A 44,193-nucleotide genomic window follows, 5' to 3' on the forward strand; every position below is an offset into this window, starting at 1 on the left:
GCTCCTACAGCCAGTCATCGTACGGACCCGGCCTGGTCGTCGGAGTCCGGGTCGGTGGTTCCGGTGACCGGCTGCCCCACTCGGCCCCGGCCGCGGCGACTTCCCCATCCCGGTAGCCGGGATCCTTGTCTCCGCAACTATCCGGACCGGTCCGATTCTCGGAAATGTCCGTTCGCAAGTGAACCCAGCATCTCATCCGCGGCTTCCAGTGTCTTCCGGACATCCGCATCGGAGTGGGCGGCCGAGACGAAATTGGCCTCGAACTGGGAGGGCGCCGTGTAGACGCCGCGATCCAGCATCCCGCGGAAAAAGGCGGCGAAACGTTGCAGGTCGCAGGTCTTGGCCTCGGCGAATCCCGTGACCGGTCCCTCCCGGTGAAACGGCGTGAACATGGAGCCGCAACGCTGGACCTGAAGAGGGATCGAGTGGCGGCCGGCCGCCTCCCTCAATCCCCGGCACAGTTCGGACGCTCTCTCCTCCATGGCTTCGTAGGGGCGGTCCCGTTCCAGGATCTCCAGCGTCTTCAGGCCGGCCGCCACGGCAATGGGATTCCCGGAAAGAGTCCCCGCCTGGTAGACGGAGCCCTGGGGAGCCATCATTTCCATGATGTCCTTGCGCCCGCCGTATGCGCCGATGGGCAGCCCGCCGCCCACCACCTTGCCCAGGCAGGTCATGGGAGCCGTCACCGAGAATCGTTCCTGAGCCCCTCCCAGCGCCAGCCGGAACCCGGTGATCACCTCATCGAAGATGACCACCGCGCCGTGAGCCTCACCCAGCTCCAAAACGCCCTGGAGAAAACCCTCATGAGGAAGCAACACTCCCATGTTGGCGGGCACCGGCTCCAGGATGACGGCCGCGATCCGATCGGGATAGGCGCCGAAGGCGGCTTCCAACCGGTCGAGATCGTTGAAGGGAACGGTCAGCGTCTCCCGGGCATAGCCTTCGGGGACTCCGGGGCTGTCGGCCAATCCCAGAGTCAGCACACCGGATCCCGCCTGGACCAGCAGGCCGTCGGAGTGACCGTGGTAGCAGCCGTCGAATTTCACCACCAGGGAACGGCCGGTGTAGGCGCGGGCGAGCCGCAACGCGGTCATGGTGGCCTCGGTGCCCGAGTTGACCAGCCTCACCTTCTCGATGGAGGGAAACAGGCCGCAGATCTTCTCGGCCAGCAGCACCTCTCCCTCGGTGGGCGCTCCGTAGCTGGTCCCCCGCTGCGCCGCTTCGGTCACCGCCTGAACGACTTCGGGCCGGGCATGTCCCAGGATCAGCGGACCCCAGGAGCCCAGGTAGTCCACGTAGCGGTTGCCGTCCATGTCCACCACCTGCGAACCGTTCCCCGACCGCAGGAAGGGAGGACTCCCCCCCACCGCCTTGAAGGCCCGCACCGGACTGTTGACGCCGCCCGGCATGACCTGCCGGGCCCGATCCATCAAGGCATTGCTCTCGGCGTTGGCCTGGAGCCTGCCCGCTTCCGACGAGTCGTTCCGATTTTTCAAGGAGTTCCCCCTGGTTTGTCCTATTCGGTCCAATCGCCGCGTCGAATCCTCTCGGCCACTTCGCACGCGAAATAGGTCAGAATGATGTCGGCTCCCGCTCGCCGGATCGAAAGCAACGTTTCCCTCACGGCCTGGTCCCGGTTCAGCCAACCCTGGGCGAAGGCCGCGCAGAGGGCGCTGTATTCTCCGCTCACCTGGTAGGCGGCCACCGGAACTTCGGACATTCGGCGGACCCGGTGGATGATGTCCAGATAGGGCAGCGCCGGTTTCACCATGACCATGTCGGCCCCTTCCTCCAGATCCAGGCGGACCTCCCGTTCGGCCTCGCGGGCGTTGGCCGGGTCCATCTGGTAGCTCTTCCGGTCACCGAAACTGGGGGCCGACTCGGCCGCTTCCCGGAAAGGTCCGTAGTAGGCGGAGGCGTACTTGGCCGCGTACGAGAGGATCGCCGTCTCCTGGAAACCTTCCGAGTCGAGAGTTTTGCGGATGGCCCCCACCCTGCCGTCCATCATGTCCGACGGGGCCACCAAGTGGGCGCCCGCCCGGGCGTAGGACAGGGCTTCCTGGGAGAGCAGTTCGAGCGTGCCGTCGTTGTCGACGCGGGGAGGATCGTCCAGCAGGCGTCCGCAGTGCCCGTGGTCCGTGTATTCGCAGAGGCAGACGTCCGCGATCAGCAGCAGGTCCTCGACTTTCTCCCTGCCTGCCTGGAGGGCCCGGCAGATGAGCCCGTCCTGGGCGTATCCCGGAGTTCCCAGTGCGTCCTTCTCCGACGGGTCCGGGATTCCGAAGAGCATCACTCCGGCGATCTCCAACTCCTGGACCCGTTCCAACTCCTGGACCAGAACGTCCACCGAGTACCGGAACTGGCCCGGCATGGACGGGATCTCCTCCCGGACGCCCCGCCCCTCGCGAACGAACATGGGATAGATCAACTGTCCCGGCTCGAGACGGGTCTCCCGGACCATGCGGCGCAATCGGGGACTGGTTCGCAGACGGCGGGGGCGGATGGCGAGTGTCATGGGGAGATCCGGCTTCAATCCGACTGCGGTCGGTTATTTGGCATGGCGGTGGAGGGACTCGAACCCCCGACTCGGCGGATATGAGCCGCCTGCTCTGACCACTGAGCTACACCGCCAACGGCGATCGAATATAACTGAACGGACGGCGCTACATCAACGCGGCAGCGGCCATCGAGTCGGCACTGCGGTGGTCTGGCTCAGACGGCGGCCGACGCCACGATGGGCGTTTCTTCCCGGGATTCGTACCACTCCCGGAAGACCATGAGGTTGGGGCGCATCACCGTCGAGATCCGGGCGCTTCCCAGGAAGACGTCCTGGCTCTTGTAGCCGTTCCCGGTGATTCCGACCACCACCGATTCGTCGGGCCGGATCCGGTTCTGGCGGAGAAGCTTGATGGTGACGGCCAGAGTGGTTCCTCCGGCCGGTTCGGTGAAGACGCCCTCGGTCTCCGCCAGCAGCCGAATGGCAGCCAGGATTTCCTCATCCTCCGCCATCTCTCCCCAGCCGCCGGACTGGCGGACGTCCTGCAGCACGTAGGGGCCGTCGGCCGGGTCGCCGATGGCGATGGCCTTGGCCACCGTGTTCGGTTTCTCGGGGTTGATGTAGTCGAGACCCTGATGGAGGGCCCGGATCACCGGCGCGCAACCGGCCGCCTGGGCGCAGTGGATCTTGGTGTGGCCCTCGGCCCAGCCCAGGTGCACCACCTCTTGGAGAGCCTTGGCGACGCGGGGAAGCAGGGTTCCTCCAGCCGTGGGAAGGACCAGGTGGTCGGGAAGCCGCCAACCCAACTGTTCCACGATCTCGAAGCCCATGGTTTTGGCCCCTTCGGTGTAGTAGGGCCTGAGATTGACGTTGACGAATCCCCAGCCGTAGTGGTCGCCGATTTCGGCGCAGAGGCGGTTCACGTCGTCGTAGTTGCCCTCCAGTCCCACGAGTTCGGGCCCATGGATGAGCGAGCCGAGAATCTTGCTCGGTTCCGTCGTTTCGGGAATGAAGATGAGGCAGGGAAGACCGGTCCGGGCGCAGTGGGCCGCCACCGAGTTGCCGAGATTGCCGGTGGACGCACAGGAGAAGACCTCGTATCCCAACTCCCTCCCCCGGCTCAGGGCGATGGAGACGACCCGGTCCTTGTAGGAGAAGCTGGGATGATTGACCGAATCATCCTTGAGATAGAGTTCCTTCAGGCCCAGCCGGCGGGCCAGCCGGTCCGCCCGGATCAGGGGAGTGTAGCCGGAGTGGAATCCGGTCACCGGCGCTCCATCCAACGGCAGCAGCTCCCGGTAGCGCCATAGATTCGGGGGTCGGGTCGCGATCTTGGCGGGATTCAGATTGGCCCCGATCTTCTCGTAGTCGTACAGGACCTCCAAGGGCCCGAAGCACTCGAGACAAATGAAACTCCGATCCGCCGGGTAGCGTTGGTCGCACTCCTTGCAGCCCAGACCCGTCAAGTAACTCATCCTGCTTCCCTTTCCCTTGTCCCGGCAGGACGGATCGCCAAACAACAAAAAAGCCCTTTCCCGCTGAGAAAGGGCTCCCACGCAACCGGGCTTATCTTTCAGACAAGCGGGCGAACCCGTCTGCGGGATTTGGCACCGTACCATTCAAGGGCCGGTTGCCGTGACATCCTAGGGCCCGATCCCTCCGTCACTCTGGATAAGGACAAGAAATGGGATAATAGGTTGGCGTCCACGTTTCTGTCAAGAGCGTCGTTCTATTGGGTAGGAGGCAACCTCCTCTGCCGGCTCCTCTTGGTTCCGGCCGCAGCCGTCTTCGAGCAAAGCGATGGACCTCTTCGTATCGGCAGTCAGGGACACCGTCAAACGGTTTTCGTTGCTGAAGCCGGGTGATTCGGTGCTGTGCGCGGTTTCGGGCGGTCCCGATTCGATGGCGCTGCTCCAGGTCCTCAGGGAACTGAGCCGCGAGTGGCCGCTGTCGCTGTCGGCCCTCCACGTGAATCATGGCCTTCGAGGCGCCGAGTCCGATGCGGACGCAAGCTTCGTCGGAACGCTCTGCCGGCAATTGGAGGTCCCGCTCCACGTCCGGTCGCGCCCGCTGAAGCCGGGGCCGGGTACGAATCTTCAGGATCTGGCCCGAAGGGTCCGCTACCGGTTCCTCTCCGAGACCGCGTCAGCCGCCGGGTCCGTCGTGGCCACCGGGCACAACCTGCAGGATCAGGCCGAGACCTTTCTGTTGAAGCTGGCGCGCGGCGCCGGCCCCACGGGTATGTCGGGGATCTTCCCGGCGCGCGAGATTCTTCCTCACGGGCCGGAAGCGAGCCCGGTCCGCATGGTCCGCCCGTTGCTGGAGAGGGACCGGGAAGAAATACTGGGGTTTCTCGAACGCCGGGGACAGCCCTACCGGGACGATTCCAGCAACCGGAATCTCCGCTACGATCGCAACTGGGTCCGCCACCACCTGATTCCCGACTTGCGCAGGCGCCTGAACCCGGCCCTGATTCCGACCCTGGGACGGACCGCCCGGCTCTGGCAGGAGGTGGCGGAGTTCCTGGAAGACGAGGGGCGCAAGGCCTTCCGGTCGTGCCGGGAGACGCCGTCGATCCGTTCCGGCGAGGTCAGGCTGAGGGTCGCGGCGCTCCTCGATCTGGCGCCGGCCCTCAGGAAAGAGGTGGTCCGGCATGCAGTGAGAACCTGCAAGGGGGATCTCCGGGACCTGGGCCTGGAGCACGTCGACCGGGTACTGGATCTGGTCTCCGGACGAAGCGGGAGACGGGTCCACCTGCCGGGAGAAATTGAGGCCGGCCTCGAATTCGACCACCTGAGACTCGCAAGGAGGGTTCCGCCGGTCCGGTTCAGCCACCGGCTTCCGGTCCCCGGGGAGGTGGCCATTCCGGAAACCGGCCGGCACGTGGTCTGCCGCCGGATGACGGCGCCCGCTGGAGATTCGGGTCAAACTCTGCTTCGTTTTCCAGGGTCCAGCCTGACGGTCCGGAACCGCGTGGCGGGGGACCGGTACCCGGGTCCGGGCGGGAAGAAGCTCAAGCGGCTCTTCCTGCAGCACCGCATCCCCAGGAGCGCCCGGGATTCCCTGGTGGTGGCGGAGGACGATGGCCGCCTGCTCTGGGTGGAGGGTCTTCCCGCGGACCCCAGGGTCCGCGCCTGTCCGGGCGAAAGGGAGGCGGTCCTGATCAAGGTACGTGACGGTCCTCACGCCGGGTCGAGGGAACCCGGCGCGAGTCGGCATCGTGTATAGAGGAGCGCCGCGGGAACGGTGCGGACCATGTTGAAAGAATCGGCGGGCGTGTTCAGACTCGGGACATTCCCCTATAATGGAACAATGTCCGACGTATCTGCGTCTCAGGAGGTCCGGTCTTGAACACTACCGCAAGGAGCATCTTTCTCTGGGTCGTCGTCATCGTGGCGGTGGTCGCTCTCTGGCAGTTCCTCAGCAAAGTCAACACCGGCAACGTGGACCAGCTCAACTATTCTGAGTTCATTCAGACCCTCACCGATGGCAAGATCGAAGAGATCGCCATGACCGGCAACAAGGTGGAGGGGAAGTACCATTCCTCCGCGTCCGACACACTCCGATCCTTCCGCGTCATCATCCCCAAGGGGTCGGAGGAGACCATCGCCAACCTACTGGACGCGAAAGGGGTCGTGGTCGAGGTCAATGAGAGCGAGCAGAGTTCGTGGATCTACGTGATCCTGACCTCCTGGTTTCCCATCATCCTTTTTCTCGCCTTCTGGATCTTCCTCATGCGTCAGATGCAGAGCGGCGGAAACAAGGCCCTGTCATTCGGCAAGAGCCGCGCCCGTCTCTCCACCAGCCAACAGAAGAAGGTGACCTTCAAGGACGTGGCGGGCGTGGAAGAGGCCAAGGAAGAACTTCAGGAGATCATCGACTTTCTCAAGGAGCCGCAGAAGTTCCAGAAATTGGGGGGGCGAATTCCCAAGGGTGTGCTCCTGATGGGACCTCCGGGAACGGGCAAGACCCTGCTGGCGCGGGCCATCGCCGGTGAAGCCAACGTGCCCTTCTTCAGCATCAGCGGTTCCGATTTCGTCGAGATGTTTGTGGGCGTGGGGGCCAGCCGGGTCCGGGACCTCTTCGAACAGGGAAAGAAGAACGCCCCCTGTATCATCTTCATCGACGAGATCGACGCCGTCGGCCGCCACCGGGGCGCCGGGCTGGGCGGCGGGCACGACGAACGGGAGCAGACCCTGAACCAGCTCCTGGTGGAGATGGACGGGTTCGAGTCCAACGAAGGCGTCATCCTGATCGCCGCCACCAACCGGCCGGACGTGCTGGACCCGGCCCTGCTGCGTCCGGGAAGGTTCGACCGCCAAGTGGTGGTCACGCTGCCTGATATCAAGGGCCGCGACGCGATTCTCAAGGTCCATATCCGGAAGACACCGCTGGCCGATGACGTGGACCTCTCGGTGCTGGCCCGGGGAACCCCCGGGTTCTCGGGCGCCCAGTTGGCCAACCTGGTGAACGAGGCCGCCCTCAACGCCGCGCGGCACGACCGCAAGGCCGTCACCATGGAGGACTTCGAGCAGGCCAAGGACAAGGTGCTCATGGGCAAGGAGCGCAAGTCCATGATCATGAACGAGAAGGAAAAGCGGAGCACCGCCTATCACGAGGCCGGGCACGCTCTCGTGGCTTACAAGCTCCCCGACGCCGATCCTCTGCACAAGGTCACCATCATTCCTCGCGGACGGGCCCTGGGCGTCACCATGCAGTTGCCCGAGGAGGACAAGTACAACTACACCAAGGAATACATGGAATCCTCCATCACCATTCTCATGGGCGGACGGGTGGCGGAGCAGATCTTCCTGGAAAGTTGCACCACCGGGGCATCGAACGACCTGGAGCGATCCACCGACCTGGCCCGCAAGATGGTGTGTGAGTGGGGCATGAGCGAGGCCATGGGCCCGCTCACCTTCGGCAAGAAGGAAGAGCAGATCTTCCTGGGCCGGGAGATCGCCCAGCACCAGGACTACAGCGAGCAGACCGCCGTCAAGATCGACAAGGAGGTCGAACGTCTGGTTGTGCGCAGCTACAACGCGGCCCAGGAGATCCTGGAGACCAATCGGACGCCGTTGATCCGGCTGGCGGAGACTTTGTTGGAATTCGAGACTCTGGATGGCGAAGAAGTCGAGGCCGTCATCAAGGGCGAGAAGATCCGCCTTCCCCAGCAGAAGCCGACACCTCCCGCCCCGGTTGAGGCAGCGGAAACTGCCGAGCCGCAGGAGAAGGCCGCTTCGGCTCTGCCTCCCCTGGTGAAACCTGAAGAGCGTCCGGCACCGGCCTGACGCCTTCCGGCCGCTCCCCGTATCAGGAGGTTGCAGGCCGGAGGAGCGCCGGTTCTTTTCTACCGCCGGCAGTGGCGCCAGTCCCATTTTTCTGGCATGCGAGAGAATCGGCCAAAACGCGCAATTGGAGACGTCCGGAAATCTTTCACCCTGAGAGCCCGGGGCAGGAGTCTGGAGTTGGGTCCGGTCACCCGGACCATGGCGGTGATCAACGTCACCCCCGACTCCTTCTCCGACGGCGGCAAGTTCCTCGCTGCCGACCAGGCCGTGGACCGTTGCCTGGAGTTGGCGGCCAAGGGCGCGGACATCCTGGACATCGGCGGCGAGTCCACCCGCCCGGGCGTGTCTCCGGTTTCGGCCGCCCAGGAGTTGGACCGCATTCTGCCGGTGCTGGCGGGAATCCGGGGCCGCACATCCTGTCTCGTTTCCGTCGACACCTACAAGTCGCAGGTGGCGCGGGCGGCCCTGGACGCAGGCGCCCATATCGTCAACAACGTCGGCGCGCTGCAGTTGGACCCGGGTGTGGCGGAGGTTGCGGGCAAGGCCGGCGCCGCCATAGTGCTCATGCACATGCGGGGTACGCCACGCTCCATGCAGACCCTGCCTCCCAGCCGGGACATTCTGAAGGAGATCGAGCAAAATCTGGCCCAGGCGGTGGACCTTGCCGGCAGCTACGGAATCGCTCGTGATAGAATCGTTGTCGATCCCGGAATCGGGTTTGGCAAGACAGTAGAAGACAACCTCAAGGTCCTGAATCGGTTGCCACGGTTGCGCCGGCTCCGGTTGCCAATTCTGGTGGGCACGTCCCGAAAGAGCTTTCTCGGCAAAATCCTCGACATCCCGGTGCAAGAGAGGCTGATTGCCACGGCGGCTTCGGTCGTGATGGCGGTGGTCGGGGGAGCCCACATCGTGAGGGTTCACGATCTCGATGAAATGGTCCACGCGCTCCGAATAGCCGATTCGATTCTGGGCGAAAGGAGAGTCTGCTGAGGTGGACGCGTTCTCCGGTCTTTTCGATCTGGGTGTCCGGGATCTGCTCGACATCCTGGTGGTGACCGTCCTCATCTACCACATCCTGCTTCTGTTCAAGGGCACCCGCGGCTTGCAGATCACGCTGGGGGTCATGGGACTTCTGTTGGTCTACTACCTGGCCCGGACGCTGGAACTGCAGATGGTGGAGACCCTGTTCTCCAATTTCTTCGTCAACTTCATCCTGGCCGCCATCATCATCTATCAGCGGGAGATCCGCCGGGGACTGGCCGCTCTGGGCAGAGGCAGATTCTTCCTGCCGTTGTTCACCTCTGCCCAACGGGCCAACTTGAATGGATTGGTGGCGACGACCGGCCACCTGTCCCGGGACAAGACCGGGGCCTTGATCGTCCTGGAGCGGGAAATCGGGCTCCGCAACTACATCGAGACGGGAATCAAGCTGGACGCCCTGGTCGGAAATGATTTATTGCTGAGTATTTTCAGCCCCGGCTGTCCACTCCACGACGGGGCCGTAATCGTTCAGGCCGACCGCATCGCCGCGGCGGGTTGCTATCTTCCCCTGACCACGAGTCCGGATCTGGGTCGCCGTTGGGGAAGCCGCCACCGCGCCGGCCTCGGGATCTCGGAAGAAACCGACGCCATTTCCATCATTGTTTCCGAGGAGACGGGCAGCGTGTCGGTGGCGTTCCAGGGCAACCTGATCCAGGATCTGGAGGCCCCGAAGCTGCTGGCGCTGCTCCGGGAGTTGATGGGAACTCGCCGGAGTCCATCCACCCAAGCGGTCCAGAGGAGCCCCAAGCCGGCATGATCCGTCTGCGCCAGTGGATCCTGAACAATTTCGGCCTGAAGCTGATCTCTCTTGGCCTCTCCTTCCTGCTCTGGAATCTGTTGGGGGTCAAGGACGAAGTCATTCGAGTGGTGACGGTTCCGGTCCAATTCGTCAACCTGGCGCCCGACCTTGAGATCTCCACCGACTACGAACATGAGGTGGAGGTGACGATTCGCTCCGGGCGGACGATTGCCATCGAGGAAGTGGCGGGCCGAATGTCGGCCGAAATCGATCTCCAGAGCATGGTGGCCGGCAAGGTCCAGATTTCCCTGACCGAACACAACATCAGCAACCGCCCGCTTGGCGTGGACGTCTTGAGCATCGCCCCCAATCCGCTGCAGTTGGAGCTGGAGCAGATCCATCACAAGATGGTGGAGGTTCGGCCTCGGTTGGAGGGTGAGCCGGAGGAAGGGTATGCACTGGTCGAAGTCCGGAGTTCGCCCCCGGAGGTGAGAGTGTCGGGCCTGGAGGCGGTGCTGGCCAAGGTTTCCGCCGTCCCGACCGAAACCGTCGACATTTCCGGCCGCTCCTCCGGTTTCGATGCGGACGTCGACCTGGATTCTCAAGATCCCCGGGTCACGATCGACGGCAGTTCCCCCGTCGTTTTGCAGATCCTGATCGAGGAAAAAAGGCGCGAGCTGACGCTGTCGCGAGTCGCCGTGGAGCTGGAATCTCCGAGGGACGGGACCAGTCTCATGACCCGCTCGTTGAATCTGGTGGTGTCGGTCCCCATCTCCTTCGAGGGAGAGATCTCCAGCAAGGACTTTCGAGCCCGTGTGGCGGCGGACAATCTTGAGCCCAAGCGCCAGCCCCATGAGATTCTTCCCGAGATCGTGGCTGTCTCCGAACGCGAAGATCTGGAGGACGTCTACCGGGTGGAATCGACCCGTCCCGAGCAAGTCCGGATCCGGGTCAGGCGATAGCTGCCCGAATGTCCACTCTCTTCGGGACCGACGGAATTCGAGGGGTGGCGGGCGAACCTCCGCTGGACCCCGCGACCATCTTTCGAATCGGCCGGTGCCTCGCCCTCCAGGGGTGCAGGTCGGTGGTGGTGGGGAGGGACACTCGAGAGAGCGGCCCCTGGATGGAAGAGGCCTTGAGCCGCGGTCTCGCGGCCGCCGGCGCCCGCGTGACCCTCGCCGGAGTGTTGCCGACCCCCGCCGTCTCCATCCTCTGCCGGGATTCGGAATTCGACGCCGGCGTCGTCGTCTCGGCCTCTCATAACGTCTACAGCGACAACGGCCTGAAATTCTTCACGGCGCGGGGGCGGAAGCTGTCGCGGCGTCGCGAGCTGGCGCTTGAGACGCTCATTGCGGCTGACGGTTCAAAGTCCCCCGCGCCGCCTCCTCCCCGTTCGAGTCCGCCGGCGTTGATCCGGACCGAACCCGGCTGTCTCGGGATGTACTCCAGGTTTCTGCGGTCGACCCTGGAAGTGGGGAATCTGAAGCCCCTGAAGCTGATTCTGGATTGCGCTTCCGGAGCCGCATCCCAGGTGGCGGCCCGGCTCTTCAGCAGCCTTGGGGCTCGCGTTACCCTCATCGATGCGCCGCCCGACGGCCGGAACATCAATCGGGACTGCGGGGCGGTCCATCCCCGGCGGATGGCTCGAGCCGTAGTCGAAACGGGGGCCGACTTCGGCGCCGCCTTCGACGGAGACGCCGACCGCGCCATCCTGGCCGATCACCGCGGACGGATCCTGACCGGGGATCACATTATCTATGTTCTGGCCCGGCACCTGTCGGAACGAAACCGCCTGCCCACCCGCCGGGTGGTCGCCACCGTCATGTCCAACCTGGGGCTTGAGGCCGCCCTGGCGGGCCTGGGTGTGAGCCTGGTCCGGACGCAAGTCGGAGACAGAAACGTCCTGGAGTCCATGGTGGAGGGAGGAGACGCTCTGGGTGGCGAGCCTTCGGGTCACATCATTCTCGGAGAGCACTCCCTGGCGGGAGACGGTATCCTGACCACCCTGAAGATGGCTCAGGTGTTGCTTCAGGAACGCCGTTCGCTGGCCCGGTTGAGCGCCGGGCTGCGACTCTGCCCGCAGGTCCTCCGAAGCGTCATCGTGGGAGGGCGGGGGCAGGATCTCCTGGACGACCGGAAGGTCCGCGGCCGCATCGAATCCGTTCAGGAGTCCTTGCAGGGCAGGGGCCGGGTCCTGGTGCGCTGCTCCGGGACCGAACCGGTGGTCAGGATTATGGTTGAAGGAGAGGATCGGGAGCATCTGGAAGAATGCGTGGAAGGAATCGCCGCTCAGATCCGGAGCTCCCTGAAACGGCTGGCGGGAACGCCCGGCACCAGACGGCGGGAGCGATCTTGAGTCCGGATTCGTCCCTGCAACCATCTCCGGCGGCGTCGGGCCCACGGCCTCCCGCGGCTTCACAACTGTTCGAGACCCTGGCCGGGAAAGCGCTCTGCAACCGGCGTCTCGACGGTCTCCGCGGAGCCGATTCGGCCCTGGTGCTGGCGTCCCTCTATCGAAGAGATCCCGGCTCCTATCTCTGGTTGGGCCGGAGCAATCGGGATCTGGAGACGATGGCGGCAAATCTTCGGCTTTTCCTGCCCGCAGAGTGCCGGAATCGGGTCCTGGTTCTTCCCGGGTCCGAAGCGGACCCCTATCGCGGGCTGTCTCCCCACCCCGAGATCGCTGCGGCTCGAGCCGCCGCTCTCTGGAAGATACTCCGCTGGAACCAGGGATTGATCCTGACGACGCTGACCGCCTTGACCCCCCGGCTTCCTTCGCCCCAGACCTTCATGAGCCAGTGTCTCGACCTGGAAACGGGGAGGTTCTTCCCTCCGGATCACCTGACGCGAACCCTGGACCAGGTGGGCTACGTCCGGGAAGAACCGGTCGGCACAGTGGGGGAATACTCGGTGCGTGGCGGCATCGTCGACGTCTTTCCGCCGTCGGGTTCGGCTCCCGTGCGCATCGAATTTTTTGGAGACGAGATCGAATCGATTCGCGAATTCGATCCGAATTCACAGCGGTCGGTGGCGCTGGTGCCCGGTTGCCGCGTGGTCCCCATGAGGGAGCTGTCCGTCACGGCCCGCGACATCTCCCGATGGCACCGTGAAGCTCCGGATCACTGGTCGGAAGTTCGATTCGCGCAGGCCCTGGAGGAACGGCTCCAGTTCACCGCCAACGGCGAGCTCTTCAACGGCTTCGAAGCGCTGTTTCCCCTCGTGGTGCCGACCCGGCATCATCTGCTGGATTTCGTCCGGGCGGAGGGCCGATCCTCCCCGACGCTGGTCCTCTCCGACTGGGATGAACTCCGGGATGAGCACACGAAGATTCGGGAACGGTGGGAGGAGAGCTATCGGGAACGGACGGAAGACGGAGACCTCGCTCTGCCGCCGGACCGGCTGTACTGGTCCGCGGAGGTGGTGGAGAGCTGGACGAAGAAATGCCCGTCCTTTTTTCTGAGCCGGCTTTTTCAAGGCCGGGAAGCGGTGGAACGTTTCGATTTCCGAAGCGAACGGCAGTATTCGGGTCAGCTTCGCGCGTTGTTTTCCGACCTCGAGGAATGGACCAGGCGGGAACGGGTCGTCTTCGTGATGAAGACGCCGGGAATGGTCGACCGATTGGTGGATATCTTTCGCGAATACGATATCCACCTGCATCGTGCTTCCGGGTTCGACAGCGCCCTGGATCACGGGACCGCCGTCATCCAGGGACGGCTTTCGCAAGGGTTCCACTCGCCCGGCCTGGGTCTGCACCTGTTGGGCGAGGAGAACCTCTTCGCCGAGAGCCTCCGGCCCCCGGCGCCGCCCCGGACCAAACCGGACCCCGCCGCCGCCTTTCTGTCCGATTTCCGGGATCTGAAGTCGGGCGACTACGTGGTTCACGTCGATCATGGAATCGGACTCTTCCAGGGACTCCGGTCGCTGGGTGTCGGCGGCGACAGCCGGGAGTTCCTGGTGGTCAGCTTCCGGGGGGACGACAAGCTTTACGTCCCGGCGGATCGGTTGGACCAAATTCAGAAATACAGCAGTTCCGGAGATTCCCGGCCGCGGTTGGATCGACTGGGGGGCGCCTCCTGGGACAAGACCAAGAAGCGGATCAAGAAGTCCATGCGGAGCATGGCCCAGGATCTGCTCAAGTTGTACGCGCAGCGGGAGGTGGCCCGGGGGCATGTCTTTCCGGAGGACGACGCCCTGGTCAGGGAGTTCGAGGCGGCTTTCCCGTATGAGGAAACCCCCGACCAGGCCGACGCCATCGAGGCCGTCAAGAAGGACATGATGGCGCCGCGTCCCATGGACCGCCTGGTCTGCGGAGACGTGGGATACGGCAAGACCGAAGTGGCCATGAGAGCCGCCTTCCGGGCGGTCAACGACAGCAAGCAGGTGGCCGTTCTGACCCCCACGACGGTCCTGGCGCTGCAGCACTACAACACCTTTCGCGAGCGCTTCCAGGGGTTCCCCGTCTCCATCGAGATGATCAGCCGCCTTCGCAACCGCAGCCAGCAACGGGGGATCCTCCGGAACACGGAATCGGGAAAGACCGACGTTCTCATCGGAACCCACCGGCTCCTCTCGCGGGACGTCCGGTTCCGGGACCTGGGGCTCATCGTGGTGGACGAGGAACAACGGTTCGGAGTCGCCCAGAAGGAACGGCTCAAGCGCCTGAAGACCCGGGTGGACGTGCTCAATCTGTCGGCAACGCCGATTCCCCGCACCCTGAGCATGTCGCTGACGGGCGTCCGCGACCTCTCCATCATCGAGACGCCCCCCAAGGACCGCCTGGCCATTCAGACCGCCGTGGTCAGGTTCAGCCGGTCGTTGATTCGCACCGCCATCGACCTGGAGCTGAAGCGCCAGGGACAGGTTTTCCTGGTCCACAACTCGGTGGAGACCATTTACAGCATCGCGCGCATGATCCAGGACACGGTGCCCGAAGCTCGCGTCGCGGTTGGACACGGCCAGATGAGGGAGACCCAGTTGGAGAAGGTCATGCTGGATTTCCTCGACTATCGCTACGACGTGCTGGTCGCCACCACCATTATCGAAAACGGTCTGGACATCCCGCGGGCCAATACTCTCCTGGTGAACCGGGCCCACCGGTTCGGACTCGCCCAGCTCTACCAGCTCAGGGGCCGGGTGGGCCGGTCCAATCGCAGGGCCTACGCCTATCTGCTGATTCCCTCGGAGGAGACTCTGAGCACCGACGCCGCCAAACGCCTTGCGGCAATTCGGGAATTCAGCGATCTGGGTTCCGGATTTCGCATCGCCGCCATGGATCTGGAGATCCGCGGATCGGGCAATCTACTGGGACAGGAACAACATGGGCACATCAATGCCGTCGGCTTCGAGCTCTACCTGAAGCTGCTGCAGGAGGCGATCCGGGAGTTGAAGGGAGAGGAGACGGCGGAGGAGATCCAAATCAGCATCGACCTCGGCCTGGACATCCACATTCCGCAACATTACATCGCCGATCCGAGTCAGCGCCTCTGGCTCTACAAGCGGCTGAGTATTCTCTCGAGCCGGAGATCTCTGGAAAACCTGAAGGAGGAGGTCGAGGACCGGTTCGGAAAGTACCCGCGTTCCGTCTCCAATCTTTTCGAGTACGGAGCATTGCGGCTGGGGGCGAGTCGTTTGAGAATCAGTTCCATCGAACTCAGCGGGGGGCGGATTTCCCTCAGGTTCAGGGATGACACGCCGGTGTCTCCTCACGACGTCGTCGCTCTGGTCCAAGGGAGAACCGATCTCACCCTGGCGCAAGGCGGGGTTCTCAATGTTCGAGTGCCGTCTTCCGATCCCGCGACCCTCTTCACTTGCGTCGGCGACGTGCTCGAGCGCATCGGCGAGAGGATCGGGAGCCGGGGAATCAAGAGTCCGGAGTGACGAAAGGGGCGTGATCCTGCCGGGCTCTGAGCCGGCGGATTCTGCGCGGTCAGGCGGCCCGGCCCGGCGATATCGTGTGTGGGCTGATAGAATGGGCAGCGATGCTCGCGAGTCTGAAAGCGATTCACGCCGGTGGGACGCTGGGCAGGGGTTGGATCGGGACGGCGCTGCTGCTGCATCTGGGCTGGGCCGCCTGCGGGCTTCCGGCCGGAGACGCCCGATCGCCCGAACGGGAGACTCTGGTGGCGGAATTGGACGCGGAGCAGATCACGCTTCGAGAATTCGAAGCCTACTTGGCGACGGAGCCGGACTCGGGACAGGTCCCGCCTCGGAAAAGCCGGTTTCGCGACTTTGTGGTGGAAAAAATACTTCTGCGCCAGGCTCAGGCTGACGGCATCAGCGTTGCCGACGAGGAACTGGAGGAGCAGATGGGGAATCTCCAGATCGAAGCGGGAGACGCTGAATTCTCCGAACGCTTGCGCCGATTCCTCACATTTCACAAGTTGCTGAAGCTGAAGGTGCAGGACCAGGTGGAAGTGACTCCGTCCGACGTTCGCGACTTCTACGGGAGCCAACACGAACAGTTTCGGGTGGGTGACTCGGGACGGGTCCTGGAGATCCTGGTCGCCGACCGGGCCCGAGCCCGGGAGATTCGAGGAATGCTGGAGCCGGGAGACGTCCGGCAGTTCCAGGAGGTGGCCCGATTGCACTCCGAGGGCCTGACCGCAGAAACCGGCGGAGTCCTGGGGACCTTCGAGCGGGGTCAATTGCCGAGCGAGTTCGAAAAAGTCATCTTGTCACTCGAGCCGGGTGAGATCAGTGACGTGTTTCGATCCCGGCATGGGTACCACCTCTTCATGGTGGAGGAATGGATACGGCGGCACCACAAGCGCCTCTACCTTGTCCAAGAGGGGATCTTCTCAACTTTGATTGCACAGCAGGAGAGCGCCGCAGTGGATTCCTACATCGAGGGTCTGCTGGCCGGGGCCTCGCTCCGGATCTACGACAGGGAGCTCGACTTCCGGGAGAGCGATGATCATGTTTCCGCAACGAATTAGAGTGATTACGGTCGCTGGGGTCCTGCTGTTCGGTCCCCTCCACGGACAAGACCAGGGAGTGTCGGGAGATCCGCCCCGGCCGCCGCAGCGGAAGCAACAGGCGCCGCCTCCCGAGCCGGTTCTCCTGGACGAGATCGTGGCCCGCGTCAACGACCAGATCATCACCCGCAGGGACCTGGACCACGAGCTGTACGTCATCCAGTCCGAAGTCCGGAGCCGGATACAGGATCGGGAAAAGGCCATGCGGTTCTGGCAGACGCAAAGGCGGACGGTGCTGCGTGAAATGATCGACACCCGGCTGCTCCTGCAGAAGGCCGAGGAACTGGGCGTGGCCCCCAATGTGGACGATCACGTCTCGGCCCAGCTCGAAAATATGCGCAAGCAGAGTGGCATTCCCAGCCTGGAAGCCATGGATCAGGCCATGCGCCGGCAAGGCATGAGCCTCGCTCAAATGCGGGAGAAGCTGAGGCAGAGAGCCATCCAGGAACGCCTGTTGGGGATCATGGTCTATTCCCGGGTCACGCTGCTGACGCCGGAGATCCACGAGTACTACGACCAGAACCGCGAGCAGTACACCGAGCCCGAGGAGGTGGAGTTGGCCGAGGTCCTGTTTCTCACCGAGGGCAAGGAGAAGGAGCAGGTCCGTTCCAAGGCTCAGGGGGTCCTGGACCGGCTGAAGGCGGGCGGCTCGTTCGAGGATTTGGCCAAGGAGCACTCGGAGGGCCCCACCGCCAATCGGGGAGGGTCCATCGGGGCCTTCAAGCGGGGGTCCATGCAGGCGGTTCAGGAAGCCGCCGTATCCAAGTTGAAGGAGGGGGAACACAGTGGCCTGATCGAGGCCGACTACGGTTTCCAGATCCTCAGGCTGTTGAAGCGGAAACCTGCCCGGCAGTTGGAGCTGGAAACGGTACGGAGCCACATTGAACAACAGCTCTTCACGAAGAAGGCCGCGCCTCAGCTCAAGAAGTACGTGGATAGCCTTCGGGAGGAGAGCTTCATCTACGTCGATCCCAGTTACCAGAAGGATTTCGACGTGGAAGAACTGGGACTGACGGCGATCGAATTTTAAGTCTTTGTAACCCCGCGTTCATCACGCCTGCCGGCGGCGTCCGCCGCCCGTCCCGGCCGCTCTCGAACTCAGAGCCCCGCCCGCTTCTCCGCTCTCCGTTTGAACACCCACGAGATGACGATGCTCACCAGGTAGAGCAGGACCATGGGCCCGCTCCAGAGGAACAGGTTGATGGCGTCCGTGGTGGGAGACACCACGGCCGCGACCATGACCATGAGGAGGAAGGCGTAGCGGAAGTTCCTCCAGAGAAAGCCGGGAGTGATGAGTCCGAACATGGAGAGGAAGGCCACGATCACCGGAAGCTGAAAGATGGCGCCCATGCCCAGAATGATGATCACCTCGAAATTGAAGTACTCGATGGCGGTGACCATGGGTTGGAAGGCTGCGCCGAACTGGTTGATCAGAAAATCCAGCGCCGTGGGGAGGATGATGTAGTAGGCGAAAGTGCCGCCCAGCAGGACCAGCGCCGTCGACGAGACCAGGAAGGGGATGATGTAGCGCTTCTCCCGCTGGTACAGGCCCGGAGCGATGAAGAGCCAGACCTGCGAGAGGATGGCCGGAGCGGCCAGGAAAACGGCCGCGACGAAGCAAACCTTCAGGTAGATCGTGAACGGTTCCGTCGGCTTGATATAGGTCAACTTCTCGATGCCGGCGTTCTTGATGGGTACGGACAGGAATTCGAAGATGGGCTCGCGGAAAACCCAGCAGCCGATGAAAGCGACCGCGACGGAGATCGCGCTCCAGAGGATGCGCTTTCGAAGCTCGTCCAGGTGCTCCAGAAAGGTCATCTTGGCGCCCAGCTCCTCCTCGTCGGGAGAATCCGGGTCGTCTTCGGCCTCTGCTGAGGCTACCGGCGCGGGAGGATCGGATGGAGGCGGGGAGGAACCGGAAGCGGGAACGATCTCCTGCCCGGCGTCTTCGGCCGCTTGAGTCTCGGACGCGCTTGGGTCTTGGGGAGGAGCGGAACCCGGGGAGTCATTCATGAAAGACGGTCGATTGGCTGAGCGGGAGCCACCGGGAGTCGATCATGACGATTCGATATCTCGCTGGATCTTCTTCAACTCTTCGCTCTCGGCTCGAACCTCGTCTTCCCAGGTTCGCTTCAACTCGTTGGAAGCCCGCTTGAATTCGGCCAGGCTCTTGCCCAGAGACTTCCCCAGATCGGGAAGCTTCCGAGGGCCAAAGATCACAAGAGCGATGATGAAGATGATCACCACTTCCTGAAAGCCCAGATTCCACATAGTTGCCTCGTCTCGCTGAAGGAAAATAGTAAGTCACCGCGTCAAATCAAGTCAACCGGCAAGGACCCGCGCAGGCGCCGGGACCGCCGTCATGAAGCCGTCCCGGGATGCGGACCGGGTCGGCGGCCGCGGCGACTTTTGCCACGGACACTAAATGTTATACTGCCCGGCAACCAGCGCCATTCGGCGGTCTTGGGAAGATCTGGACGGAAAGGGCTCGCAAACTTGGACTACTCTGGAGACCGGTCGAACAAGGGGCTGGGTATTTTTCTGGTCCTGGCGATCCTGGTCGTCACCCTCCTCGGTGGCTGGCTGGGAGAGAAGGTCAGCGCCGGCGCACCGCTCGAAGAAGATACCCACAGGCTGCTGAAGGCCTTCACGGCCACATTGGATCGTATCCACTCGGACTACGCCCGCGAGGTGGATGGGGACCGCCTGATCGAGAGTTCCATTCGCGGTCTTCTGCGATCCCTCGATCCCCACAGTTCGTTTTTCTCCCGGGCCGACTACAGCAAGCTCCAGGAAGAACAGAAGGGCAAATACTACGGGCTGGGGATCAGCATCAAGGCGGAATCCCCGGGGAGCGGACGCGTGGTGGTGGAAAAACCTCCCTCCGTCGGCACGCCGGCCTACAGGGCGGGCATCCAGGTCGGCGACGTGATCTCCAAGATCCGAGGCGAATCGATCGAGGACTGGGACCTTCTGGAAGAGGTCATCCCCAACCTGAAGGGGCCCAAGGGGACCACGGTCCAGATCACCATCGAGCGTCCCGGAGTCCCGGAACCGATCGAAATGACCGTGGAACGGGACGAGATCCCCATGTACACGATCGAGTTTGCGTTCTACCTCCCGAACGAGATCGGCTATGTGAAGATCAAGAAGTTCTCCGAGACCACGGGTGAGGAACTGAACGAAGCGCTGAAGCGGCTGGACGAATCCAGGCTCCAGGCCTTGATCCTGGATCTGCGCGACAATCCCGGCGGCGCCCTCAACCAGGCGATCCAGGTTGCCGACCGGTTTCTCTCCAAGGGACAACTGGTGGTCCGGACTCGAATGCGAAAGGGAAGAGGCCACGAGTACGTGGCGCCCAAGGGTCGCGATCATGTCTATCCCATGGTCGTCCTCATCGACCGCAACAGCGCCAGCGCCAGCGAAATCGTGGCCGGCGCGCTCCAGGACCACGACCGCGCCCTGATCGTGGGCGAGACCAGCTTCGGCAAGGCCCTGGTCCAGACCATCTATCCATTGGAGCAGAACCGGGGCCTGGCCCTGACCACCGGCAAGTACTACACCCCGAGCGACCGGCTCATCCAGCGCAGCTATTCGGACAGCTTTTACGAGTACTTTTCGGGCCGGCGCGATAGTTCTTCGTCGGAACGGACCGAGCACAAGACCGACAGCGGGAGGCCCGTCTACGGTGGAGGCGGCATCACTCCGGATGAGGAGGTTTCCCGGCCGGCGCATCCCAAGATCGTGCGTCAACTGGGCCTCAAGGGCATTTTCCGTCAGTTCGTGGAAAAGCTGTCCCAGGGGGATCTCGATCCCAAATATCGTTTCCCCAGGCAGTTGGAACGCTGGAACGATCTTGCGGAAGCGGAGAAAGACCGGCTTCGGCAGCAGCACCGGGTGACCGACAAGATTCTCAACCGTTTCCGGCAATATCTCGACGACGAGAAGATCGTCTACAATCACGCCGATTTCGACGACAACCGGCAACTGATCAAGACCCTTCTGGAACAGCAGCTCATGACTCGGGTTCTGAGTGAGGAAGAAGGCCAGAGGGTCCGATTGAGCATCGACAAGATGCTGCGAAGGGCCATCGAGCTCCTTCCCCGGGCGAAATCTCTCTTCGACAACGTCGTCGCCCTCAAGCAGAGCGATACCTAGAGATCGAAATGGCTCGGCCGGAAGCTGGAACAGACCGGGAATGGTTTTCTGCGCGGAGTTTTGAGCCCTCCCTCCGGCAGGGGCGCGCATTTCGACGATACTTGATCCGGAACGTTGCTGCCCTGGCCGCCGTGGCCCTGCTTTCCGGCTGTAGTTCCCAGCGTCGAGTCACCCTTCCCGATCCCACCGGCAGTTCACCGGTAGCCGCAGATCGCCCGGCCGCCCATACCGCAGACGAGGCGCCGGAGCCGGATCCGGAGATCCAACGGAAGCTGGCCGAGAATCGCGTGAGGGAGCGGATCCAGTCTTCCAGGGAGCTCTACCGGGAGGGAGAGTCGCTGTTCAACCAGGGCCAGCGGGACGGCGGCGGCTACTTCGAGAGAGCGCTGGATCAACTGCGCGAGCCCGCCGCGTTGCCCCTTCTGAACGGTCAATTGGAACAGGCGTATTTCTCACTGTTGGGCAGGATCGAGGATCTGCGGCTGGATGACCTGGACAGCGTCCCGGATGAGGACAGTTCCCTCGAATGGCTGGCCAACCGCAACGTCTTCACCATTCGGGTGGACCCGAAGTTGAAGCATCTGGCCAGCGAGGACCTGCTCACGTCGCAATTCGACGTCCCCGTGGTGCTCAATGAACGCGTGCTCCGATTCCTGACCTACTACCGGACGCGCGGCCGGGTTTTCATGGAGCGGGGGCTGCAGCGATCGGGCCGTTACCTGGAAATGTTCAAGGCGGTGTTCCGCCAAGAGGGGGTCCCCCTGGATCTGGTCTACCTGGCCCACATCGAGAGCCTCTTCCGGCCCCAAGCGCTCTCAAGGGCGCGGGCGAAAGGCATCTGGCAGTTCATTCGGGGAACCGGACGCCTGTACGGCCTCAGGCAGGACTGGTGGATCGACGAACGTTCCGACATCCTGAAATCCACCGTTGCCGCCGCCCGGTATCTGAAACACCTCTACGGCGAGTTCGGGGACTGGTATCTGGCCATGGCCGGATACAACTGCGGTCCCCGGAGAATCGAGCGCAATCTGCGGCGCCACGGGCGCATCGACTACTGGGAGATGGCCCGACGCCGCCTTCTGCCCCGGGAGACCAGGAATTACGTGCCCTCCTACCTGGCGGCCACCATCATTTTCAAGAATCCGGCCCGGTACGGCTTCCACGTCGAACGTGACCCGGAGCTGAGATTCGAAATGGTTCCCATGGAGCACCAGGTGGATCTGGATACGCTGGCCGAACTCATAGAGGTCCCGGCTCAACTGCTGGACGACCTCAATCCGGAGCTGAGGAGGCGAGTGACCCCCCACAAGCTCCCTGGCTATCGGATGAAGGTGCCGGTCGGCATGGGAGCGATGGTTCAGGAAAAGGTGGCCCAGCTTCCACCCGAGAAAAGGATCCGGCTTGGCCACCACCAGGTCCGCAAGGGAGAGACGCTGTCGCTGATCGCCCGCCGTTACTCCACGTCGATTCAGGCCATCGCTCAGGCCAATCGGCTCCGCAACATCCATCGGCTCCGGATCGGACAGGAGCTGGCCATTCCACTGTTCCCTTCCGCCAAGACCGGCGCGGCTCGGAGAGGGGGTTCGGCGGTCCGCCGTTCCAATTCGTCGGGGCCGCACGTCGTCAGCCGTGGCGACACGCTCTACGCCATCGCCCGCGCTTATGGCGTGAAACTCAAGGACCTGCTCCGCTGGAACAATCTGAGTCCGAGGCAGCGGATCTTTCCGGGTCAGAAGATCCTGGTTTCGCCGTAGGTAGGAGGCGGTTTTCCTACCGCCCCGGGTTTGCTTACCTATTTGGATGGGGAAAGCGTATAGGGGGGACTGCCGTCCCCCCTACCCCCCCCCTATTGGCGACAGGAAAGTCGCCGCTCCTCGGCGACAAGAAAGTCATCTTTCGTCGCGGACCAGCTTCTCGGTCTCGCGGGCGATGACCAGTTCCTCGTTGGCCAGGATCACCAGAACCTGGGCCGGGGATCCGGGTGCGGAGATGCATCCCTCGCGGCCCCGGGAGTCGTTGGCGCCAGGGTCCAGGCGGATTCCAAGGAACTCCAACCCGCGACAGATCTTGCGGCGGATGGCGATGCCGTTTTCTCCGATGCCGCCGGTGAACACGAGGGCGTCGAGTCCCCCCAGCACCGCCGCGTAGGCGCCGATGTACTTGCGGGTCTCGTGCACCATCACATCCAGGGCCAGCGCGGCTCTCGAGTGTCCCTGTCCTGCCGCTTCCTCCAGGTCCCGGACATCGCCGCTCACCCCGGAGATTCCCTTGAGGCCGCCGTCCTTCACCAGCCGGTCCCGCAGTTGGGCCGGGGTGAGGTTCTCCTTGTCCAGGAGATAGAGAAGCACGAACGGGTCCAGATCGCCGTTTCTGGTGGCGTTGGGCAGACCGGACTGGGGAGAGAAGCCCATGCTGGTCTCCACCGAGACGCCCCCTTTGAGGGCGCAGACGCTGGAGCTGCCCCCGAGGTGACAGGAGACGATGCGCAGCTCGCGATCCGGATTTCCCAGTAGTTCCGGCGCCCGCAGGGAGACATAGCGGTGGGACGCTCCGTGGAAGCCATAGCGGCGAATGGCGTGCGTCCGGGACCATTCGTAAGGGATGCCGTAGGTTCGGGCGGGCTCGGGGATGGTCTTGTGGAACGCGGGCTCGAAGACACCCACAAGCGGTTTCTCAGGCAGTATTTCCTGGAATATCCGAAACGCCTGGATGTAGGGCGGATTGTGAGCCGGCGCCAGAGGCGTGTATTCCTCCATGGCGGCGATGATCGGATCCGTGATGAAGACCGAATCGGCGATCCCCTTGGCATGGACCGGTTTGAATCCCACGGCGTCCAGTTCTTCCAGGCTGTCCAGGACCCCGGTTGCGGGGTCGGTCAACAGCTTGAGAGCGTGGTCGACGGCCGCTCGCTGATCGGGACACTTCAGTTTCCCCTTCAGCTCCGGTTCCCGGCCGCGCCGATAGTTGAAGGGAGAGGACCGGCTGCCCACCCGCTCCATCCTCCCGGCGGCCAGGATCTCTTCATCCTCCATTCGGAAGAGGCGGAACTTGAGGGATGTGGACCCGACGTTGACGACCAGAACCTGCATGGCGGGAGTCCGATCCCGGTCAGCCGGCGGCGTATTGGGCGACCAGCCGACCGATGGCGATGGAACGTATCTTGGTTTCCGGAGTTTCGGCCCGGGAAAGGAGTATCAAGGGGACCTTGGCCCCGACTACGATACCACCCGATTCCCCGCCGGCCATGTAGAGAATGGCCCGGTAGAGAATGTTCGCGGCTTCGATGTCGGGAGCGATGAAGATGTCCGTGTTCTCGACCAGAGGAGTCTCGATCCCCTTGCGGTCGGCCGCAAACCGGCTCATGGGGACGTCCAGGGCGATGGGACCCTCCAGGTAGGCACCCTTCAACTGGCCTCTCCGGTTCATCATGGTCAGAGCCGCCGCGTCCACCGTGGCCGGCATGGCGGGGTTGACGAACTCCAGAGCGCAGAGGAGCGCAACGTTGGGTTCCTCGATGCCCAGGGCGTGGGCCACGTGAATGGCGTTGCGGCAGATCTCCGCTTTTTGGGCCAGTTCGGGGGCCAGGTTGATGGCGGCGTCGGTCATGATCATGAGACGGTCGATCCCGGGCACCTGAAAGACGATGACCTGGCTCAACTGGCGGCCGGTCCGGAGGCCCTTCTCCCGGTTCAGGACCGCGCGAATCAGCACGGAGGTGTTGATCTTCCCCTTCATCAGGAGATCCGCGGCACCCTCCCGAACCAGCCCAATGGCCTGGAGGGCCGCCGCGCTCTCATCCGGTTGGTGGATCAATTGTCCGGAGCCGAGGTGGAGTCCGGCGGCCGACGCCGCGGGCTCGATCTTTTTCCGATCCCCCACCAGCACTGCCTCGGCCAAGCCCATCTCCCGAGCCAACTGGAGCGACTCGATGACGTCCGGGTCGTGGCCCGCGGCCACGGCGATCCGGGCCGGACCCAGTGCGATGGCGGCCTCGACCAGATCATCCAGGTTGCGAAACATCTTTCACTGCTCCTCCGTTTGACTCCGGACCCGGGTGGAATTCCGGCGTTGCTTCAGGATCCCAGGACCTCGCCGGCGATGGAATCGAACTCCTCGTCCGTCAGCAGCGCCTTGTTCCGGATCGAGAACTGCTTGACGCGATCCACGATCTCCTTGGTCTGTTCGGCGTCGGCGCTCAAGCCCCGGGCTTCCAGGACCTCTTCCACGTTGGCCAGGCCGGCGCCCTTGCCCAGGGCGATCTCGACGCCGGGACGGCCGACCACCCGGGGAAGAAAAGGAATGTACTCCAAGGGCTCCACGTTCTTGCAGCGCCGGTGGAACATGGCCACGATGCCCGATTCGATCTTGTACAGGGAATCGCCGACGATGGGCCGGTTGGGCGGCAGTTCAACGTTGGACAGTTTCTGCACCAGCTTGGAGAGTTCGTAGAATTCCTCCGTTCTCACGCCGACATCCACCCCGTAGAGCACCTTCAGGGCCATGACCGTGTCCTCCAGGGGCACGTTTCCGGCCCTTTCCCCAAGGGCCGACACGGTGACGTGGGCCACCGAAGCTCCGTTGGAGAGAGCGGCGATGGTGTTGGCGACGCCGAGGCCGAAATCCTCGTGGCAATGGATCTCGATGGGCTGCTGGAAACGGGCCTTGAGCTTCTTGAGCACCATGGCGATCCCCTCCGGAGAGCAGGCGCCGAAGGAGTCGGCCAGGGTCAGGGCGTCCATGTGCCCTTCGGTGGAGACCCGCTCGATCAGGTCCATGTAGCGGTCCAGGTCCGAACGGGTGCTGTCGATGGTGAAGAAGACGGTGTAGAGTCCTGCCTCCTTGGCGGCCAGGGTGGTGTCGATGGAGGCCTTGACGGCCCAGTCCATGTCCTTGCCGTAGGCGTTGGCGATGATGTGATCGCTGGAGGGGATCTCGGTGATGATCCCGTGGACACCGCACTCCTTGGCCTGCTTGACGTCCGCAGGCATGCAGCGGGCAAAAGAGAAGATCTCCGAATCCAGGCCCAGGGCGACGATGTCCTTGATGGCCGCCTCGTCTTCGTCGGAGACGGCCGGCATGCCGGCCTCGATTCGATGGACGCCGGCTGCCGCCAGCTTCTTGGCGATGGCCACCTTTTCGTCCCGTCGGAACACGATTCCCGTCTGCTGCTCGCCATCGCGGAGGGTCACGTCGTGAATGCGGATCTGGTCGGGAAAGTTGAGGTCCTGACGGGCTTCCTGCGAGAAATTCCAGGGGCTGGCAAACCAGTTGTCCGTTTTCCACTCTTGAGTCATGCGAAGTTCCTCCCGGACGAGACACAGGGAACGAGCCCTGAAACGTTACTGTTCGGTTGCTCGAAGTACGGGACGGCGCCGATTGCGTACGAGTATCCGGGCCGACCTCCGTCTCGAAAGAGCATGTATCATAGCATGGTCCATAGAGGAGGGAAGTCGAGGAGCCGGGGAAAAAGAAGTGTCCCGTTCGACACCAGCAGGTTCCGGCGCGACGCGGGCTCGCCGTTGATCCCGAACCTCCTCCTTCGCCGGAAGTAATATGAGCAGGAAGGGTCCCGACTGGCTCCTGGGAGAGCTTCCCGAACTGGTGTCGCGCGGGATTCTGACCACGGATGCAGCCGATCGGCTGCGCTCCCATTACCACGACGCCGGAAGGCCCGCCGCTCGCCAGCTCGGCCTGACCGTCACCGCGGTTTTCGGTTCCGCCCTGATCGGTCTCGGGGTCATCCTGGTTCTGGCTTACAACTGGGAGGAGCTCTCCAGGCCGCTCCGCGCCGCAATCTCCTTTTCGATTCTGATGGGCGCTCAAGGGGCTGCCGGATGGGTGGTTTTCCGTTCCGTCCCCTCCCGGTCCTGGCGCGAAGGGACGGCCTGCTTCTGGTTTCTGGCCGTGGGGTCCGCCATGGCCCTGATTGCACAGACCTACCATATTCCCGGAGACCCCGGCCGCTTCCTCCTGACCTGGATGCTGCTGACCGTGCCGCTCGTCTATCTGACGGGAGCGGGATCGGCCGCGGCGCTCTATCTGGTTGGGGTAACGGCGCTGGGAGGGGTCGAGGCGGACGCCGGGGAAGGCCCCCTCCTCTACTGGGTCATGCTGGCGCTGGTTGCGCCCTATCTCGGGTCACTGCTGCGGGGGGACCGGCAGAGCGCAGGAACCGTTCTCCTGCTCTGGATCGGCGCCGTCTCCCTCGGTTTCGGATTCGGTTTCACCCTCTCGGAGTCTTGGGAACACCTGCATCTGGCCGCTTACGCGGGGCTGTTCTCCGTCTTGTATCTGGTGGGCCGGATCTGGTTCGGACGGGCTCCCCGCGTTTGGCAGGGGCCCCTGCAATGCGTCGGCGGACTGGGAATCTTCGTGATGGCCTTCCGGTTCTCCTACGGCGACGCTTGGCAACATCTCGGACGGATTGGCCCTGGGGAGTGGAATTGGACGGATGCCGCGCCGGGGATGGTTCTCATCGGAACCTGCCTGTCGCTGTCCGTGATCCTGGGCTGGTTCAGCCTGTTTCAGGGCCGTCCGCAGAGGCTGCTCTGGGGTTCCTTCGGCGCGGTTGCATTGCTTGCCCATGGTCTGATGCTGGCGCTGGAGTCCACGCTGGTCCCGGTGTTTCTGTTGAATCTCTATTTGCTGGCCGCCGGAGTCTCGGTTCTGGTTCGCGGCGTCCGCCGGGCGAGGATCGGGACCGTCAATCTCGGAATGCTCATTCTGGCGGCGCTCATGGGGGCCAGATTCTTCGACACCGATTTGGGACTCATGGTCCGCGGGATCGGCTTCATTCTTCTGGGCGCCGCCTTCCTGTCGGCAAACGCCTTTCTGGTCCGCCGTTTTCGCGGCCTCCGGCGCTCGGAAGACGAGCCGGAACAGACGCCGGGGGCGGGAGCATGATCCGGCTCAGGACGTTGGTGTTCGCCGCGGCGGTCCTCTGTCAGCTCGGCGTTCCCGCCTGGATGATCCTCCAACGCGAGTGGACTCTGCGCGACGGTGTCCGGGTCAAGTTCCGGGTGGAGCCCCTGGACCCCCGGGAAGAGGTTCTGGGGCGCCATGTGCGATTCAAGATTCCCGCTTCGAAGGTGACCCTGGACGAGTCGGCCGCAAAGCCGTCTCTCGTCCGGGCCTACGGCGTCCTGGAGTTGGATCAGGAGGGTTTCGGCCGCTTCACGGCGGTTCGCAATGAACGCCCCGAAGCCGGCGCCTACCTGAGGGTGCAGGTCCGGAGAGAAGGGAAGTCAGGCACCATTCGGCTTCCTTTCGACCGCTACTACCTGCCGGAAGAGGTGGCTTCAAAAGCCGGGGCGGGGCGGAAACAGGCTCTTCGCTCCGGTAAAGTGGACGCCCATGTCACGCTGCGCGTGCATCGGGGCGACGGAGTGATCGAGGGTTTTTACCTCCAGGACACTCCGGTCCTGGACTATTTGAAGGCTCGTGCCGGGCCGAATGGAGAATAAGGAGAGATGCCATGAAGAAACAGAACCGGCGAGGATTCCTGACCGGGTCGGCGGCCCTGACGGGCGGGGCGGCCCTGGCCGCCGGCCGCCCTGCGTCCGCCCTGTCCTATGCCCGGACAGACGGGGCCAACGACCGGATACGCCTGGGAGTGATCGGCTGCGGCGGCCGGGGACGAGGCAATCTCAGGCAGTTTCTCAAGATCGACGGGATCCAATGCGCGGCCATCTGTGACGTGGACCGGGCTCAGATGGACCGCACCCAGTCCGAGATTCTGGATCCGGCCGGCCAGAATGCCGAATTCCGGACTTCGGATTTTCGGCGCCTTCTGGATCGAAAGGACCTGGACGCCGTTCTGGTGGCCACTCCCGATCACTGGCACGCCATTCCCACCGTCATGGCCTGCGAAGCGGGCATGGACGTCTATGTGGAGAAGCCGCTGTCTCTGACCATCCACGAGGGCCGGGTCATGGTGGATGCGGCGCGCGAACATGGCCGGGTCGTCCAGATGGGGACGCAGCAGAGGAGCGCCCCCCACTACACCGACGCGGTCGACTACGTGAAGAGCGGGAAGCTGGGCAAGATCCGCCTGGTCCGGGCCTGGGCCTATCTGGACTGGAAGGGAGAAATGCCGGCGCAGCCGGACGCATCACCACCCCCGGGCGTGGACTACGACATGTGGCTGGGACCGGCTCCCGAACGTCCGTTCAACCTGAACCGCTTTCACTTCTCCTTCCGCTGGTACTGGGACTACTCCGGCGGCCTCATGACCGACTGGGGAGCTCACATGATCGACATCGCCAACTGGGCCATGGACGTGAAGGCGCCCCGGTCGGCCGTCTCGGTGGGGGGCAAGTTCGGCTATCCCCGGGACGCCATGGAAACGCCCGACACCCAGCAGGTCATCTGGGAGTTCGACGACTTCAGCATGGTCTGGGAACACGCGCTGGGCGTGGGACGAGGTCCGGAAGCCCGGGAGCACGGCGTCCAGTTCCACGGCAACGACGGTGTGCTGGTGGTGGACCGCAACGGTTGGGAGGTCCACTCCGAGACGGACAAGATCGACAAGCCGGCGCGGGAGTTCCGGTCTCGGGGCAAGCCCCGCCACAACATCCGGGGCCGGGGCGCCTATCACCTGGGGCATGTCCGGAACTTCGTGGACTGCATGCGCACGAGGGAGCGTCCGCGATCGGACGTGGAGATCGGTCATGACTCGATGATCGCCCGTCATCTGGGCAATATGGCCTTCCGGCTCGGGCGCAGAGTCGAGTGGGATCCGGAACGGGAACGCATCGTGAACGATCCGGAAGCCGAACGCCTGGCCGGCATCAACTACCGGAAGCCCTGGAAGCTGTAGTAAGACACAGGTGCCGCGAGCGAGAGAAGAGGAAGGCGAATGTCGGTGACAAGGTCCGGTGATCAGGATCCCGTCCGGTACCCGGAACTCTCGCCCCAGCTCCGCGATCGTTCCCTGACGGGAATGCTCAAGCTCTTCGGTCCGGGCGCCATCATCGCCTCGGTCACCATCGGAAGCGGCGAAACCGTCTTCGCTTCCCGGGGCGGCGCCGTCTTCGGCTATTCCCTCTTCTGGTGTTTTCTGGTCGGCTCCGCTCTGAAGGGACTCCAGGTCTATACCGGCGCCCGGTTCATCACCCTGACCGGCCGCCATCCCTTGCGGAGTTGGATGGACCTGCCCGGCCCCCGCGGCTGGTTCGTCCTGTTCGTCTCCGTCATGACCATCGTCTGGATGCCCTTCTGGGTGGGCGGGGGACTCCCCAAGATGCTGGGAGAGTTCACCAACTGGGTGGTCGGTTTCCCGGACCCGGAAAACGTGTCCGACTACGTCTTCTTCGGCCGGCTCTGGGGAACCTTCTTCATCCTGGTGGCGCTGACCTTCACCTGGGTTCAGAGCTACGGGTTCCTGGAGCGGGTCCAGACCGTCCTGGTGGGTCTGCTGCTCCTCTGCATGGTCCTGGCGGCCGCCGTGTCGAATCCCGATCTCCTGGCCCTATTGGGGGGCACCCTGGTCCCCACCCGGCCCAGGTACGACGGCTGGGTCCTGGAACGGTTCGCCGAGTTCCGGGGGCGCAATCCCTGGGTGGAGATGGTCACCTACCTGGGAGCGGTGGGAGGCGGGACCCAGGACTATCTGGGATACGTGGGAATGCTGCGGGAGAAGGGCTGGGGACTGCTGGGCATCCGGGGCCGGGGTCCCCTGGACGCCGGCCGGGAGAATCTGAAACGGGGTCTGGCCTGGCTGCGGGCCCCGCGCACCGACGTGACGGTGTCGTTCACCTGCATCTTCATCTTCACCCTCTGTTTCGCCATCCTCGGGGCCACCATCCTCTATCCCCGGCAGGAGATCCCCAGCGGGTTCGACCTTCTGACGCTGCAATTGGGGTACCTGGTCCGGCCGGACCAGTCGCCGCTGGTCCAGACTCTGCTCGCCTGGCTCTACAAGACCGGCATCTTCTTCGCGTTCTTCGGCACCATCTACGGCGCCTACGAACTCTACACCCGGACCACCCGGGAATGCCTGGTGGCGCTCTTCCCCTCGCTGCGGAAGGTCCCCTTGAAGAAATTCCGCCTCTGGACGCTGCTCTGGTGCGCGGGGCCCGGCCTGAGCCTGCTCTGGTTCCTGGAACAGGACCCGGTCTTCATCGTCACGCCGGCGGCCCTGGTGGGTTCCGGTCTCATTTGCGGCCTCTGGTGCTTCGCCATGCTCTGGTCGGACCGATACCATCTCCCGCAAGAGCTGCGGATGAGATGGCCGCTATGGCTGGGCACTCTCGTGGCCGGGATCGGGCTGACGGTGATCCCCCTGATCGGAATCGTGAAGTACGTTCAGAGCTTTCTCTGAGGGTCGTCGACCCCCGCGGCCGTCCGGCTACCGGGGCGGAAGCTGGTAGCCTTCCCGCTTGACGTGGATCCGGTAGAGACTCTTTCCGGCCGTAATGTAGAGGGTCTTGCTCTCGGTCCCGCGTCCGAACCCCACGTTGGTCGGCAGCTCGGTAGGAATGAAGGCCAGCTCCTCCCCTTCGGGGGAATAGACGGCGACTCCGGGGCGGGTCACATCGCGCACGGTCACATAGAGATTGCCGTCCACGTCCACCACCATGCCGTCCGGTCCATCCTGGGGAGAATAGTCCACCAGGACCTCCCGAAAGCTGGCCGTACCGTCGGGAGCCAGATCGTAGGCCAGCAGCGCCATGCGGTTCTTGTTCAACGGCGTTCCCTGCGGCAATCGGGAAAAGTCCATGGCCCCGTCGTCGTTGCTGACCACGTAGAGGGTCTTCTGGTCGGGGGAGACGGCGACGCCGTTGGGCTTGCCCGCGTCGGTGATGATCCGGTGCACCGAGCCGTCGGTGTCGATCCGATACACGGCCATGACCGCCTGGTCGATGGTTTCGTGACCCAGGTAGCGGGGGTCGCTGAAATAGATCCGCCCCTTTTCATCGATGGTGATGTCGTTGGGGGCATTGAACTTCCGGCCTTCGTACATTCCCGCGATGATGTAGCTCTTTCCGGTCTTCATGTCGGTGCGGATGATCCGCCGACCGCCGTAATCGGCGCCTTCGGCGATGATCATGTCGCCCCGGGCATCGAACTTGATGCCGTTGGACATGCCGCTGGGGGAACGGAAGATACCGGTCTCGCCGGTCTTGGGGTCATACTTCCAGATGTGCCCGGCTTCGGGTTCACCCTTCTCGTTCTTACACGTGAACGTGAAAGTGATGTCGCTGAAGTAGATGGTGCCGTCCGGGGCCGCCGCGACCCCTTCGGTGAGAATGCATCCGCCTTCGAAGAGCTTCTCCAGGGTGACGCCGGCGGCGATGATGCTGGGGTCTCCGGAGGGGAACTGGGCCAGGCCCGGCTGGCTCATGACCAGGCAGGCCAGGGACCCGAGGATCAGGTTTCGGATTCTTTGAACCATTGAACTCTCCTTAATTGCTTGGCGCCGTGAAAGACTCTGCCGTCACCGGGCAGGTTAGCACCTGGGAACCGTCCGCAAAAGTCTTTGATTGGGCCGTTCTTGCGGGATTTGCGGGTGCTCGGGCCGATAGATACAATCCGCCGAAAGATCGCGCGGGATGAAGCCGGGAAGGAAATGCAGATGAGAGTGCCTGCCTTGGGAACCAGGATCCTGTTGGCGCTTGCCGCCGCCTCGCTGTTTTCGGGGATGGTTGCGGCGCTGATTTCTTCCGAGCCGGGTTCGCTGACGGAGCTGGCGCCCGGAGTCTATTTTCGGAAGGGAGAACTGGAGCACCAGGGCCATTGCAACAACGGGGTCGTGGTCTTCAACGATTTTGTGGTGGTCATCGACGCCAACTTCCCGAGTGGCGCCGAAGCCTGCCTGGCCGACATCCGCCAGGTCACCGACAAGCCGGTGCGGCTGGTTTTCGACACCCATCATCACGGCGACCACGCTTACGGGAATCCGGTCTGGGTCTCCGCCGGAGCCGTGACGGTCGCACACGAGAACGTGGTCCAGGAGATGGATCGTTTCGAGCCGCTCCGCTGGAAGCAAGAAACCGCCAAACGCAAGGATGTCGCCGCACTGGGGCTCAGGAGCGCCCAGCCCCCCATCGTGACCTATCCCGACCGGTTGGTCATCGACGACGGGACTCAACGCCTGGAGCTGCTCCACTTCGGAACCGCCCACACCCGCGGCGACGGCTTCGCCTACCTCCCCCGCCATCGGATCCTCTTTACCGGGGATGCCGTGGTCAACGGCCCCTACAACTACATGGGGGACGGGGACACGCATTCCTGGATCGGCGTCATCGAGGCGCTGGAGAGGCTTCGGGTCGAGACCGTCGCTCCGGGACACGGCCCCCCCGCGGACCGCTCCCTTCTGGGCAAGCAGAAGGCGTTCATCCGCGCGCTGCACCGCGAGGTGGCGTTGGGGCTGGAGGCCGGGAAGAGCCTCGAGGAGCTGCAAAAATCCATCCGGCTCCCCGATTCCGTCCGCCTCCACGTGGGAAGGTGGTTCGAGTCGCAGGTCGCCAAGGTCTACAGCGAGAAGACGACCCCCTGAACGGCCGCCGCCCCTCACGGGTGTGACTTTCTCCCGGGATCAGAGGCCCAAAACCTTCACCGCCGAGTAGTATCCGCTGACGGCCGCCACGTCGTATTCGCGCCGGTGAGCCAGTGCAATCACGTCGAGCGCGATCCGTACGTCGATTCCCTTCTCCTCTCCCGTCAGAAAAGAGTGTTGCGTGCCTTCGGGTAGTAACCTTCCGGTTCCGGTACCGGAGTGGCCTGCTATACACGACGACACCCTGTCGTCCCATCGCCGCGAGCTTATGAGTCCAGAAGAAGTGCCATCTGCGGTTATCGTCGACGTCGGGAATCCCGGTGTAGAAGCGTGTTTGGGCCAGCTCCCATCCCTGTCCCGTGCACACTTGTCCGGCGAGGGCCGAAACGTCGTAGTTGGGATAGGGTTAGCCGAACGCTTCGCGAGCAGCGTGGAACAGGTTCTGGCCGTCTACGAAGGCGACCGCACGCTTGGCTGGAGGCTCGCCGTTCAAAGGCCAATCCGGGAAAAATAACCCCGCCCGAGGCCTTTCGGCGTGTCGGGCAGGGAACAAGTATCCCGTAGGGTACTACACCATGGGGGACGGCCACCCGTAAGCCTTGGCCAACGGCGGCCCCGCCCGGCACCACGCCCGCCGCGGGCACGCTCGTCACCTCCTGGACCGTCGGTCCGCCTCCACGTGGGGAGTTGGTTCGAGTCGCAGGTCGCCAAGGTCTACAGCGAGAAGACGACCTTCTGAACGGCCGCCGCCCCTCACGGGTGTGACTTTCTCCCGGGATCAGAGGCCCAATACCTTCACCGCCGAGAAGTATCCGCTGACGGCCGCCACGGCGAACAGGAACCCCACCAGGACGTTGTCCCACCAGCGGTTTCGATATTCGGCACCGATATGGACTCGGCGAGCCGTCAAGATCCAGATTCCGGCCACCAGGAAGGGGAGGACCACCACCTGCGCGGCGTTGACCGTCACCGTCAGGCCGACGAAGTCCGAGTGGCCCAGAAACACCCAGATCAGGGGTGAGAGAACGACCCAGTAGGTGGCCAGACGAAGACTGGGATGCCGTTTGTAATCGCCGCCGCAGGCCTCCCGAGCCGAGGGCCGGAGCTGAATATAGGCGTCGGCGATGAGCACGGCGTAGGCGCTGCCGTTTCCCACCATGGAACTGAACAGGGCAGCGAAGACGCCCATGTAGAACAGTAGAGAACCCGCCTCGCCCATGGTTTCGCCCAGGAGCAGCGAGAGGCTCTCCAGGTCCACGACCTGGATGTTTCTGGGATGGAGGACTTCGGCCCCCACGACCCAGATGGAGAGATCCAGGACGATCAGCACGATGATGCCCAATATCAGGTCGTATTTCTGCACCCGCCGGTGGCCGGGTGTGACCCATCCTTTTTCCCGCATGAAGTAGGGGTAGAGGAGATTCCCCAAGCTGCCGGCAATGGCGCCTACCATGGCCACCATGAGGTATATGGCGTCGAAGCGTCCCAGGGTCTCGGGAACCTGTAAACCCAGAACACCCTTGACGATTCCTGTTGCTGACGGCCCGGACCAACCGGCCAGTCCGATCAGCGAAACCGACAAGGCGCCCGCGAGCACGAAAAAGATCACTTCGATTCGCCGGTAGTGGGGCCGGATCACCAGGAGCAGAACGGCCAGGGCCAAACCGGCTCCCCACACCGGAATGCTGCCGATTCCCGTCACCTTGACGCAGATCCCGGCCGTTCCCACCAGCAGAAATACGCCGATGCCGTGGGTGAGCAACAAAGTCCCCGTGAGGACGATGAGCGCGAAGAGGGGGTGCAGACGCCCCAGGCCCGCCAACACCGTCTCGCCTCGCCGGTTGCAAAGCTGGTATTTGGCAATGAGGGAGACGAACAGGTAGCGGAGGATCAGGCAGAGCGCAAAGCCCCACATGAGGGAATAGCCGTAATTCCCCCCGGCCATGGCCGACTCGACGATGTCCCCGGCTCCCAGCCAGGTCAGGACGACCACGATTCCGGGTCCCATGGACCGGACGTATTCAAGAAAGGAGCGGGGAATGGGTGCCGGTTTATAAGACGAGTCGCCTCCTTCTCTCAAGTCTCACCTCGCTCCCTTTTACCCTCGCAGCAGCAGGATCAGTATTCCCGTCACCACCAGCAGGACTCCCAGCAGTTCCCGTCCCGTGACCCGCTCACGAAAGAAAGCGGTGGACACCATGAAGGCGAAGAGCAGCTCCACTTGGCCCAATGCCTTCACGTGGGCGGCGTTTTGAATGGTCATGGCCGTGAACCAGCAGGCGGAGGCCGACATCCCGGCCAGACCGACGGCGCCTGAAATCCTCCAGGACCTGAAGACCAGGGTCAACTGTCCCGGCTCCCTCAGCCGCAGGTAGAGTCCCATGGTCACGGTTTGGAACAAGAGGGCGGCTGCGAGCGTGCACGCGGCCGATGCAACGTAGTCGCCGCCGAGGGAGAGGCTGCCAGCCCGGTAGGAGACGGCGGCAAGACCGAACCCGGCGCCGCTGGCCAAACCGATTCCCGCCGTCCTTCCGAACAGGGAGGCGAGCAATTCCCGGGCTGCCAACTGCCGCCTGGCGATGGCCATCAGCATGACGCCGGCCAGGCTCACGACAATGGCCAGCAGCGCCCATGCGGTAATGGAGTCCGAGAGGATGAGCATCCCGGCGATGGCCGCCTGGATCGTCTCCGTTTTCGAGTAAGCCGTGGCGACGACGAAGTTCCGGAACGAAAAGAGGTGGATCAGGAACGCCGTCCCGGCGATCTGGGCCGTGGAGCCCAGGACCACGAAGAAAAGAAACCGCCGGTTGAACTCCGGGAAGTCATACTCGGCGCCGAAACGGAGGATCGCCAGATAGAGGAGGACGAAGGGCAGGGCATAGAAAAAACGCACGTAAGCCGCTGCCGACGTGCTCAACGATCCCTTGAGGTGTTTCTGCAGCGACGACCTGGCGTTCTGAAGGAATGCCGCCGCGATGGTGATCGGGACCCAGGTTTCCAACAACTGCTCAAATTCTCCCGGTCTGAGCCGTGCCGGCGCGTCGCGCGGTCATTGGATATTGGGGGAAAGTCCGCCGACTCTCAAATCTCCGGGGCCATTTCCATCGTCGCGAAACGTCCCTCCGGCTGGCGAGATCCTGGAGCCGTGCGGTGCCGCAGCCGGCGAATGTATAGTTGGAAAGGGTCGGATACGGAGGAGGACGGATGTCCAGGTTCGAAGGCCGGGTGGCCATCGTCACCGGCGCGGCAGAGGGTCTCGGCTTCGGTATCGCACAACGTCTCGCCAGTGAAGGAGCCCGGATGACCGTCGTCGACGTGAACGCCGATTCCGCCCGGCAGGCGTCGCGCACTCTCGCCCGTCAGGGGGTGCCGTCAGAGGTCGTCGTCGGCGACGTGGGGGACGAGGCGACAGCCCGTGAAGCGGTCCGGACGTCGATCGACCGGTGGGGCCGCATCGACATCTTGGTCAACAATGCGGGAATCGGCAGTCCTGTCGCCAAGACCTGGGAAATGCCGGTGGAGGAGATGGACCGCATCTACCGGACCAACCTCCGCGGCGTGTTCGCCTTTTGTCATCATGTGATTCCGCACATGATGGAGCGGGACTATGGCCGCATCGTCAACGTCTCCTCCGCCTCCGGCAAGGAGGGGGTCGCCGGGGCCGTGCCCTATGCCGCTACCAAGGCCGGCGTCATCAGCCTCACCAAGTCAATCGGCCTGGAACTGGCGAAAACGGGCATACGGGTGAACTGCGTCACTCCCGGCGCGGTCATGACCCGTTTGTTGGAAAGACTGACGAAGGAGCGGATCGCAGGCATGATCAGCCGGATTCCCATGGGGCGCACCGGGACGGTGTCCGAGGTCGCGGCGCTCGTCGCCTGGCTGTCATCGGAAGAGTGTTCCTACAGCACCGGCGCGGTATTCGACGTCAGCGGCGGGCGTACGACCTACTTATCCAAGAGCAGGAAACCCTTGTCGCTGAGAGCATCCCGGACGAATGGAGAGCCGCCTGCCGTGAGCCGGATTCACGAACTCGACGCTCTGCGCGCCGTTGCCATGCTGCTCGTCGTCTTGTTGCACGCGTTGTGTTTCCTGATGCCCTTCTCGGACTTCTGGCCGGGGAAACATGTCTACGCCGAGGACACGGAACCTCATTACAACCCTTACGTCTACCTGTTCAGCGCCCTGGCCGGAATTCTCATGCCGCTGTTTTTCATCCTGAGCGGATATTTCACCGCCATCCAATGGCGGCGCCGGGGGCTGGCGCAGATGGTCAGATCCCGCTTGAGGTACGTCGGACTGCCGCTGCTGCTGGCAATGGTCACCGTCATCCCCCTCACTCATTGGGCATTCACCGAAGGGGAAAACGGCCCGATCACCTGGCCGGAGCACTTCTACCATCTCTGGTTTCTCTGGCACCTGTTGCTGATCGTCGGAGCTTTCGGCATCGCCGCCAGGCTGGGCTTGCGGTTCCGGCATCCCAGCTGGTGGTTGCTCGTCCCTGCGGCCATCGTGCCGCAGTACTTCATGCGCCAGATCGTGGGCGCCGACGTCTCCGGCGGATTCCTGCCCGAGCTTCCGATCATCGGTTACTACCTCGTCTTCTTCCTGGCCGGCGTTCTGCTCCATCAGCGGAGCGTCCCGGTGCGCCGGTGGTGGTCCTCAGGGCTCCCGATGGCGCTGCCGCTGCTGGCGCTGGCGCTGGTGTTTCTCTATCCCGGGAGAATCGGCTTCGTGGATCCGAAAACGGCCTGGGTGCCGGCGGGAGCGGCAGTGTTTCAGGTTGCGTACACCTGGATGGCCTGCTTTGGCCTGATGGGACTGTTCCGGCGGGTTGCGGCCCGGGAGCGATCCTGGGTGCGGTATGTCTCGGACGCCTCCTACTGGATCTACGTCATGCATCTGCCGCTGGTGGTCTGGGGCCAGCGGCTGGCCGCAGAGAAGTCCCTCAATCCACACCTGGCGTTCGTGTCGATCTGCGTCGCCGTAACGGGTCTGCTGCTGGCGGTCTACGCGTGGGCAGTTCGATACACCTGGGTCGGGACCCTCCTGAACGGCAAGCGAGTCCGCGTTCGCCCCGTGCTTTCAGACGGGTGACCTCTTCAGAAAGAGGGTGATGGCCACGGCGCCCGCCATGACTGCGGCGCTGACCGTAAACACGTCTCCAACCGCTGCCGACAACGCGGAATTCAGGTCGCTGAGAAGAGTGTCCGCCAGCGCCGCAGTGTCGGCACCGGCGCCGGATAATCCGGATCTCAGTTCGTCGATGGCGGACGGATCGATCAGCGCCCGCGGGTTGTCCGTTATGGCGTCAAGCCGTCCGGGAGGGAGAGCGGCCCTTGTGGTGGCCGAAACCGTCTCTTCCACCCGCAGCGAGAACCTGTGCCTCAACAAGGCGCCCAGCAGGGCGAGACCCGTCGTCCCGCCGATCAGCCTGAAGAAATGTAGCGCCGACGTGGCGGTTCCCATGACCCGGGCCGAAACCGAATTCTGCACCGCCACCGCAAAGGTGGCCAGCGTTCCTCCCACGCCGAGCCCCATGATCACGATGTATCCCACTGCGGCGCCGAAGCTGGTGCTCCCGGTCATGGCAGAGATGAGAATCATGCCGACGGCCATGCAGCCTGTGGTGGCCAGCCCCTGCCTCCGGTATTGACCGCCGGATCGGGAAAGCCGCCTGCCGGCCAGAATGGAGCCGACGACGATTCCCAGCAACATGGGGGTCAAAAAGCCGCCGCTTCCCGTCGCGGAAGCGCCCAGGACAGCCTGGAAGAACAGCGGCAGAAAAATGATGCTCCCGTACAGCCCGAACCCGGTCACGAATGCGACGAGCGCCGAGATGGATACCATCCGGTTTCTGTAGATTTCCAGGGGCATGATGGGGGAATCGGACCTGGATTCCACGACCACGAACAACCCGGCCATCGCCAACCCGAAGCCCAGGAGGCCCATGACCTGCGGTGACGCCCAATCGTACTGGTTTCCTGCCCACGACAACGCCAGCATCACGGGCACTACGGAAAGCACCAGAGCCATCATCCCCGGATAGTCCAGCTTGCGATCTCCGGCCACGGGCCTGATGTTGGGGAAGGTGCGCATAACCAGCAGGAGCACTGGAACCCCGGCAGGAAGATTGACCAGGAAGACCCAGTTCCAGGAGAGCTGATCCGTGATGAAGCCCCCCAGCCCCGGCCCGATGACCGAGGCCATGCCAAACACGAGGGCGATCAGTCCCTGAAACCTGCCCCGTTGCCGGGGCGGAAAAAGATCCGGGATGGAACGGAGGCTCATGGTCATGAGGATTCCGCCGCCGATACCCTGAAAGGCCCGGGCAGCGATGAGCTGATCCATCGACTGGCTGAATCCGGCCGCTACGGAGCCGACGATGAATACGACGAGTCCCAGGACGAGAAATCCCTTGCGCGCGTAAATGTCGGTGAGTCTCCCGGCGATGGGGATGGCCACCGTGGACGCGATGAGATAGGCGGCCGCCACCCACGTGTAGCGGTCGAATCCACCCAGATCGGCGACGATGCGCGGCATGGCCGTGGCCACGACGGTCTGGCTCACCATGGCCAGAAATACCGCGGACATCACCCCCAGCATCGTCAGCACGATCTGTCTTCTGGGAAGCTGTACGAAATCCCGCTCAGCCGACTGATCGGTGCTGTTCCGCCTTTTTTTGCGGATACGTGGTTCATGTTTTTTCACTGGCTTTCCGTCCGATGGCCTTACGGCCTGATGCCGGCGCTACATCTTCTCGGCGACGATGCCGATCATGGGCGCGGCAAACAGGAACGTGCCCGGATCCCGTTCCCGATCCCGCCACTCGGCTTCAAACGCAAGACGTTCCGATTCCGTCAATAGGCCGTTTTCAACCAACTGTGGAATGAAGTTGGAGAAGAACTGAGTCGGCCACTTCCAGAAACTTGTCCCGGGCCGGATGAACCGCACGAGAGGGACCAGGTCGACCAGACGGCAGCCCGAAGCCGCGATCAGTCCCGGCAGCCGGTCGCCGATGTTGAGATCACCGCCGTTGCTCGCAAAGCTCTCGTAGACCGCCGCGTGGACGCGTTGGAATGCCGGGCTCCGTGGCAGGAGCGTCATCCCGTCGAAGTTCAGGAAGTCCCAGGCCACGAAGCGGCCACCGGGCCGCAGACCGTTTGCGACCCGGCCGATGACCGCGGCCGGATCGGGCAGGAAGCAGAAAAGCCAGCGCACGAAGGCGCCGTCCAGCGAGGCCGGTTCCAGCCGCACCATCTCGGCCCGCTCCACCCGCGCGGTGATTTGCTTGAACCCGAGCCGTTTCGCTTCGCGGGTCAGCCTGCCGATGAAACGCCCCGACTCGTCGACGGCGAGCACCCGGCCTCCTGCGCCGACCCGCTCCGCCAACTCGAGGGTGGCGAATCCCGGTCCGCAGCCGAGATCGAGCAGCCGTGCATCGGGCCCGAATCCCGCCCGGTCCCAGAGGCCGCGCGCCTCCCCCGCCCACAATCGGTGTTGAGTTTGCAGGCGGCTTTCCTCCGCCGCATGGGTGCCGAGCAGATACGGTTCGTTCGACTCAAGGTGCTTTCCCATTTTCTCCTTCACTCCGCTTCCACTGAATATTCGGCGGCTACCCCACCAATTTCAATACCACGTTCACGGGAACTTAAGCGTTCGGATCCAAGTTTTTCATTGCGACGTGATCCAGGTTTGCACTCGATGTTCCCGCGTCATCGGCCGCATTTCACGAGAGAACCAGACGGCCGAAGCGCAGAACATGCAGTTCGGATACAACTGCGATTTCATCGGTTTCTACTAAGACCGAGTAGCTCAGAGGATCTCGAAATGACTTGGGATTTGGCAGGGTGAGGGCGTTGTGCTCTGGTTCGTGACCCGTTAGCGGCGCCTTGGAACAGGCAGCCCCGCGGATCGTCCTGCGGCGCCGAGTGCAATGTCCAGAGTCGCCAGCGGAATCAGTACTTCCATCACTCTTCGATCATCTGGACGTACCGAGAGGCCAGCGAGAGTGTGGGTCTCCTGAAACGCCTTCAGAGTCTCGATGGCAGCCCGGATTTTTCCGGCATCCCGCGGGATGTACGGAATCAACTCGGCGACCGGCCGATACCGCCGCCTGGGGAGACACGTCCCTGATTTGATCCTCGCCTGCCGCATTGCGAGCGGCACTGTCCGTTTCTCCTGCGATGATGCAGAGTATTTTTCTTGTGGGTAAAACTATCTGCAAAAATATTTATCAATAGGGAAATGTTTCTGTAATATATGCAAATCGTGGAGCATCGATACCTGCGCGACCAAATCCAGGCGGATCTCCCCCGGAAGATGGTATTCGTCGCCGGCCCAAGGCAGGTGGGGAAGACGACATTGGGCCTTTCCCTGCCGGGCGCCCGGCAAGGCTACATGAATTGGGATGTCCCCAGGCACCGGGAATGGATCCTTCGTCGGGAGTTACCATTCGGATCGCTCTGGTTCTTCGACGAGATCCACAAGTACCGGAGCTGGCGGAACTACCTCAAGGGGCTGTATGACGACCGGCCGGACAATCAAAGAATTCTGGTCACGGGCAGCGCTCGATTGGAGCTGTATCGCTATTCCGGAGACTCGCTGCAGGGTCGATACCACCTGCTTCGTCTGCACCCCTTGTCAGTAGCCGAACTGGGGATCGAGTCCGCGGATGACTTCGAACAGTTGCTCATGCTGGGCGGATTTCCAGAACCGTTCTTTTCGGGTTCGGAAGTGCAGGCGCGGCGCTGGTCGCGCGAATATCGGAATCTGCTGGTTCGCGAAGAGATCAGGGAACTGGAACGGATCCAGGATCTGGGAAACCTCGAGCTGCTTGTCATGAGCCTGCCGGAACGGGTCGGTTCACTGCTGTCACTCAACGCGCTTCGCGAAGATCTGCAGGTGAGCCACAAGGCGGTCCGCAATTGGGTGGCCGCGCTGGAACGGCTCTACGCCCTGTTTCGGATCTCCCCGTTCGGCAGCCCCAAGATCAGGGCGATCAAGAAGGCGCAGAAGCACTACCATTTCGATTGGTCGCTGGTTCCCCAACCCGGTCCGCGGCTCGAGAACCTGGTCGCCGGGCATCTGTTGAAGTGGGTCCACTATCGCCAGGACGCCGAGGGGCTTGACCTCGACCTCCAGTTTTTCCGCGATACCGATGGGCGCGAGGTGGACTTCATTGTCACCGACCGCAGGCGGCCTGTACTGGCGGTCGAATGCAAGATTTCCCAGTCGAGGCCGGACCGAAATCTTCGTTACTGGAAAAAACGGTTTCCGGAATGCGAGACGTGGCTGGTGACGGCCCAAGCGGGACGGGAATTCGTAACGGCGGATGGAATTCGCGTTTGCCACGCACTCCGGTTTCTCAGTCGACTCATCTGATGGGGTCGATGGGTGTAGAACCTTGTACCGTGCAGAACAAAGGCGCAATCCGCGGGGCCGCCGGGTCTTTTCGACCGTCTCCGCTCAACTCCGCACGAATTGGGACTGTCTTGGCGCCTGGTAACGGATCGACAGGTGGGGTGTCTCAAGGGTCTTACCGCCTTGGGCGAGTGACCGTACCCCAGCCTCGACCAACCCGGTGGTCAGCAGCGTCCGTTCCGGCGGATAGGGGGCTTCGCCGGTCAGGACCATCTCCTCCACCTTGGACATCTGGGCCGCGAAATGAACCACGTTGGGCACCGGCGACAGGTAGAACAGCGTGGAGAGAGGCTCGGAGCGGTCCTTCAGGCGCGCGGCGAAGGTGAAGTCTTCCACCAGGCCGTTCAGCAGCAGCATCGTCCCTTTCAATCCATCGTTGTGTTGGTACCGGTACACGACCGGTTCTTTCACCCATTGCCGGATCTGCTCCGGGGTGGGGTACCGGTGGTTCATGTTTTCCGGCTGAGTCAGCTTGTGGCTGCGGCAGAGGCACGCTCGGAACAGTTCCGGGTCCCAGCCGCCGCGGCCGAAGGAACCTTTATCCATGGCATCCCAGGCGGGATCGCCCCGTAGCGCCTGGAGCCACGCGACTCCGGTCTCCCCTCCCCGGCGGCGCTCCGCCATGCACTGAATCGTCTCCAGGGCGTGGATGTCGTAGCTGTCCACCCCGCCCGAGGACACGCACATCACTTCGTCGACCTCGGCGCCATAGGGCATGTCGATGTCCGGCATTCTCCAGGTGACGGGCAAAGATGAGCCGGCCAGAAACGGAAATCCCATGGTTCGGGCCGTGTCGACCATCTCCTTGGCCCAATCCCATCTCCAGGAAAGATGTTTGTCATTGAAGACGGGCACCGTGCGCCCATCCTGCTTGAAGACCTCGACCACCTCCTTGAAGAACTCGTAGCGGGGGTAGAGCTTCTGGCCCAGTTCGTTGACCGGGTATCGACCGTGTTCGCCGATGATAAGGACCACGTCGACGGCCAATTTGTCCCCGCCGCAGCGAAGCGTCTCGGCGATTGTGGGATAAATTGGAAAACCGAACTCCCGTGCGCGGTCGCGGCTCAGGTCGTTCTCGGGCGTCTGGTCCACGTAGGCCGATACGAGCCTGATGGGGGACTGGTGCCAACGCCCCTCCACGGGATAACCCGCAAGAAACCGTTGACCCGTGTGCCAGGCGTGAGAATAGCGCCGCCACTCGGTGGCTACCACTGCCAGGCGCTTCGGTTTTGCATGGCCTTGTCCAAGGAGAGGAACGGCCGCCAAGCTGCCCCCGAGGGCGCCGATAAACGTGCGTCGGTGGATCATAACGAATCTCCCTCAGTTCAATCCTGATTCGTTCCTCGAGCGGCACAACTCAAGGGCCGACCGAACGCCGGTCTGTCAGAAGATTCTGGAGGCGAGGAGGATGCCGACCACTCCGGCGCCTTGTACCCACAGGGCCCGGAACAGTTCGCCCCTGAGTTTGCCCATTTCGCCGCGCAATTCCGCTGCCGTCGCCGCGATTTCGGAACGCAATGCGGCTGTATTGGCCTCCATTTCGGAGCGCAACGCTGCCGTATTGGCCTCCA

At 63.3% G+C, this 44,193-nt stretch carries 34 protein-coding genes, 1 tRNA gene and 1 riboswitch; of the genes, 18 read left to right on the forward strand and 17 right to left on the reverse strand.

Annotated features, from left to right (window positions below):
- Positions 1-137: 137 nt before the first annotated feature.
- The 4 genes from hemL to thrC form a co-directional block, all read right to left on the reverse strand.
- Positions 138-1,496 (reverse strand): glutamate-1-semialdehyde 2,1-aminomutase, encoded by a 1,359-nt coding sequence (gene hemL, locus OXT71_07365; protein MDE2926198.1) that lies wholly within the window; start codon positions 1,494-1,496, stop codon positions 138-140.
- A 20-nt stretch (positions 1,497-1,516) separates the two neighbouring features.
- The gene (hemB, locus tag OXT71_07370; GenBank protein MDE2926199.1) at positions 1,517-2,515 is read right to left on the reverse strand and encodes a porphobilinogen synthase; all 999 of its coding nucleotides are present in this window, start codon (positions 2,513-2,515) and stop codon (positions 1,517-1,519) included.
- Between the two features lie 43 nt (positions 2,516-2,558).
- Positions 2,559-2,631, reverse strand: a tRNA-Met gene (locus OXT71_07375).
- A gap of 81 nt (positions 2,632-2,712) precedes the next feature.
- A complete protein-coding gene (gene thrC / locus OXT71_07380) occupies positions 2,713-3,972 on the reverse strand; it encodes a threonine synthase (GenBank protein ID MDE2926200.1) in 1,260 nt (419 codons plus the stop codon).
- 88 nt (positions 3,973-4,060) lie between these two features.
- A riboswitch (SAM riboswitch) is annotated at positions 4,061-4,175 on the reverse strand.
- Between the two features lie 122 nt (positions 4,176-4,297).
- On the opposite strand from thrC, the gene tilS reads away from it, so the two are divergent.
- The 9 genes from tilS to OXT71_07425 all read left to right on the forward strand — a co-directional run bounded on the left by tilS (position 4,298) and on the right by OXT71_07425 (position 17,572).
- Positions 4,298-5,725: a tRNA lysidine(34) synthetase TilS gene (gene tilS / locus OXT71_07385; protein MDE2926201.1), complete on the forward strand. Its 1,428-nt coding sequence runs from the start codon at positions 4,298-4,300 to the stop codon at positions 5,723-5,725.
- A 119-nt stretch (positions 5,726-5,844) separates the two neighbouring features.
- On the forward strand, positions 5,845-7,788 hold the full coding sequence (gene ftsH, locus OXT71_07390; GenBank protein ID MDE2926202.1) for an ATP-dependent zinc metalloprotease FtsH: 1,944 nt from the start codon (positions 5,845-5,847) through the stop codon (positions 7,786-7,788).
- A gap of 177 nt (positions 7,789-7,965) precedes the next feature.
- Positions 7,966-8,778 (forward strand): dihydropteroate synthase, encoded by an 813-nt coding sequence (gene folP / locus OXT71_07395; GenBank protein MDE2926203.1) that lies wholly within the window; start codon positions 7,966-7,968, stop codon positions 8,776-8,778.
- Between the two features lies 1 nt (position 8,779).
- Positions 8,780-9,586, forward strand: a complete 807-nt coding sequence (gene cdaA, locus OXT71_07400; protein MDE2926204.1) for a diadenylate cyclase CdaA — start codon at positions 8,780-8,782, stop codon at positions 9,584-9,586.
- Positions 9,583-10,530 (forward strand): CdaR family protein, encoded by a 948-nt coding sequence (locus OXT71_07405; GenBank protein ID MDE2926205.1) that lies wholly within the window; start codon positions 9,583-9,585, stop codon positions 10,528-10,530. Before cdaA ends, OXT71_07405 begins: the two co-directional genes overlap by 4 nt.
- Before the next feature lie 8 nt (positions 10,531-10,538).
- Positions 10,539-11,924: a phosphoglucosamine mutase gene (gene glmM / locus OXT71_07410; protein ID MDE2926206.1), complete on the forward strand. Its 1,386-nt coding sequence runs from the start codon at positions 10,539-10,541 to the stop codon at positions 11,922-11,924.
- Positions 11,921-15,445, forward strand: a complete 3,525-nt coding sequence (mfd, locus tag OXT71_07415) for a transcription-repair coupling factor (GenBank protein ID MDE2926207.1) — start codon at positions 11,921-11,923, stop codon at positions 15,443-15,445. Before glmM ends, mfd begins: the two co-directional genes overlap by 4 nt.
- Positions 15,446-15,546: 101 nt before the next feature.
- The gene (locus OXT71_07420; GenBank protein ID MDE2926208.1) at positions 15,547-16,503 is read left to right on the forward strand and encodes a peptidylprolyl isomerase; all 957 of its coding nucleotides are present in this window, start codon (positions 15,547-15,549) and stop codon (positions 16,501-16,503) included.
- On the forward strand, positions 16,484-17,572 hold the full coding sequence (locus OXT71_07425; protein MDE2926209.1) for a peptidylprolyl isomerase: 1,089 nt from the start codon (positions 16,484-16,486) through the stop codon (positions 17,570-17,572). Before OXT71_07420 ends, OXT71_07425 begins: the two co-directional genes overlap by 20 nt.
- A 68-nt stretch (positions 17,573-17,640) precedes the next feature.
- On the opposite strand, the gene tatC is transcribed toward OXT71_07425, so the two are convergent.
- Together tatC and tatA are read right to left on the reverse strand one after the other, a co-directional pair.
- On the reverse strand, positions 17,641-18,555 hold the full coding sequence (tatC, locus tag OXT71_07430; protein ID MDE2926210.1) for a twin-arginine translocase subunit TatC: 915 nt from the start codon (positions 18,553-18,555) through the stop codon (positions 17,641-17,643).
- Positions 18,556-18,597: 42 nt separating this feature from the next.
- The gene (gene tatA / locus OXT71_07435) at positions 18,598-18,813 is read right to left on the reverse strand and encodes a twin-arginine translocase TatA/TatE family subunit (GenBank protein MDE2926211.1); all 216 of its coding nucleotides are present in this window, start codon (positions 18,811-18,813) and stop codon (positions 18,598-18,600) included.
- A 225-nt stretch (positions 18,814-19,038) separates the two neighbouring features.
- Between tatA and OXT71_07440 the strand changes: the two genes are divergently transcribed.
- On the forward strand, positions 19,039-20,700 hold the full coding sequence (locus OXT71_07440) for a S41 family peptidase (protein MDE2926212.1): 1,662 nt from the start codon (positions 19,039-19,041) through the stop codon (positions 20,698-20,700).
- Positions 20,701-20,801: 101 nt separating this feature from the next.
- Complete coding sequence (locus tag OXT71_07445) at positions 20,802-22,454, forward strand: LysM peptidoglycan-binding domain-containing protein (GenBank protein MDE2926213.1); 1,653 nt, start codon at positions 20,802-20,804, stop codon at positions 22,452-22,454.
- Between the two features lie 135 nt (positions 22,455-22,589).
- Here the strand turns inward: OXT71_07445 and OXT71_07450 are convergent, their stop codons facing one another.
- From OXT71_07450 to OXT71_07460, 3 genes are read right to left on the reverse strand one after another with little or no spacing between them, the layout of a single operon-like run.
- On the reverse strand, positions 22,590-23,789 hold the full coding sequence (locus OXT71_07450) for an acetate kinase (GenBank protein MDE2926214.1): 1,200 nt from the start codon (positions 23,787-23,789) through the stop codon (positions 22,590-22,592).
- Positions 23,790-23,808: 19 nt separating this feature from the next.
- The gene (locus OXT71_07455; protein MDE2926215.1) at positions 23,809-24,720 is read right to left on the reverse strand and encodes a bifunctional enoyl-CoA hydratase/phosphate acetyltransferase; all 912 of its coding nucleotides are present in this window, start codon (positions 24,718-24,720) and stop codon (positions 23,809-23,811) included.
- 53 nt (positions 24,721-24,773) lie between these two features.
- The gene (locus OXT71_07460) at positions 24,774-25,994 is read right to left on the reverse strand and encodes a pyruvate carboxyltransferase (GenBank protein MDE2926216.1); all 1,221 of its coding nucleotides are present in this window, start codon (positions 25,992-25,994) and stop codon (positions 24,774-24,776) included.
- A 259-nt stretch (positions 25,995-26,253) separates the two neighbouring features.
- Here OXT71_07460 and OXT71_07465 point away from each other — a divergent pair, with 259 nt between their 5' ends.
- The 4 genes from OXT71_07465 to OXT71_07480 are packed head-to-tail and all read left to right on the forward strand — an operon-like array spanning position 26,254 to position 31,021.
- A complete protein-coding gene (locus OXT71_07465; GenBank protein MDE2926217.1) occupies positions 26,254-27,603 on the forward strand; it encodes a DUF2157 domain-containing protein in 1,350 nt (449 codons plus the stop codon).
- Positions 27,600-28,163, forward strand: coding sequence for a GDYXXLXY domain-containing protein (locus OXT71_07470; GenBank protein ID MDE2926218.1), 564 nt, complete (start codon positions 27,600-27,602; stop codon positions 28,161-28,163). Before OXT71_07465 ends, OXT71_07470 begins: the two co-directional genes overlap by 4 nt.
- Before the next feature lie 11 nt (positions 28,164-28,174).
- A complete protein-coding gene (locus tag OXT71_07475) occupies positions 28,175-29,518 on the forward strand; it encodes a Gfo/Idh/MocA family oxidoreductase (protein MDE2926219.1) in 1,344 nt (447 codons plus the stop codon).
- A 39-nt stretch (positions 29,519-29,557) separates the two neighbouring features.
- Entirely contained in the window at positions 29,558-31,021 is a 1,464-nt protein-coding gene (locus tag OXT71_07480) for an Nramp family divalent metal transporter (protein MDE2926220.1), read from the forward strand.
- Positions 31,022-31,048: 27 nt separating this feature from the next.
- Here the strand turns inward: OXT71_07480 and OXT71_07485 are convergent, their stop codons facing one another.
- On the reverse strand, positions 31,049-32,095 hold the full coding sequence (locus tag OXT71_07485) for an SMP-30/gluconolactonase/LRE family protein (GenBank protein MDE2926221.1): 1,047 nt from the start codon (positions 32,093-32,095) through the stop codon (positions 31,049-31,051).
- Positions 32,096-32,275: 180 nt separating this feature from the next.
- Between OXT71_07485 and OXT71_07490 the strand changes: the two genes are divergently transcribed.
- Entirely contained in the window at positions 32,276-33,199 is a 924-nt protein-coding gene (locus tag OXT71_07490; protein ID MDE2926222.1) for an MBL fold metallo-hydrolase, read from the forward strand.
- 39 nt (positions 33,200-33,238) lie between these two features.
- Here OXT71_07490 and OXT71_07495 read toward each other — a convergent pair whose 3' ends face one another.
- The 3 genes from OXT71_07495 to OXT71_07505 all read right to left on the reverse strand — a co-directional run bounded on the left by OXT71_07495 (position 33,239) and on the right by OXT71_07505 (position 36,200).
- Complete coding sequence (locus OXT71_07495) at positions 33,239-33,442, reverse strand: hypothetical protein (GenBank protein ID MDE2926223.1); 204 nt, start codon at positions 33,440-33,442, stop codon at positions 33,239-33,241.
- Between the two features lie 535 nt (positions 33,443-33,977).
- Positions 33,978-35,207, reverse strand: coding sequence for an Nramp family divalent metal transporter (locus OXT71_07500; protein ID MDE2926224.1), 1,230 nt, complete (start codon positions 35,205-35,207; stop codon positions 33,978-33,980).
- Positions 35,208-35,297: 90 nt separating this feature from the next.
- Positions 35,298-36,200: a DMT family transporter gene (locus tag OXT71_07505; GenBank protein MDE2926225.1), complete on the reverse strand. Its 903-nt coding sequence runs from the start codon at positions 36,198-36,200 to the stop codon at positions 35,298-35,300.
- Between the two features lie 203 nt (positions 36,201-36,403).
- Here OXT71_07505 and OXT71_07510 point away from each other — a divergent pair, with 203 nt between their 5' ends.
- Positions 36,404-38,296 carry a glucose 1-dehydrogenase gene (locus tag OXT71_07510; GenBank protein ID MDE2926226.1) on the forward strand — a complete coding sequence of 631 codons (1,893 nt, stop codon included), beginning with the start codon at positions 36,404-36,406 and terminating at the stop codon, positions 38,294-38,296.
- On the opposite strand, the gene OXT71_07515 is transcribed toward OXT71_07510, so the two are convergent.
- The gene (locus OXT71_07515) at positions 38,285-39,910 is read right to left on the reverse strand and encodes an MDR family MFS transporter (protein MDE2926227.1); all 1,626 of its coding nucleotides are present in this window, start codon (positions 39,908-39,910) and stop codon (positions 38,285-38,287) included. The two genes, OXT71_07510 and OXT71_07515, sit on opposite strands and share 12 nt — an antisense overlap.
- A 39-nt stretch (positions 39,911-39,949) precedes the next feature.
- Positions 39,950-40,777: a methyltransferase domain-containing protein gene (locus OXT71_07520; protein ID MDE2926228.1), complete on the reverse strand. Its 828-nt coding sequence runs from the start codon at positions 40,775-40,777 to the stop codon at positions 39,950-39,952.
- 684 nt (positions 40,778-41,461) lie between these two features.
- Here OXT71_07520 and OXT71_07525 point away from each other — a divergent pair.
- Positions 41,462-42,583 carry an ATP-binding protein gene (locus tag OXT71_07525; protein ID MDE2926229.1) on the forward strand — a complete coding sequence of 374 codons (1,122 nt, stop codon included), beginning with the start codon at positions 41,462-41,464 and terminating at the stop codon, positions 42,581-42,583.
- A gap of 84 nt (positions 42,584-42,667) precedes the next feature.
- Here OXT71_07525 and OXT71_07530 read toward each other — a convergent pair whose 3' ends face one another.
- Positions 42,668-43,930 carry a hypothetical protein gene (locus OXT71_07530; GenBank protein ID MDE2926230.1) on the reverse strand — a complete coding sequence of 421 codons (1,263 nt, stop codon included), beginning with the start codon at positions 43,928-43,930 and terminating at the stop codon, positions 42,668-42,670.
- 75 nt (positions 43,931-44,005) lie between these two features.
- Positions 44,006-44,193, reverse strand: a 188-nt coding sequence (locus OXT71_07535; GenBank protein MDE2926231.1) for a hypothetical protein, incomplete at its 5' end; no start/stop codon positions are given.

Source organism: Acidobacteriota bacterium (genome assembly GCA_028874215.1).
Classification (GTDB): Bacteria; Acidobacteriota; UBA6911; order RPQK01; family JAJDTT01; genus JAJDTT01.

Excerpts from the sequence above, each read along its gene's own strand:
- hemB (MDE2926199.1), bottom strand. The coding sequence starts at position 2,515 with ATGACACTCGCCATCCGCCCCCGCCGTCTGCGAACCAGTCCCCGATTG.
- thrC (MDE2926200.1), bottom strand. The coding sequence starts at position 3,972 with ATGAGTTACTTGACGGGTCTGGGCTGCAAGGAGTGCGACCAACGCTAC.
- tilS (MDE2926201.1), top strand. The coding sequence starts at position 4,298 with ATGGACCTCTTCGTATCGGCAGTCAGGGACACCGTCAAACGGTTTTCG.
- OXT71_07405 (MDE2926205.1), top strand. The coding sequence starts at position 9,583 with ATGATCCGTCTGCGCCAGTGGATCCTGAACAATTTCGGCCTGAAGCTG.
- glmM (MDE2926206.1), top strand. The coding sequence starts at position 10,539 with ATGTCCACTCTCTTCGGGACCGACGGAATTCGAGGGGTGGCGGGCGAA.
- OXT71_07420 (MDE2926208.1), top strand. The coding sequence starts at position 15,547 with ATGCTCGCGAGTCTGAAAGCGATTCACGCCGGTGGGACGCTGGGCAGG.
- OXT71_07425 (MDE2926209.1), top strand. The coding sequence starts at position 16,484 with ATGTTTCCGCAACGAATTAGAGTGATTACGGTCGCTGGGGTCCTGCTG.
- tatC (MDE2926210.1), bottom strand. The coding sequence starts at position 18,555 with ATGAATGACTCCCCGGGTTCCGCTCCTCCCCAAGACCCAAGCGCGTCC.
- tatA (MDE2926211.1), bottom strand. The coding sequence starts at position 18,813 with ATGTGGAATCTGGGCTTTCAGGAAGTGGTGATCATCTTCATCATCGCT.
- OXT71_07450 (MDE2926214.1), bottom strand. The coding sequence starts at position 23,789 with ATGCAGGTTCTGGTCGTCAACGTCGGGTCCACATCCCTCAAGTTCCGC.
- OXT71_07455 (MDE2926215.1), bottom strand. The coding sequence starts at position 24,720 with ATGTTTCGCAACCTGGATGATCTGGTCGAGGCCGCCATCGCACTGGGT.
- OXT71_07460 (MDE2926216.1), bottom strand. The coding sequence starts at position 25,994 with ATGACTCAAGAGTGGAAAACGGACAACTGGTTTGCCAGCCCCTGGAAT.
- OXT71_07465 (MDE2926217.1), top strand. The coding sequence starts at position 26,254 with ATGAGCAGGAAGGGTCCCGACTGGCTCCTGGGAGAGCTTCCCGAACTG.
- OXT71_07470 (MDE2926218.1), top strand. The coding sequence starts at position 27,600 with ATGATCCGGCTCAGGACGTTGGTGTTCGCCGCGGCGGTCCTCTGTCAG.
- OXT71_07475 (MDE2926219.1), top strand. The coding sequence starts at position 28,175 with ATGAAGAAACAGAACCGGCGAGGATTCCTGACCGGGTCGGCGGCCCTG.
- OXT71_07480 (MDE2926220.1), top strand. The coding sequence starts at position 29,558 with ATGTCGGTGACAAGGTCCGGTGATCAGGATCCCGTCCGGTACCCGGAA.
- OXT71_07485 (MDE2926221.1), bottom strand. The coding sequence starts at position 32,095 with ATGGTTCAAAGAATCCGAAACCTGATCCTCGGGTCCCTGGCCTGCCTG.
- OXT71_07490 (MDE2926222.1), top strand. The coding sequence starts at position 32,276 with ATGAGAGTGCCTGCCTTGGGAACCAGGATCCTGTTGGCGCTTGCCGCC.
- OXT71_07500 (MDE2926224.1), bottom strand. The coding sequence starts at position 35,207 with ATGGGACCCGGAATCGTGGTCGTCCTGACCTGGCTGGGAGCCGGGGAC.
- OXT71_07510 (MDE2926226.1), top strand. The coding sequence starts at position 36,404 with ATGTCCAGGTTCGAAGGCCGGGTGGCCATCGTCACCGGCGCGGCAGAG.
- OXT71_07520 (MDE2926228.1), bottom strand. The coding sequence starts at position 40,777 with ATGGGAAAGCACCTTGAGTCGAACGAACCGTATCTGCTCGGCACCCAT.
- OXT71_07525 (MDE2926229.1), top strand. The coding sequence starts at position 41,462 with ATGCAAATCGTGGAGCATCGATACCTGCGCGACCAAATCCAGGCGGAT.
- OXT71_07530 (MDE2926230.1), bottom strand. The coding sequence starts at position 43,930 with ATGATCCACCGACGCACGTTTATCGGCGCCCTCGGGGGCAGCTTGGCG.